The organism is bacterium (assembly GCA_035307765.1).
In the GTDB taxonomy this organism is placed as follows: Bacteria; Sysuimicrobiota; Sysuimicrobiia; order Sysuimicrobiales; family Segetimicrobiaceae; genus Segetimicrobium.
In genome coordinates, this window is record DATGHU010000034.1 from 1 (window position 1) to 55,145 (window position 55,145).

General features: G+C 69.8%; 61 protein-coding genes, 1 tRNA gene and 1 pseudogene (1 of these 63 running past the window's edge). 14 read left to right on the forward strand and 49 right to left on the reverse strand.

Translation table 11 applies throughout. From position 1 onward, the window contains the following. Positions 1–406 (forward strand): BON domain-containing protein (locus VKV57_10870; protein ID HLW60409.1); only part of this gene is annotated, 406 nt, incomplete at its 5' end. Positions 407–745: 339 nt separating this feature from the next. Here VKV57_10870 and VKV57_10875 read toward each other — a convergent pair. Beyond that, positions 746–822: transfer RNA gene (locus VKV57_10875), tRNA-Met, on the reverse strand. Positions 823–943: 121 nt separating this feature from the next. Between VKV57_10875 and VKV57_10880 the strand changes: the two are divergent. Further along, positions 944–1,781: pseudogene (locus VKV57_10880) on the forward strand (ABC transporter ATP-binding protein). Here the strand turns inward: VKV57_10880 and VKV57_10885 are convergent. The 9 genes from VKV57_10885 to VKV57_10925 all read right to left on the reverse strand — a co-directional run bounded on the left by VKV57_10885 (position 1,684) and on the right by VKV57_10925 (position 8,562). Then, a complete protein-coding gene (locus VKV57_10885) occupies positions 1,684–2,688 on the reverse strand; it encodes an exopolyphosphatase (GenBank protein HLW60410.1) in 1,005 nt (334 codons plus the stop codon). The pseudogene VKV57_10880 and the gene VKV57_10885 sit on opposite strands and share 98 nt — an antisense overlap. A 383-nt stretch (positions 2,689–3,071) precedes the next feature. After that, a complete protein-coding gene (rsrA, locus tag VKV57_10890) occupies positions 3,072–3,296 on the reverse strand; it encodes a mycothiol system anti-sigma-R factor (protein ID HLW60411.1) in 225 nt (74 codons plus the stop codon). Beyond that, complete coding sequence (locus VKV57_10895) at positions 3,293–3,838, reverse strand: sigma-70 family RNA polymerase sigma factor (GenBank protein ID HLW60412.1); 546 nt, start codon at positions 3,836–3,838, stop codon at positions 3,293–3,295. Before VKV57_10895 ends, rsrA begins: the two co-directional genes overlap by 4 nt. 234 nt (positions 3,839–4,072) lie before the next feature. Continuing rightward, positions 4,073–4,501 (reverse strand): Rrf2 family transcriptional regulator, encoded by a 429-nt coding sequence (locus VKV57_10900; GenBank protein ID HLW60413.1) that lies wholly within the window; start codon positions 4,499–4,501, stop codon positions 4,073–4,075. Beyond that, positions 4,498–4,920 (reverse strand): M67 family metallopeptidase, encoded by a 423-nt coding sequence (locus tag VKV57_10905; protein HLW60414.1) that lies wholly within the window; start codon positions 4,918–4,920, stop codon positions 4,498–4,500. The genes VKV57_10900 and VKV57_10905 overlap by 4 nt, the downstream gene beginning before the upstream one ends. A gap of 56 nt (positions 4,921–4,976) precedes the next feature. Next, positions 4,977–5,960 carry a pyridoxal-phosphate dependent enzyme gene (locus VKV57_10910; GenBank protein HLW60415.1) on the reverse strand — a complete coding sequence of 328 codons (984 nt, stop codon included), beginning with the start codon at positions 5,958–5,960 and terminating at the stop codon, positions 4,977–4,979. Beyond that, positions 5,929–6,798 carry a hypothetical protein gene (locus VKV57_10915; GenBank protein ID HLW60416.1) on the reverse strand — a complete coding sequence of 290 codons (870 nt, stop codon included), beginning with the start codon at positions 6,796–6,798 and terminating at the stop codon, positions 5,929–5,931. The genes VKV57_10910 and VKV57_10915 overlap by 32 nt, the downstream gene beginning before the upstream one ends. Further along, positions 6,795–7,157, reverse strand: a complete 363-nt coding sequence (locus VKV57_10920; protein ID HLW60417.1) for a MoaD/ThiS family protein — start codon at positions 7,155–7,157, stop codon at positions 6,795–6,797. Before VKV57_10920 ends, VKV57_10915 begins: the two co-directional genes overlap by 4 nt. A 196-nt stretch (positions 7,158–7,353) precedes the next feature. Next, positions 7,354–8,562, reverse strand: coding sequence for a peptidoglycan DD-metalloendopeptidase family protein (locus tag VKV57_10925; protein HLW60418.1), 1,209 nt, complete (start codon positions 8,560–8,562; stop codon positions 7,354–7,356). 285 nt (positions 8,563–8,847) lie between these two features. Between VKV57_10925 and VKV57_10930 the strand changes: the two genes are divergently transcribed. Next, entirely contained in the window at positions 8,848–9,201 is a 354-nt protein-coding gene (locus VKV57_10930; GenBank protein HLW60419.1) for a hypothetical protein, read from the forward strand. An 80-nt stretch (positions 9,202–9,281) separates the two neighbouring features. On the opposite strand, the gene VKV57_10935 is transcribed toward VKV57_10930, so the two are convergent. The 15 genes from VKV57_10935 to VKV57_11005 form a co-directional block, all read right to left on the reverse strand. Continuing rightward, positions 9,282–10,232, reverse strand: a complete 951-nt coding sequence (locus VKV57_10935; protein HLW60420.1) for a M14 family metallopeptidase — start codon at positions 10,230–10,232, stop codon at positions 9,282–9,284. After that, positions 10,229–10,993, reverse strand: coding sequence for a lipoyl(octanoyl) transferase LipB (gene lipB, locus VKV57_10940; protein HLW60421.1), 765 nt, complete (start codon positions 10,991–10,993; stop codon positions 10,229–10,231). Before lipB ends, VKV57_10935 begins: the two co-directional genes overlap by 4 nt. 11 nt (positions 10,994–11,004) lie before the next feature. Further along, entirely contained in the window at positions 11,005–11,460 is a 456-nt protein-coding gene (locus tag VKV57_10945) for a hypothetical protein (GenBank protein HLW60422.1), read from the reverse strand. Positions 11,461–11,472: 12 nt separating this feature from the next. Continuing rightward, positions 11,473–12,336 (reverse strand): iron uptake transporter permease EfeU, encoded by an 864-nt coding sequence (gene efeU, locus VKV57_10950; GenBank protein HLW60423.1) that lies wholly within the window; start codon positions 12,334–12,336, stop codon positions 11,473–11,475. Between the two features lie 292 nt (positions 12,337–12,628). Then, positions 12,629–13,204, reverse strand: coding sequence for a LemA family protein (locus VKV57_10955; GenBank protein HLW60424.1), 576 nt, complete (start codon positions 13,202–13,204; stop codon positions 12,629–12,631). Beyond that, positions 13,201–13,629: a TPM domain-containing protein gene (locus VKV57_10960; protein ID HLW60425.1), complete on the reverse strand. Its 429-nt coding sequence runs from the start codon at positions 13,627–13,629 to the stop codon at positions 13,201–13,203. Before VKV57_10960 ends, VKV57_10955 begins: the two co-directional genes overlap by 4 nt. 3 nt (positions 13,630–13,632) lie before the next feature. Continuing rightward, a complete protein-coding gene (locus VKV57_10965; GenBank protein HLW60426.1) occupies positions 13,633–14,523 on the reverse strand; it encodes a TPM domain-containing protein in 891 nt (296 codons plus the stop codon). A gap of 2 nt (positions 14,524–14,525) precedes the next feature. Further along, on the reverse strand, positions 14,526–15,110 hold the full coding sequence (locus tag VKV57_10970) for a LemA family protein (protein HLW60427.1): 585 nt from the start codon (positions 15,108–15,110) through the stop codon (positions 14,526–14,528). 42 nt (positions 15,111–15,152) lie between these two features. Then, a complete protein-coding gene (locus tag VKV57_10975) occupies positions 15,153–16,514 on the reverse strand; it encodes a S41 family peptidase (GenBank protein ID HLW60428.1) in 1,362 nt (453 codons plus the stop codon). A 200-nt stretch (positions 16,515–16,714) separates the two neighbouring features. Beyond that, positions 16,715–17,434, reverse strand: a complete 720-nt coding sequence (locus VKV57_10980) for an anti-sigma factor (GenBank protein ID HLW60429.1) — start codon at positions 17,432–17,434, stop codon at positions 16,715–16,717. Continuing rightward, positions 17,431–17,997, reverse strand: coding sequence for a sigma-70 family RNA polymerase sigma factor (locus VKV57_10985; GenBank protein HLW60430.1), 567 nt, complete (start codon positions 17,995–17,997; stop codon positions 17,431–17,433). Before VKV57_10985 ends, VKV57_10980 begins: the two co-directional genes overlap by 4 nt. Before the next feature lie 121 nt (positions 17,998–18,118). Next, entirely contained in the window at positions 18,119–18,907 is a 789-nt protein-coding gene (locus VKV57_10990; GenBank protein ID HLW60431.1) for an SAM-dependent chlorinase/fluorinase, read from the reverse strand. 100 nt (positions 18,908–19,007) lie between these two features. After that, positions 19,008–20,192: a M20/M25/M40 family metallo-hydrolase gene (locus VKV57_10995; GenBank protein ID HLW60432.1), complete on the reverse strand. Its 1,185-nt coding sequence runs from the start codon at positions 20,190–20,192 to the stop codon at positions 19,008–19,010. A 4-nt stretch (positions 20,193–20,196) separates the two neighbouring features. Further along, positions 20,197–20,991 (reverse strand): DNA-formamidopyrimidine glycosylase family protein, encoded by a 795-nt coding sequence (locus tag VKV57_11000; protein ID HLW60433.1) that lies wholly within the window; start codon positions 20,989–20,991, stop codon positions 20,197–20,199. Then, entirely contained in the window at positions 20,984–22,198 is a 1,215-nt protein-coding gene (locus VKV57_11005) for a DHHA1 domain-containing protein (protein HLW60434.1), read from the reverse strand. Before VKV57_11005 ends, VKV57_11000 begins: the two co-directional genes overlap by 8 nt. A gap of 75 nt (positions 22,199–22,273) precedes the next feature. Between VKV57_11005 and VKV57_11010 the strand changes: the two genes are divergently transcribed. Continuing rightward, positions 22,274–22,594 carry a YggT family protein gene (locus VKV57_11010; protein ID HLW60435.1) on the forward strand — a complete coding sequence of 107 codons (321 nt, stop codon included), beginning with the start codon at positions 22,274–22,276 and terminating at the stop codon, positions 22,592–22,594. Here VKV57_11010 and speD read toward each other — a convergent pair. Both speD and VKV57_11020 read right to left on the reverse strand, forming a co-directional pair. Then, entirely contained in the window at positions 22,591–23,073 is a 483-nt protein-coding gene (speD, locus tag VKV57_11015) for an adenosylmethionine decarboxylase (GenBank protein ID HLW60436.1), read from the reverse strand. The two genes, VKV57_11010 and speD, sit on opposite strands and share 4 nt — an antisense overlap. Before the next feature lie 35 nt (positions 23,074–23,108). After that, positions 23,109–23,594 (reverse strand): small multi-drug export protein, encoded by a 486-nt coding sequence (locus VKV57_11020; GenBank protein ID HLW60437.1) that lies wholly within the window; start codon positions 23,592–23,594, stop codon positions 23,109–23,111. A gap of 338 nt (positions 23,595–23,932) precedes the next feature. Between VKV57_11020 and VKV57_11025 the strand changes: the two genes are divergently transcribed. Beyond that, positions 23,933–24,856: a hypothetical protein gene (locus VKV57_11025; protein HLW60438.1), complete on the forward strand. Its 924-nt coding sequence runs from the start codon at positions 23,933–23,935 to the stop codon at positions 24,854–24,856. A gap of 25 nt (positions 24,857–24,881) precedes the next feature. Here the strand turns inward: VKV57_11025 and menA are convergent, their stop codons facing one another. Continuing rightward, positions 24,882–25,802 (reverse strand): 1,4-dihydroxy-2-naphthoate octaprenyltransferase, encoded by a 921-nt coding sequence (menA, locus tag VKV57_11030; GenBank protein ID HLW60439.1) that lies wholly within the window; start codon positions 25,800–25,802, stop codon positions 24,882–24,884. Between the two features lie 64 nt (positions 25,803–25,866). On the opposite strand from menA, the gene VKV57_11035 reads away from it, so the two are divergent. The 6 genes from VKV57_11035 (at position 25,867) to VKV57_11060 (ending at position 33,218) form a co-directional block, all read left to right on the forward strand. Continuing rightward, positions 25,867–26,661 (forward strand): hypothetical protein, encoded by a 795-nt coding sequence (locus VKV57_11035; protein ID HLW60440.1) that lies wholly within the window; start codon positions 25,867–25,869, stop codon positions 26,659–26,661. A 39-nt stretch (positions 26,662–26,700) separates the two neighbouring features. Next, the gene (locus VKV57_11040; GenBank protein ID HLW60441.1) at positions 26,701–27,660 is read left to right on the forward strand and encodes an ornithine cyclodeaminase family protein; all 960 of its coding nucleotides are present in this window, start codon (positions 26,701–26,703) and stop codon (positions 27,658–27,660) included. Between the two features lie 131 nt (positions 27,661–27,791). Next, entirely contained in the window at positions 27,792–29,609 is a 1,818-nt protein-coding gene (locus tag VKV57_11045) for an N-acetylmuramoyl-L-alanine amidase (protein HLW60442.1), read from the forward strand. A 24-nt stretch (positions 29,610–29,633) separates the two neighbouring features. Next, on the forward strand, positions 29,634–30,590 hold the full coding sequence (locus VKV57_11050; protein ID HLW60443.1) for a divergent polysaccharide deacetylase family protein: 957 nt from the start codon (positions 29,634–29,636) through the stop codon (positions 30,588–30,590). 152 nt (positions 30,591–30,742) lie between these two features. Continuing rightward, complete coding sequence (locus VKV57_11055) at positions 30,743–32,227, forward strand: leucyl aminopeptidase (protein HLW60444.1); 1,485 nt, start codon at positions 30,743–30,745, stop codon at positions 32,225–32,227. A gap of 142 nt (positions 32,228–32,369) precedes the next feature. Beyond that, complete coding sequence (locus VKV57_11060; GenBank protein ID HLW60445.1) at positions 32,370–33,218, forward strand: DMT family transporter; 849 nt, start codon at positions 32,370–32,372, stop codon at positions 33,216–33,218. Between the two features lie 5 nt (positions 33,219–33,223). Here VKV57_11060 and VKV57_11065 read toward each other — a convergent pair whose 3' ends face one another. The 3 genes from VKV57_11065 to VKV57_11075 all read right to left on the reverse strand — a co-directional run bounded on the left by VKV57_11065 (position 33,224) and on the right by VKV57_11075 (position 34,380). Next, positions 33,224–33,826, reverse strand: a complete 603-nt coding sequence (locus VKV57_11065) for a lysine exporter LysO family protein (GenBank protein HLW60446.1) — start codon at positions 33,824–33,826, stop codon at positions 33,224–33,226. Beyond that, on the reverse strand, positions 33,823–34,092 hold the full coding sequence (locus VKV57_11070) for a LysO family transporter (protein HLW60447.1): 270 nt from the start codon (positions 34,090–34,092) through the stop codon (positions 33,823–33,825). Before VKV57_11070 ends, VKV57_11065 begins: the two co-directional genes overlap by 4 nt. A 75-nt stretch (positions 34,093–34,167) precedes the next feature. Continuing rightward, positions 34,168–34,380, reverse strand: a complete 213-nt coding sequence (locus VKV57_11075) for a hypothetical protein (protein HLW60448.1) — start codon at positions 34,378–34,380, stop codon at positions 34,168–34,170. A gap of 271 nt (positions 34,381–34,651) precedes the next feature. Between VKV57_11075 and VKV57_11080 the strand changes: the two genes are divergently transcribed. Next, positions 34,652–36,439, forward strand: coding sequence for an adenine deaminase C-terminal domain-containing protein (locus VKV57_11080; protein HLW60449.1), 1,788 nt, complete (start codon positions 34,652–34,654; stop codon positions 36,437–36,439). Positions 36,440–36,589: 150 nt separating this feature from the next. Here the strand turns inward: VKV57_11080 and VKV57_11085 are convergent, their stop codons facing one another. The 10 genes from VKV57_11085 to VKV57_11130 form a co-directional block, all read right to left on the reverse strand. Beyond that, entirely contained in the window at positions 36,590–36,778 is a 189-nt protein-coding gene (locus VKV57_11085) for a hypothetical protein (protein ID HLW60450.1), read from the reverse strand. 68 nt (positions 36,779–36,846) lie between these two features. Continuing rightward, positions 36,847–37,053, reverse strand: a complete 207-nt coding sequence (locus VKV57_11090; GenBank protein ID HLW60451.1) for a hypothetical protein — start codon at positions 37,051–37,053, stop codon at positions 36,847–36,849. Positions 37,054–37,333: 280 nt separating this feature from the next. Further along, complete coding sequence (locus VKV57_11095; GenBank protein HLW60452.1) at positions 37,334–38,788, reverse strand: aldehyde dehydrogenase family protein; 1,455 nt, start codon at positions 38,786–38,788, stop codon at positions 37,334–37,336. A 76-nt stretch (positions 38,789–38,864) separates the two neighbouring features. Further along, positions 38,865–39,638: a CoA-transferase gene (locus tag VKV57_11100; GenBank protein ID HLW60453.1), complete on the reverse strand. Its 774-nt coding sequence runs from the start codon at positions 39,636–39,638 to the stop codon at positions 38,865–38,867. Next, on the reverse strand, positions 39,638–40,540 hold the full coding sequence (locus tag VKV57_11105; GenBank protein ID HLW60454.1) for a CoA-transferase: 903 nt from the start codon (positions 40,538–40,540) through the stop codon (positions 39,638–39,640). Before VKV57_11105 ends, VKV57_11100 begins: the two co-directional genes overlap by 1 nt. Before the next feature lie 73 nt (positions 40,541–40,613). Further along, positions 40,614–40,829: a hypothetical protein gene (locus VKV57_11110; protein HLW60455.1), complete on the reverse strand. Its 216-nt coding sequence runs from the start codon at positions 40,827–40,829 to the stop codon at positions 40,614–40,616. Continuing rightward, positions 40,822–41,595 (reverse strand): Phenylacetic acid catabolic protein, encoded by a 774-nt coding sequence (locus tag VKV57_11115; protein HLW60456.1) that lies wholly within the window; start codon positions 41,593–41,595, stop codon positions 40,822–40,824. Before VKV57_11115 ends, VKV57_11110 begins: the two co-directional genes overlap by 8 nt. Further along, positions 41,592–41,819 (reverse strand): hypothetical protein, encoded by a 228-nt coding sequence (locus tag VKV57_11120; GenBank protein HLW60457.1) that lies wholly within the window; start codon positions 41,817–41,819, stop codon positions 41,592–41,594. Before VKV57_11120 ends, VKV57_11115 begins: the two co-directional genes overlap by 4 nt. Then, positions 41,816–42,187, reverse strand: a complete 372-nt coding sequence (locus VKV57_11125) for a metal-sulfur cluster assembly factor (GenBank protein HLW60458.1) — start codon at positions 42,185–42,187, stop codon at positions 41,816–41,818. Before VKV57_11125 ends, VKV57_11120 begins: the two co-directional genes overlap by 4 nt. Before the next feature lie 2 nt (positions 42,188–42,189). Beyond that, positions 42,190–43,122 carry a Phenylacetic acid catabolic protein gene (locus VKV57_11130; protein ID HLW60459.1) on the reverse strand — a complete coding sequence of 311 codons (933 nt, stop codon included), beginning with the start codon at positions 43,120–43,122 and terminating at the stop codon, positions 42,190–42,192. 137 nt (positions 43,123–43,259) lie between these two features. On the opposite strand from VKV57_11130, the gene VKV57_11135 reads away from it, so the two are divergent. Then, positions 43,260–44,156, forward strand: a complete 897-nt coding sequence (locus tag VKV57_11135) for a PaaX family transcriptional regulator C-terminal domain-containing protein (protein HLW60460.1) — start codon at positions 43,260–43,262, stop codon at positions 44,154–44,156. Between the two features lie 3 nt (positions 44,157–44,159). On the opposite strand, the gene VKV57_11140 is transcribed toward VKV57_11135, so the two are convergent. The 3 genes from VKV57_11140 to VKV57_11150 form a co-directional block, all read right to left on the reverse strand. Beyond that, positions 44,160–44,930: an enoyl-CoA hydratase-related protein gene (locus tag VKV57_11140; GenBank protein ID HLW60461.1), complete on the reverse strand. Its 771-nt coding sequence runs from the start codon at positions 44,928–44,930 to the stop codon at positions 44,160–44,162. A 118-nt stretch (positions 44,931–45,048) separates the two neighbouring features. Further along, a complete protein-coding gene (locus tag VKV57_11145) occupies positions 45,049–46,629 on the reverse strand; it encodes a benzoate-CoA ligase family protein (protein HLW60462.1) in 1,581 nt (526 codons plus the stop codon). A 39-nt stretch (positions 46,630–46,668) separates the two neighbouring features. After that, positions 46,669–47,433: a serine protease gene (locus VKV57_11150; GenBank protein ID HLW60463.1), complete on the reverse strand. Its 765-nt coding sequence runs from the start codon at positions 47,431–47,433 to the stop codon at positions 46,669–46,671. Between the two features lie 387 nt (positions 47,434–47,820). Here VKV57_11150 and VKV57_11155 point away from each other — a divergent pair, with 387 nt between their 5' ends. Further along, complete coding sequence (locus VKV57_11155; protein HLW60464.1) at positions 47,821–48,378, forward strand: gamma carbonic anhydrase family protein; 558 nt, start codon at positions 47,821–47,823, stop codon at positions 48,376–48,378. 45 nt (positions 48,379–48,423) lie between these two features. Here the strand turns inward: VKV57_11155 and VKV57_11160 are convergent, their stop codons facing one another. The 5 genes from VKV57_11160 to VKV57_11180 form a co-directional block, all read right to left on the reverse strand. Then, complete coding sequence (locus VKV57_11160) at positions 48,424–49,881, reverse strand: alkaline phosphatase family protein (protein ID HLW60465.1); 1,458 nt, start codon at positions 49,879–49,881, stop codon at positions 48,424–48,426. 141 nt (positions 49,882–50,022) lie between these two features. Next, positions 50,023–50,988 (reverse strand): alpha-ketoacid dehydrogenase subunit beta, encoded by a 966-nt coding sequence (locus tag VKV57_11165; protein ID HLW60466.1) that lies wholly within the window; start codon positions 50,986–50,988, stop codon positions 50,023–50,025. A 43-nt stretch (positions 50,989–51,031) separates the two neighbouring features. Continuing rightward, entirely contained in the window at positions 51,032–52,039 is a 1,008-nt protein-coding gene (locus VKV57_11170; GenBank protein ID HLW60467.1) for a thiamine pyrophosphate-dependent dehydrogenase E1 component subunit alpha, read from the reverse strand. A 105-nt stretch (positions 52,040–52,144) separates the two neighbouring features. Further along, positions 52,145–53,164 (reverse strand): FAD binding domain-containing protein, encoded by a 1,020-nt coding sequence (locus VKV57_11175; GenBank protein HLW60468.1) that lies wholly within the window; start codon positions 53,162–53,164, stop codon positions 52,145–52,147. Continuing rightward, positions 53,164–55,145, reverse strand: partial view of a molybdopterin cofactor-binding domain-containing protein gene (locus VKV57_11180; GenBank protein HLW60469.1) — the 3' portion only. It continues 526 nt past the right edge of the window; only the last 1,982 of its 2,508 coding nucleotides appear in the window; its start codon lies off the right edge, out of view; it ends in the stop codon at positions 53,164–53,166. The genes VKV57_11175 and VKV57_11180 overlap by 1 nt, the downstream gene beginning before the upstream one ends.

Below are 55,145 nucleotides of genomic sequence, written 5' to 3' on the forward strand. Positions count from 1 at the left end.
GCAGGCGCTGGAGTGGAATGTCTTTGTGCCGCACGAGCGGATTCAGTCGACCGTGTCCAATGGTATGGTCACGCTGACGGGAACCGTGGACCGATGGACCCAGTGCGACGAAGCGCATCGTGCGGTCTCGAAGTTGTCCGGGGTAGTGGCCGTAATCAACAACATCGGTGTATTGCCACTCGAACATCCTGGTCCTGAAAAGGTTCGCGAAACCATTGAGCAGGCCCTGGCGCGCCGGGCCGAGCATGAGGCCAAACGCATCACCGTGAAGGTACAGGGCAGAGAGGTCACGCTGTCAGGGCGAGTGCACTCGTGGCTAGAGAAGCAAGCGGTTGTCGAATCCGCCGCCCATGCCCCGGGGGTGAGCGCCGTTCGGGATCAGCTCATCATAGAACGAGAAATCTAAGTCCGACAAGCGGGAGCGCGGGGAAGCGCTGGCTTCGGTTGGTCAATCGGGCGGCAAGTGTGGAGTGATCTCCCCCGCTTGTCGCCCGACTGATACAGTTTACGAGGAGGACGCTGCGTTTACCAGCCCACAGCGGAATCCGGTAGTGGTGGTGCTCGCGGAGCTGGCACGCGGGCGGGGAAAGGTCAGGACCCGCGATGGGGATGCTGCGGTGCAAGAACTTCCGCTTGGTTCACATCCGGCCGTCGACCAGGGCAAGTCGTCGGCACACCTCGAAGGAGAAGTGGTGGGAAACATAAGCGGGCTCCTATCTCTGGAGCCCGCTTATGCAGATACAATTGGTAGCGGGGGCTGGATTTGAACCAGCGACCTTCGGGTTATGAGCCCGACGAGCTACCGGACTGCTCCACCCCGCGCCGAGTTCGATAGGCGAAGCAAACTTCTGGAAGTGAACGGCGAGTTCATTATAACATCGAATCTTCCCCTGTCAACGTTCGCGCCACTCGACCCCTTCACGACATTCCGCTAGGGGGGGAGGTGGTCGTTAAGTACGTCAGCAAACGGTTCCGCGACATCGCCCGCGGCGCCGACGTTCACGCCCTCGACGACCTGTCCTGCGCAATCGCCGATCGGGAGTTCGCGGCGATCTTGGGCCCGAGCCAGTGCGGGAAATCGACCCTCCTGAACATCGTCGCGGGCTTCGAAGCATCGAGCCGGGGTGCGGTCCTCCTCGACGGGAGACCGGTCATGCGGCCCGGGTCGGATCGGGGCGTCGTCTTCCAAGAGTACGCACTCTTCCCCTGGCTGTCGGTCGCACAGAATCTCGAGTTCGGGCTGCGCCACCAACCGCTGGATAGCGGCCAGCGCCGCCGGCGCGTGCGGCAGTACGTCGAGCTCGTAGGGCTGCGGGGGTTCGAACACGCTTCCCCAAAGAATCTCGGGCGGGATGAGACAACGGGTGGCCCTGTCGCGCGCCCTGGCGGGCGATCCTGAGGTATTGCTCCTCGACGAACCCCTCGCCGCCCTGGACGCTCTGACGCGGCAATTGTTGCAGCGGGAACTGCTGGACATCTGGACGACCACACCCAAAACTGTGCTGCTGGTGACCCACAGCATCGACGAAGCCTTGACCCTCGCGGACCGATTGTACGTCATGTCGGGGCGCCCCGGGAGGATCCTGGATGCGATCGAGATCGCGCTTCCCCGACCGCGCGATCTCGCCTCGCCGGATGCAAGCGCCCTGCGGGGACGGGTGAATCACCTGATCGAACAGGAGGTCAGGCGGGCGTTCGAGGACCGGGTGTCGGCGGGGGACCGTCCCCGGGATGCGGAAGAAGCACCAATGCCCAAAGCAGATCGGCCTCGCTCACCGTGATGCCGGGAGCCCCCAACCGTGCCAGAAGGGACTGGAGGACCAGCGCCCCCGCCACGATGATGTCCGCGCGCTCGGGTTGAAGCCCGGCAAGACCCTGCCGTGCCGCCAGGGGGAGACCGAGCATCATGCTCGTGATCCGATCCACCGCCCGGCGGGTCAACCGGAAGCCGTGGACCCGGCCGGGGTCATACGGGGTCAGGCGCTGCTCGATCGCCGCCATCGTGGTGATGGTCCCGCCAACGCCGAACACCCGCTGCGGCGGGCGGGCGATGCCCGCAAAGAATGGGTCCAGCGTCTGGACGACGGTCTCGAGAAGCGACGCCGTTTCGCCTTCACACGGCGGGTCGTGCGACAGGAACCGCTCCGTGAGCACGACGGCCCCGATCGGCAAGCTGCAACTCCCCTCGATCCGGGTGCTGTTTCCCACCGTCAGTTCGACGCTGCCGCCGCCGATGTCCACCACGAGAAGCCGCGCGGATCGGCCGGGCTTCCCGATTCCCGCGAGCACACCCTGATAGCCCAACCGAGCCTCTTCGTCACCGCTCAACGTCCTGATTGGCAGGGTGAGCCGTGCAAGCAGTTCGTCCGGGTTGCTCGCGGTGCGGAACGCGTGGGTGGCCACGACGATGGGGGATTCCGCCCCGGATGCGGTGGCCAGCGCGACGAACTCCTCCACGGCGGCCGCGGTGCGCGCGGCAGCCCGGGGGAGGATCAAACCGGTCCCCCTGAGCCCCTCCCCCAATCGGGTGATCGTCAGCCGGCGCAGCACGGGAGTGGGAACCAGCGAAGGTCCCGGCCGACGGGACCGCCCGCGGGCAGGCGGGAGAAAGGGGAGCGGATCCGGCACATCCGCAATCAACAACCGCACCGAGTTGGTGCCGATGTCGATCGCCGCCTGCCGAGACACGCGCGCGGCCTAGCGAAACGTGGCGAGGCCGCAGACGCCGGGGTGACGGAAATCGCCCGACCCGGCCCGCGGGGGATAAACGCATCCACGGGCGCCGGTCACCCAGAGGGTCCGCGACGCCGGGGAGTGTACGGGCCACTCTGTCATCATGGGCCCTGGTGAACGCACGATGCGTGGCGCGCCCCGGCCAATGTCGGCCGCACCCCGGCAAAATCGAGGGTGAATCCCTCGGGGAGTTCCTGTGCGTTTCGGCAGGCGGCAAATACGTCTCGGGGGAGCGCACGATGGCGACCCCTCCGCGCGTTGCCAAACACGATCAGGTCGCCACACAGCGGGCGCGCCGCGTCCGGCAGGCGGCCGCGCCGTTCCTCCCGCTCGTCATCTCAAAATAGGCGCAGCAGCCTGCTCAGCCGCTCGCGCAGCTCCGCGGGAGCCTGCTCGCCGCTGCACGAACGACGGACGATGGCCCTCAGGCGCTGCTCAAACTCTACCTTGGAGAAACAGTGCCGACACTCCTCGAGATGCCGCTGAAGCTCGCTGGAGGACTCTCCGTCAAGTTCCCGGTCGAGGTACTGCCAAAGCTTCTCCAACGCCTCTTCGCAGTTCATTTGGGGTCTCCCTTAACAAGATGCCGATCCCGCACAAAATCCCACAACCGTCGCTGAAGCATGTGCCGGCCTCGGGAGAGCCTGGACATCACCGTGCCGAGCGGGACCCCAAGGATCTCCGCGATCTCCTTGTAGCTAAACCCCTCGACGTCGGCCAGGATGATCGCCGCGCGAAACGGCATCGGGAGGGCTTCGAGGCTCTCGCGGACTTCCGCGTCCATGATCCCGTCCAGCACCTGCACCTCAGGATCCCCAGCCCCGCCCAGGGTCTCCCGCTCGCGCGCCCTGTCGTAGAGGTAAAAGTCACCGACATCCTCGTGATCGACCACTTCCGGTTCCCGCGTCCGTTTCCGGTAGGCGTCGAAATGAGCGTTCATCAGGATGCGGTGGAGCCACGCCCGGGCGCTGGTCCCCTCTTGGAAAGTGTGGAAGGATCGCCACGCCCTGAGCATGACCTCCTGAACGAGATCCTCGGCGGCGGTCCGATTGCGCGTCAGCCGAAGCGCCGACCGATACAGACCGTCCAGATGCTCGGTGATCACCGGCTCGAACCGGGCGCGCAGCGCCTCCCGATCGGTTGATGGTTTGGACGCCTCCGCCCCGGTGACGCCGCTTGAGGAAAGCTCTTCAACGCTCGAAATCGCCGTGCCCCCTTTCGGTCCCTACGGTGGCCCGCAGTCGGTGGAACGTCGTGCGGCGTCCCGCGATTCCTCAAAGAAAAACGGCACCCCGCTCGGGGTGCCCGTCCATCACCGGTGCGGCGCCCTCCTGCGCGCTCAGGGTTTTCCGAGCGGGACCAGCGCCGGGCGAATGATATCGGTGAGGGTAATGCGGTTCAGCACTTGCTCGGTGGCCTCCTTGACCGCCTGCCACACGGGGCGCAACCCGCACCCGGGCGCGTAGATGCAGGAGGTCTCTGTCTCTTCGACGCACAGCCAGGGGGCGACGCTCCCTTCGAGGACGACAAAGGCCTCCCCCACGGTGATGCGATCCGGCGATCGAGCAAGGAGGTGGCCGCCGCTGGGGCCGCGCTTGCTCAGCACGAGGCCGGCCCGGCGGAGGGTGACCAGCAGCTGGTTGAGGTAGGGCTCGGGTAAGCCTTGCCGTCGGGCGATGTCATGGCTCTGCACGGGACCCTCGCCGTAGTGCTGGGCCAGGTCCATCAGCGCTCGGATTCCATACTCCGCCCGGGTGCTCACCTTCATGAAACCACCACTTCCTCCTCCGTAAACGCCCCTCCCGCGATCCGGAAAGCCCTCACCTGCGGCTGCGTCGAGTCGCGGAGCGACACAATCACGTACCGGGCATCGGGGAATAGCGGCGTACCCTCCCCATCGACCGCACGCTCCCTGTCAGTCCGACTCGGATACGCCTCCGTGTGGGGATGTGAATGATAAATCCCCACCAAATCCCAGCCCCGCTCGTCTATAGTCCGGAAGGCGCGGATCTGATCCTCCGGGTCCATCAGGTAGGTCTTTGGACTTCGATCGGTGTTGCGACCGGGAAAGACTTCCTCGACCACCTCCCCCAGGCCCGCCAGCATCCCGCAACACTCGTTGGGAGCTTCCGCCCGGGCCTGGGCGATGATCCGGGCCAGTTGGTCCTGTGTGATCCTCAAGGCCACCGCCGGACCTCCTCACGCGTATTCTAGCCCAATCGCGGAGCAAAAGGAAACCCCCCTCAGCCCCTCCCGGACGGCGGTGCGCTGAGATCCCGCCAGAGAGGCGTGCTCAGATACCGACCGCCGCCATCGGGGGCGATGACGACGACCACCCCCGCCCGTATCCCCGCCGCCGCCTCAAGGGCTGCGCAGACGGCCGCACCGGTCGACGCCCCCACGAACATCCCTTCCTCCCGCGCCAACCGCCGCGCCATGGCGTACCCCGCCTCCGTCGACACCCCGACCTTGCGGTCGTGCGCGGAAGGATCGTAGATCCCCGGGACGATCGAGCTGGCGATGTGCTTCAGCCCTTCAAGCCCGTGCAGCGGGCCGTCGGGCTCCACGGCAAGAATCTGGATCCGCCGGTCGGCCTCGCGCAGCCGTCGACCCGCGCCCACGAGGGTGCCCGTCGTGCCGAGCCCGGCGACGAAGTGGGTGATCCGCCCCCCGGTCTGGTCGAGAATTTCCCGGCCGGTGGTCTCGTAGTGCGCCCGCCAGTTGTCGGGGTTGTTGTACTGGTCGGGTTTAAAGTACCGCTCGGGAGCCTCCTCGAGGCGCTGCCGCGCCAAGCGGATCGCGCCGTCGCTGCCTTCCAGCGGATCGGACAGCACGATCCGGGCCCCGTAGGCGGCGATGATCCGCTTGCGCTCCTCGCTTGCGCTCGCCGGCATCACCAGCTCGACCGAGTATCCCTTGATCGCTCCGATCATCGCATAGGCAATCCCCGCGTTCCCGGAGGTTGAATCCAGAATGGTCTTGTCGCGGGTGAGGCGCCCGTCCCGTTCGGCTTCGGCGATCATCCGCAGCACCGGCCGGTCCTTGATCGAGCCGCCCGGATTGAACCACTCGGCCTTGAGGTGCACCTCGACGGACGACGGCAGTCCCCGCGTCACTCGGGCCAGGCGCAGCAGCGGCGTGTGCCCGATCCGGCCGAGCAGCGACCGGTCGAGGTCCGCGCGGACGGGGGGAAGGTCACTCGTCGAAGAGATAGGTCGGCTCCGCATAGTACCGAACCCCGTGCTGCCGCCAGCGGTGTTCCACCGCGGCCTCCAGAGTTCGCTGTTTGGTGGCGGTGGTCTCCCCGCTCTCCAGCCACGCGAGGGGGGCGTTGAGGCGAAGGACCCGCCCGGGGATGACGTGCCGGGTGATCCCTGCGGGGAAGCCGCCGCCGCGCGCGGCGATGGCGAGGATCGCCTCTTTGGTGAGGGGGGGAAAGATGACGAGCGTCCCCGGCCCGTGCTCCGCGCGCCACGCTTCCGCATCCCCTCCGTCGACACGATAAATCTCGCAGCCGGGTTGATACGCGGCGACGAAATCGCGCAGCAGGGCCGCGTCGGGCGGAGGACCGCCCCCTGGCCCGACGAGTGCGGCCCCCCGCCCGTCGACGATCGCCGCGAGGGCGGCGTGCTGTTCGAGCCGCGCCTCCGCCTCGCGGGCGGTGCGGACGGGCGTGAGGCGAATTCCCGGTCGCGCGGCGATCCGACCGCGCAGGCCCGCGGCGCCTTCCCCGACCACATAATGCCGCCACGTCGACAAGATGATCGCGGGATCGGCGTAGTGAACGACCTGGGCGATCACGTGGCGGGCCCCGATCACCCGCAGCGCACTCACCCGGTTGGCGCCATCAAGAACGACGGCGGCTTCATCGGGGCGCCCCCCGTGGGACAGCGGGGCCACCGCCGGGGGGTTACGGAGCACGCGATCCCGGCGGAAGGCCAGGACCAGTCCCTCGACGCGGGCGGGATCGGCCTCCTCGTGCAGAAGGAGCCGGGAGGTCTCGAGCACGCGCAGCGCCGGAAGCCGCGTCGCCCGGAGATTCCGGGGGCGGACAAAGAGATTCATAGGAGGGTCAGCCCGCACCCCCCCGCCATCGCCGGGACGATCGAAATCTCGTCGCCTTCGCCGAGCGGGGTAGCGGGCCCGGCCAGCTGTCGCATCTCGATCCCGTTAACGAACACGTTGATGAACGGCCGGACCTCCCCGGTCGGCTCGCGAAGTTGCTCGCGCACCCCCGGAAATTGGCGCTCCAGCGCCAACAGCGCCTCCTCCACGGTCTGACCCGGGGCATTCACCCTCGCCTGCCCCGCGGTCAACCGGCGCAGCGGAGTCGGCAGATAGATCTGCGCCATATCCAACACCCCCTCCGGAAAGACACACGCCGCGGCAACGGGCGCCGCGGCGAACTCAATTTCTCCGACCACCTGGGCCAGACGCCCGCACCTACACCCGGCGACACACCTCCGCCGCCGGGCCGTGTCCGGTCGTACAGATGCAGCGGATCATCTCCATGTGGATCATCTCAATTTGGGGGAACGCTCTTGAGGAGAACCGGATTCCCGGCGGACCGGACCCGAGGTCGCCGGAGGCGCCCGCGGGGTGCGAGGAGGGACGGCACCCTCATCCGCCGAGCGGATCGACGGGCTGACCGTCCTCCCGCACCTCGAAGAAGAGGTGCGGCCCGGTGCTCCACCCGGTGCTGCCGATCCGGGCGATGATGGCGCCGCGCTGGACGTGGTCGCCCACGTGGACCAGCGAAGCCGAAATATGTGAGTAGGTCGTGGAGAGCCCGTTGCCGTGATCCAAGATCACGAGCATCCCGTACCCGCGCATCCAGCCGCTGAAGATCACCGTCCCATCGAGGACGGCCGCGATCGGCGCGCCGTAGGGGGCGGCGATGTCGATCCCGGTGTGGAACTCACGGGTGTGGAAGATGGGGTGGATCCGCCAACCGTACCCCGAGGAGATTCGGCCCGTGATCGGCCACAGCAGGCCGCTGCGGAGAGTGAGAATCGGGCCCACGTGCCGCCCGCCCGCGGCGCGGATGATCTCCCTGATCCGCGCGGACTCGGCCTCCAACTCTCGGATCGCCGCCTCCTGCGATGCGCGCTCGGTCCGAACCCGGTCGACCAGCTGCCGCCGTTCCACGGCCAAGCGGGCCGTTTCCGCCTTGTCGGTGATCCAGCGTGCTTGCTCCGCGCTCAACTGCTCCTGGTGGGACACCAGCGAAGCGCGGACGTCCTCCTGTTGCTGATGCTCGGAGGCGACCTGGCGGTAGAGGGCGAGATCGTTATCGATGATCCGCGCGATGAGGTACGATCGGGTGATGAAGTCCCGGAAGTCCGTCGCGCCCAGGATCACATCCGCGTACCCGAGGGGTCCCTGCTCGTAGAACGCACGGACGCGAGCGCCCATCACGGTCTCATGGTGGGACAGGCGCGTCGTGACGGTCTGGAGAGTCTGGGTGGCGCTCGCCACCGCGTGCTCGGTCCCGGTGAGCGCCACGGTGGTCTGATTCAGGTGGGCGGTCGCCCGCTCAAGCCGCTCCTGAGCCCCCGAAAGCTGGGCCAGAGCCCATCGCTCCTCTCTCACCACTTCCGCCAACCGCCGCCGCCGCCAGGCAAGCTGCGCTTGGATCCGATCCAACGTAGTCGCGGGAGAGGAAGCAAGTGTCGGTCTGGAAGCGGGCGCGGCCGCGCTAAGTCGATGGGGGGCGGCGGCGGTCGGCCTGGGCAACCGAGGGGCGGATCCCATGACGGGAAGCGCGGTGAGCAACACCACCGTGACGGCGATCGCGCCGCGCCAAAAAGACCGGGTTCGCTCCCGCATCCAGTGCACCATCAGTTACTGTGACGTAGCCGATCAGCAACGAGTTGTTTGTGAGCGCGATGTGGCGGCGGGGCGCCGATATCCCATTACACTGGGTGACGCGTATTCGCCGGCCACCGGGAAACTCCTCCCGCTCGGGAAACGCCGCCCGGCCCGGCGGATGGACAATTCCTGGGGCTCATCGACCGAGTCCACAAGGAAAACTATCGACCCCGTCGAAGGAACGCCCCGGACATCCTCGGAGAAACGAAATCCTTTCTTGGGCGGGAAAGGGGAGCTCAACGAATGGCACGGAAAGCCACCCGACGCAAGGCCACCAAAAAGGCGGCGTCCCGGAAGCGTGTGACGCGGAGCCGGGCTGCCAGCCGCACGAAGCGTACGGTCCGCCGCGCGAAGCCCAGGCGGGCGGCCGTCAAAGCACGGGCGAAGGCCAAGCGGCCGGCCCGGAAGCGAGCCGTAGCCCGACCCAAGCCGAAGCCCGCGACATCCACCCTGGGGCAGATGCCCTTGGGAGGGTACACCCCTCCCCCGCCGATCTCCCCGATCGAGCCCATGCATTCGGATCCCTGGGGGCGGCCCGCCCCGGAACCGCACGAGGAGTCGAGCATGGACGACGACGAGGACGAAGAGCCGATGTAGTGCGGTCACCCTCTGCGGCACATCGGGCCGGCCCTTGGGGGCCGGCCCGATGCGTTGGTGCGGGTGACGCCGACGATGCCCTATCCCAGGGCGCCGACGGCGAACATCGGGTCGCCCGGGTTCGTGGCCGGCGTGGTCACGGTGAAGAGGACGACCCCTGCCCCCGGGGCCGTGATCTTCCCGAGCGCCCGTCCGAAATAGTCACGGGTCTCCCCCACCACCTGCCCCTGCGCCACCTGATCTCCCGGCGCGACCGTCGGGTAGAACAGTCCCCGATGCTCCGACGTCACCCAGTGGAACTTGGACAAGACCACTACCGGGGCCACGGGGTCGGGGGACCCTTCGACCATCCCGAGGTGCCGCAACACGTTTCGGAGTCCGCGGAGATGGACTTGGAGGGACTCGTCGTCGAGCCGCCCCTGACCCCCCGCCTCCGTCAGGATCGCCGGGATCTTGCGCTGTGCGGCCGCACCATAGGTGCCTCCCGACACCCTGCCGCGGACGACATACCGGATTCCGTACACGCGGGCCAGCGCGAGGGTTTGGGCATCGACCCCCGGGTCCCCCGTCTCGGCGAGGATCGTGAAGGGCACCAGCGCCTCATTGATGTCCCCCCCGTGCAGATCCACGAAGACGTCCGCACGGGAGATGACCTGGGTGAAAAGCGTGTGCGCCAAGCGCTCGCTGGCCGTCCCTTCGGGGTTGCCCGGGAAGACCCGGTTGGGGTTCTTGCCGTCGAGCGGGCAGATGTAGATGTTGCGCCCCTGAAAAGCCGGCACGTCGACGATGTGGACGACGATCACCGACCCGTGCAGGGTCGCCGGCTCGAGCGCACCCGCGGTTCTGATCGCGGCCTCGATACCCGGATACTCGCCCCCGTGGACGCCCGCCGTGATGCTGAGCAGCGGCCCGGGCTGTGCCCCGCACGCCAGCGTGACCGGCATCTGGATCGGCGTCCCCGGAACCTCCAGCCATCCGGTCACCTTGGTCCCGGGCTCCGCCCGGAGCGAACCCACCTCGAGCGTCTTCACCGCGTCCCCCCTTCATTGGCGATCTCCTGAGAGGTTCGTGCCGTCGCCGGTCCGATCCCCTCTCCCCACCCCGACGACGCGGCCTCGCCGATCCTCGACCGAATCGACTCCACCGGCATCGGCGCAAACTCCACCGCCAGCAGCGCGCTGAGCGCTCGGACAACCGTCGGCGCGACCTCCTCCACCGACACCGGCCGCCCGAGCAGGCGGGCCATGCTCGTCACCGGCTTCCCCAACCCGCATGGATTGATGAGGGTAAAGTCGTCCAGGTGGGGAGCCACGTTTAGGGCAAACCCGTGCATCGTGACCTTGCGCTTGACGGCCACCCCGATCGCCGCGATCTTCGCCTCTCCCACCCACACACCCGGATACCCCCGCAGGCGATGAGCGACGATGCCGTAGGTCCCCAGCGCGTTGATCAACGCGGCTTCCAGCAGGCGGATGTAGCGGACGACGTCTTCGTCGAGCGCGCGCAGGTTGAGGATGGGGTACCCGACCAGCTGGCCGGGCCCGTGATAGGTCACATCCCCTCCCCGCTCGATCTCGTAGACGTCGATCCCCCGCGCGGCCAGCAGCGAGCGCGACACAAGCACGTTTGCCGGCCGGCCGGCCCGCCCGATCGTGATCACGGGCGGGTGCTCGACGAGGATGAGAGTATCCTCGATTCGATCCGCCTGGCGGGCGGCGACGAGCGCGCGCTGCAGCGCCCATGCCTCCCGGTACGAAAGGCGGCCGCAGCTGAGCAGCCATCCGGTCCGCACGTGGGGCCGCGTCAGCGCTTCCCCGGCCACGCCTGGCCGGCCAGCAGCACCATCCCGCCGACAAGGACGATGAGCTCAAGTGCCGCGTAGGCGGCGTGCAGCTGGCGGATCGAGGCGTACCGCGGATCGACGGTGCGGTTGACGAAATCGAGCCCCTGCGCCAGGCGAGTGATCGCCGGGGCGAGGAACGCGCCCTGCACGGTCACGATGGCCAGCATCAACGCGACGAGTCCGACCGCCCACCGGGGGGCGGCCGCGACCAGGGACGCGATCACGACAATCGCGCCGATGATCCACTCGGCCCAAACCCATCGGGTGATGACCAGTTGCCCCAGCGCCACCGCCTGGTTTCGGGTGATGACCCCGCTGCCGAACCGCAGGGGCGCCTCAATAAAGTCTAAGGACACCATCCCCCCGATCCAGACCGCCAACGCCAGCACCCGGATCACCGCCGCCCAGTTGGCCATCGCCGTCTCACCTCAGCCCTTGGGGTGGGCCGGGGCGTCCGCCCGCCGCACGCCGTCCGTTCCCGGCCTGCCCGCCGGGACCGCCGGCGGCCGGACGTAGGACCATCCCACCACCGCGAGGTAGGCGAGGTACATCGCCACCTGCAGCAGCGACGGCGTGCTGATGTACCCAAACACCGCCTGGAGCAGGCTCCCCAGCACCGAGGTTTCGGGTATCGCCGCGTGCATATCCCAGAGGTGGGCAACGAGCGGGGGCAGGATCGCCGCCTCTTGGAACTCCCCGACTCCGCGGGCGAGGAGGCCCGCTCCCACCAGCAGCAGCAACACGCTGGTTACGTTAAAGAAGGTGCGGAGGTCGAGGCGGCGGCTCCCGCGATAGATGAGCGCCCCCAACACCACCGCGCAGGCCAGCCCGAGGATGGCCCCGCTCAACGCGAGGATCGGAGATGATGCCCGGACCGTCGCGAACAGGAACAGCGCTGTCTCGATTCCCTCCCGACCAACCGACACGACGGTGAGCGCCACGAGCGCCCCCCGCGATCCGGTCCGAAGGGCATCGCCGAGGCGTGAGTGCAGCTCGCTGCGGATCGTCGCCGCCTGTCGGCGCATCCAGAACACCATGTACGTGAGGACGCCCACGGCGGTGATCATGGCCACGCCCTCGAACAGCTGCTCGGCGCGGCCTCGAAACTCCCCGGCCGTCACCAAAATGACCCCTCCGGCCAGCAGGCTGAGGGCCACCGCGCCAGCCACGCCGGTCCAGATCGCGCCGAACTCTCGCCGCTTCCCCGTCCGGGCGAGAAAGGCCAAGATGATGCCCACGATAAGCGACATCTCCAGCCCCTCACGAAGTGCGATCAGGAAAGCGCTGAACACCGACTTTCGACCTCCCTTGGATCGATTATATTGTTAAGTTAGCCAATCAACAATCCCTGCCCGAGTGAGGGTAGCCCAACCCGCGCGGAGTGTCAAGAAACGGCTCAGGTTTCATCACGCGAACCGGCACCGGCTGACCTCGCTCCGTTTCCCGCCCCTACCAAACGTTGAGCGGCGGCGGGCCCTGATCCGGTTCCCGCCCCGGCGGGAAGAAGAGCGGTCTCCGTGCGCGCCGCCCCTTCTCGCCACCGTCGGCGGGCGATCTCCCGAGAAGCCGCCGAGCAGAGCCCGCTCAGGGTTTGGGCAGGGTCACGGCCGGCGCCGTTCCGGCTGAGGGCGCCGCCTCGAAGTACGGGCGGGGGGAGAAGCCCCCGAGGGCGGCGATCAACGAACCGGGCACCTGCTGCACCACCGTGTTGTAGGCCATCACGCGGTCGTTGTAGCGGCGGCGCTCGACGGCGATCCGATTCTCGGTGCCCGCCAGCTCATCCATCAGCCGGGCTATCGTCTCCGAGCTGCGAAGTTGAGGGGACGCCTCGACGATCCCGAGCAGACGCCCCAGCGGGCGCTCGATCGCGTTCGCCGCCCGCACACGAGCCTCCGACCCCGCGGGCGCCCGCAGATACGCGGTCCGCGCCTCGGCGAGGGCCTCGAACACGGTGCGCTCCTGGACGAGCACGCCGCGGGCGGCGTCCTCCAAGTTCGGCACGAGGTCCACGCGGCGCTGGTACTGCGCCTCCACCTGCGCCCATTGCGCATCGACGGCCAGGCGTGCCCCCACCAGATGGTTGTAGGATTGGATCGTCCATCCCGCGACGGCGACCGTCACCGCGGCGATGAGCGCGGTGGTGCGGGCGAGCGGGCTCATCGGTCGCCGGTGGGCGCCTCCCGCCGGTTCGGAGCGTGGTGCGCGGTGCGGATGCACGTGGCGACGGCGGCGACCCCTCGGAGCAGCGCCTCCCCGTACCGGCCGGCCCGAAGCTCCGGGACCATCACCTCGGTGATGATGCGCCCCGCCGCCGCCGCGCTGATCGCGCTCTCCAACCCCCGCCCCACCTCGATGCGCACCTGGCGGCGGTCCACCACAACGAGGATCAGGACGCCGTCGTGGCGCTCCCGCTTCCCGACTCCGAGATGGTTGAAGTAGGCGGTCGCGAACCCCTCGAGATCATCGACGTGCCGCACGATCAGCGTGGCGATCTCCGCCCCGGTCTCGCGCTCCACGGCCTCGACGAGATGCCGGAGATGGAGCTTCTCCGTTTGGGTCAGCGCTCGATGCATCGGCGATGGCATCTGCTACCATCCCCCCGACGCGCCGCCGCCCCCGGACGCGCCACCGCCAAACCCGCCGAACCCCCCGCCCCCCGAAAATCCGCCGCTCCCCCACCCTCCCCCGCCTACCCACAGCGGGCCGGGGATCCACATCCGGCCGCGCTGGCCGACGCCCTTCTCGCGGTATCCGCAGCGCGGACAGACCCACGCCTGCACCCGATGCGCACCGACGACGCCGACTGGATCCTCACTCTGTCTCAAGCGGGTCCCGCAGCGGGGGCAGCGTTGGGACTGGGCCCGTCCCATGGCGAACGTCGCGCCGACAAAGATCAAGAACAGGAGAAGAGGAAACGCCGCCGGCCCGCGGCCGGTCGGCGGGGAGACAGCCGCGGACGGCCCGCCGGGCTGTTCCGGCGAAGAGGAGGCCGCGCCGAGCAGCCGCATCATCTGGTCGACGGCACCGTTCAGGCCGTCCCCGTATTGTCCCGCCCGAAACGCGGGTGCGATCGTGGTGCGGATGATGTCTCCGGCGTCGCCATCGGTGATCTTGCCCTCCAGGCCATACCCGACTTCGATCCGCACCTGGCGCTCCTTGACCCCGATCACCAGCAGGACGCCGGTGTCCTTGCCCCGCTTCCCGACTTTCCACGATTCCTCCAGCCGCACCGCAAACGCGTCGATCGGGGAGCCCCCCAGGTCGGGGAAGATGGCGACGGCGATCTGGTTCCCCGTTGTCTGGTCGTACTGGGCGAGCCGCTGGTCGAGCGCCGCGCGTGTGGGCGGATCGAGCAGGTGGGCGAAATCGCTGACATAGCCGGTGGGCTTCGGAAGGGCCGGCGCGGCGTGCGCGAGGACCGCGGGGCCGCCGAGCGCCAGCAGGATCAAGACCGCGGCGAGGACGCTCCGTCCCCGCACGGTCAGGGTTTCGCGGGAACGGAGAGGTTGACCCGTGGCGCCTGCTCGGCTCCGGCTTGCGCCTGGAAGTAGGGACGGGGGTGGAAGCCCATCGCACCGGCGAGCATCGTCGTCGGGAACGACTGGACCATCGTATCGTAGGCCTGCACCGCGGTGTTGTAGCCGCGACGGGCGTAGGCGACCTGATTTTCGGTCGAGGCGAGTTCCCGCATCAGCCCCTGCACCGTCTCATTGCTGCGCAGCACGGGGTAGTTCTCCACGATGACGAGCAGGCGGGCGATCGCGCTTTCGTACTGATTCGCGGCATCGACGCGCCCGGGCGTCCCGGGGCTCGTGCCTGCGTACCGGGTCCTGGCCTCGGCGATGGCGCCGAATACGGCGCGTTCCTGACTGAGCACCGCCTTGGTCGACTCGACCAGATTGGGAATCAAGTCGAACCGCCGCTGCAGCTGGGTCTCCACCTCGGCCTGCGCGGCGCTGACCTGCTGGTTGGCCTGGACGAGATGGTTGTAGGTGCCGGCGAGCGTTCCGTAGATCAACACCGCGGCCACCACGATCACGATTCCCGCGACGGCCGCCCCTCGCACCTCGACGTTCCCCCCTCTCGAACCCCACCCAGCGCGTGGCGCTTATCGGGTGGCGCTGGCCCCCGCGTCGACCCGCGGCGAATTGCCCTGGGTCCCCAGCTTCTGCTTCAAAATGGCGAGCGCCTTGTCGAACTGACTGTCGTGGCCGGAGTTGAGCGCCACCGTCTCCAGCGGCACCGGCTCGTCGGGAATGACCCCGTGCCCTTCCAAACGGGTCCCCTTGCCGCTGAGCAGCCGCGCCACCGTCACCGCCATCCCCGCGTCCTCCGGAAGGTCGACGGTGATGCCAATCTCCACGGCGCCGGCGGTCTTCGTGCCGACCACGTCCGCCCGCCCCTGTTCTTGGAGCGCCGACGCCAAGAGCTCGGAGGCCGAGGCGCTCCCCTCATCGACCAGCACCACCATCGGCACCGCGGGGGGCAGGATCGGGGGCTCGCGCGTCTGCACCAGCTGGGTCTTGCCGTTGCGCTTCGTCATTTGCAGGATGGGGGAACTCTGCGGAAGGAGCGCGTCCGAGATGTCGCGCAGCTCGTCCACGAGCCCGCCGGGATTACCGCGGAGGTCGAGCGCGAGCCCGCGCAGCCCCATGCGGCGGAAGTTGAAGATGGCATCCCTCAGCGCCACGGCGACGTCCGATGTAAACTCGTAGATCCTCATGTACCCGATGCCGCCGTCGAGCATCTTGCTGGTGAAATTGGGCAGTTCGATCGGTTTGCGCATGATCGAGAACTCGAGGGGCGCGGCGACGTCGGGACGAGCCACCTTGACCGTGATCGTCGTCCCGGCCGGGCCTCGGACGAGCCGATCGACGTCCTCGTTGGTCCGCCCGGCGGTCTCTTCCCCGTTCACGGCGACGAGGCGGTCGAAGGGACGCAGCCCGGCCCGCTCGGCGGGGGAGTTGGGAAACACCTCGCGGATGTAAAATTGTCCGTCCTGCAGCAGCAGGTAAATCCCGATCCCGGTATACGCGGCCTGCCCGTTCTCCTTGCGCTTCTCCTCCTGGTAGAACGACGGGGGAATAAACCCCGTATGCGAATCGTGGAGGCTCTCCAGCATGCCGGCGGAGGCGGCAAAGGCGAGCTCGGTCGCGGTGTACTGTCCGCCGACCCGGCTGAGGATCTCGTCGAACCGTTGCGTGAACAGCGAGCTGGCCACGGTATCGGATACGCCCGCGGGGATGGGACCGCTGAACGCCCCCACGCCGGTCTTCTGCTGCAGGCTCGACAGCGCCGTGTTCAGCATCGTCACAGACGAGATCGGATCCACGTAGTGTTCCTGCAGCGTTTGCAGCGTCTCGATCACGAATTCGGCGTCGGCGGCCTCGGCGCGCGGTAGCGCCGGGGCGATCATCGCCGCCATGAGCAGGACGACCAGCATCGCGGGTGCGACCCGGAAGCGCTTCATGAACCGTCCCTACCCTCCCATGTCCTTCTGCCCCGCCGGGGCGTTTGGTCTCCCTCTCGATAGCATCCAGAGGGAGACGACGAAGTTCCCATTCGGTTAACCCTGTACCCCATTCCAGACCGCTTCAGCCTTTTCGGTCCGCCGTGCCCATTCGCCTGCCGCGCGCCGCGATGGACCGCCCCAAGCGGGCAGGCCGCCCGCTAGATCGACGCCGCGAGGATCGGGGCAGTCGTCGGCCCGCCGGACGAGCCCTGGGGACCATGCTCGATCGAGATCGCCACCGCCCGGTATCGGCCGAAGTCGGCCGCGACGGGGATGATGACCGGCTGCCCGGGAGTGGAACGAAAAATCCCGGCGGGCCGGGGCTGCGTGCCGGCGACCAGCCAGATCTCGTAGACCAACCCTGCGCCGGGATCGTTGAGGCCGGTCACGACGAGCGCTCCGCGGCCGCTTGCCCGATCGTAGACGAACCGGACGTTCGCGCGGACCGATCCGGTGAGCTGAGCCGAGCGGGTCGTGGGGGCGGCGAGGAGCGCCAGCAGGCGGTCCTGCTGGTCCAGGCGGCCCGAGAGGGCGTTGATGCGCTGAGATTGATACGCCGCGAGGCCCCCGAGGATGATGAGCAAGCCCGCCGCCGCGGCCAGCGCGCCCGCCACCCAGCGAGGGCGCGGGGACGGCGCGGGTATCGGCCCTCGGGTCTTCACCCGGACGGCGTCCAGCACCCGCCCCCGCAGGGCCGGAGGAGGGTCGACCGCCCCCACGCCGGCGGCGAGTTCGGCGGCGACGGCCCGCAGCTCAGCCAGATCGCGCTGACACGCCGGGCACGCTTCGAGGTGCACCTCCACCGCGCGCTCGTCCTCGAGGTCAAGGGCGTCGATGGCGTAGGCCGGAATCAATTCCCGCAATTCCTCGTGCGTCACCGCATGCTCTCCCCCACGCCCCCGAGCGCCGTCCGGAGCCGTTGCAGCCCGTCCCGCATCCGGGTCTTGATCGTCCCCAGCGGAACGGCCAGCCGGTGCGCGATCTCCTGCTGCGTGTATCCTCCGTAGTACGCCAGCACCACGACGGTCCGCTGCACGTCGGAAAGGGTCCCCAGCGCGGCCCGAACCGCCTCGCCTTCCACGCGCGCCAGGGCCACCGCCACCACGTCCGCATCGTGCGCCTGGACCTCGGAGAGCGGTTCGACGGCGCGCACCTTCTGGCGCCGCAGCGCGTCCACACTCTTGTGGTGCGCCAGCGCGAGGATCCAGCCCCGCGCGTTGCCGCGGCGGGGGGTGAAGGCGCGGGCGCCGCGCCAGATCCCTTCAAACACATCCTGGGTGATCTCCTGAGCGGTCTGGGAATCCCCGAGCATGCGGCAGGCCAGCGAATACACCGACCGGCTGTAGCGATCGTAGAGCGCCGCGAACGCGTCCACATCGCCGGCGGCGATCTGTTCGAGCAGCCGCTCCTCCTCCCCGCCCCCCATCCGGCCGTCCCCCATCGCTCCTCCAGCGGTCACCGATCGGGCGGCTCTTTCGATTCCTGCGAGAAGCGATCCTGTCGCCGGCATGCCGAGCCCCGCCTTCCTCTTCGCATCACGGGCGTGTCCGGATGGGGGGACCTCAGCGCCTGCGGATCCGGATCCGCGTCCCGACGGTCGCGCGCAGTCGCGTGGAGGCCCGCCCCCGATTCACCGCGACCTCCACCATCCCATCGCTCCCCGCGAGCACCGCCGCCTCGCCGGCGGCGACGTCGCCAAACGTGCGGGCGATCGTGGCGGGGACGGTTCTGAGGGGGGTCTTCACCGCGACCGCGGTCGACGGCGGGATCTCGGCCAGGAGCGCCCCAGGGATGTTCGTGATCACGTTGCCGAACGCATCGATCCACAGCACTTCCCCCAGAAGCGCCGCCCCCTCCCACCCTCCCGTGGGCCATGCGGGCTCGATGCAGCCCGCGAACGGTTCGCCGAGGTCGGCGAGCGGCGCCCCGACCGCCAGGTGCGCGGCGGCGGGGGCGAAGACGTCTCGGCCGTGGAACGTGGGGGAGACCACCGGCCGCCAATAGGCGGGGTTGGTGAGCCGGTAGACGGCGGGCGTGCCCACGTGGCGCGCGGCGGGCAGCAACACCCCGTTGTCGGGTCCGACAAACACCTGCCCGCCCGCGGCGACGGCGAGAGGCGCCCGATCGGTCCCGACGCCCGGATCGACAACGGCGCAGTGCACGGTCCCCGGGGGGCAGGTGGGCGCCACGGCCCAGAGCAGGTACGCTCCCTGGCGGATCGCGCCGGGGGGAACATCGTGGGAGATGTCGACCAGCACCGCCTGGGGCGCGATCACCGCGGCGGCCACCTTCATCGCCGCCGGATACGGGGAGGCGCTGCCGAAATCCGAGAGGAACGTCAGAAGTGGCACGCCGACGGCCCACCGCCCGCGACCGGCAATGGACGAGGAAGGACCGCGGCGACGCCCCGCATCCTCCGACCATCCCTCGGCGACGTGCGCGGATGCGGCATCAGGCCGGATCCGCACCGCAGAAATCGATGATCACCTGGGCCAGCACCTCCGCGCAGCGGACCACCGAGGGCACGTCCGCGAACTCGACGGCGCCGTGCGCCCCGGCGCCCGATGGACCAAAGATAACGGTGGGGATGCCGGCCGCGGCCAGCAGGGCGGCGTCGTACCAGGGGCTCTGCCCGACGTACCCCGGCTCGCCGACGTGCCGCTTCACGGCCGCGTGTAGCGCCCGCACGATCGGCGCTTCGCGGCTCATCTCAAGCCCCGGCCGAGACAGCGTGATCTCGACCGACGCGCGGAACCCGGGATCCTCGGCACGGAGGGTGGCCAGGATTCCCTCCAGTTCACCCCGGATCCCGTCGGGGGTCTCATCCGGCAGCATCCGCCGTTCCACCACCAGGTCGCAGGAGGGCGGATACGTGCTGGGGCCTTCTCCGCCGGCGATCACGGACGCGTGCAGCGACGGCCGGCCGAGGAGCGGGTGCGACCGGCGCGGGAGAATTTCGCGATCGACCCGCTCCAACGCCCCGAGCACCCGGCCCATCTGAACGATGGCGTCCACCCCTGTCGCATGATCGCTCCCATGCGCGGCGCGCCCCTCTACCTTGATCCTGGCCCAGGCGAAGCCTTTGTGGGCCAGGCAGATCCTGAGCCCCGTCGACTCGGTCACGATCGCGGCGTCCGCCCGGCGACGCCGAGCGAGCGCGGCCGTGCCGATGCTCGCGTCCTCCTCATCGACCGTGAAGGTCAGGACCACATCACCCCGCGGTCTTAGGCCGGCGTCGAGGACCGCCGCCGCGGCCCCGACCATCGCGGCCAGACCGCTCTTCATGTCATCGGCCCCCCGGCCGTAGAGACGATCGCCGCGGAGGGCGGGAACGAAGGGCGCATCCATCCCCGCAACGCCCACCGTGTCGGTATGGCCGTTCAGCATGAGGCTGCGGCCGCCCGGCCCGCCGGTCCCCGGCAGGACCGCGATCACGTTCGGACGGCCCGGCGCGACCTCTTCCTCCTCGACGGCCAGGTCGAGTCGCCGGCACACCCCCGCCAGGTGCCGGGCGACGTCCCCCTCTCCCCCGCCCCCGGGGACCAGGGTGGGATTCACCGAGGGGATGCCGACCAGCGCCTCCAGCAGTCCGGTCACCAGGCGGGGGTCCACCGACGCGGTCGGAGGATCGGTCATCGGGTCACTGCTGGCAGCGGGCGCAGAAGAAGGTCGGCCGCCCTCCCAGCCTCCCCCCCTGAATCTTGGCGCCGCACACCCGACACGGCTGGCCCGCACGCCCGTACACCGCCAGCCGGTACTGCCCGTGTTGGCCGAAGACGTCTTGGAAATCCGGTTCGCCGCCGGCTTCCACCGCGTTTCGGAGGACCCGGCGGGTGCTTTGGTACAGGGCACGGACTTCGGCCGGCGACAACGCCGCCGTGACTCGATCGGGGCGCAGGCCGGCGGCGAAGAGAATCTCGTGCGCCCAAAGGTTCCCGATCCCCCCGATGCGGTCCTGATCGCTCAGCGCGGCCTTGACCCGTCCCTTGGATCCGAGCGCGCGCCGAAACGCCTCGAGCGTCGTGGTGGGCGCCAGCGGCTCGATCGCCGCCGACTCCGGATCATCCTTCGCCCCGGGGCGGAGCAGATTCAACCGGCTCAGCTGCAACTCGCGGAACTCGAGCGCCGAACCGTCGGTGAACGCGAGCACCACGCTCGCTCCCCCAGGCGGCGCGCCGGCCTGGGCGTGGAAGCGGATCACTCCCCACAGCATATAATGGAAGACCAGCACGCGGGGGCCGAGCAGCAACCGCAGCGCCTTCCCGCGGCGCTGAATGTCCACCACCGTCGCCCCGCGGAGAGCACGCGCGAACCCGTCCGGGGTGTGCGATCGCACGGCGGCGGGCTTGAGCACCAGGGCCCTGGCGATCGTCTTCCCCGCCACCGCGCGGTGAAGGCTGCGTCGCGCCGTCTCGACCTCAGGCAGTTCAGGCACCGCGAACGGCCTCCTCGGCATGAGCCAGGGCACGGGCCACCGCGTCCCCGGCCGGAACGGCGCCTTGGGCAAACTCCGGGGTGCCGCCGCCGCGGCCTCCCACGAGCCGGGACGCCTGCTCCAGGAGCGCGGCCATCGCCGGGCCCTCACCGGCGGATCGCGCAAAGTACAGCCGTCCGGTCCCCTCATCGCCGGCGAGGACGATGCACGACTCCCGGCCGGTGATCTCGCGGAGGAGGCGCCGGACTTCGTCGGGATCCCGCCCGGACATCACCAGGCGCAGGACCTTCGGGTGCGAGGCGGCGGGGGCCGCCGCCAGGCGCTCGGCGGCCTCGTAGGCGATGAGCCGCGCGCGGGCCTCCACGAGGGCCCGCTCCCGCTCCCGCGCCTCACGGGCGATCCGTTCGAACGCGGCCCCGAGCTCGCGGTCGGCGACGGTGAGCCGGGCGCTCCATTCGGCGACGAGCGCGTGCTTCCAGCGGTAGTCGGCCAGCGCTCGCCAGCCGCTCAGAAACTCCACGCGGACGTGCCCCTTGGCCCGCTCCCACCGGCGCAGGAGCAGCGGGGCGATCTCCGCGGTCCGGCCGACGTGTGTGCCGCCGCACGCGGACCGATCGCAGTCCGCCACCTCGACGATCCGGATCTCGCCCGCGCGCTTGGGCGGACGGCGGAGCCCCAGGGCCGCGGCCTCGGCGTCGGAGACGAACCGAACGGTGACCACCCGGTTGTCGAACGCCACCCGGTTCGCCTCATCTTCCACCCGGCGGGCGTCGTCGGGCGACAGGACGGGCAGCGCGAGGTCCAGGGTCGATGATGCGCCCAGGTGCACCGACACCGTCTCCGCTCCCAGCAACCCCGCAAACGCCGCCGAGAGGATGTGCTGCGCGGTGTGCTGCTGCATGTGATCGAACCGCCGACCCCAATCCACCACCCCCTCGACCTCAACACTCGGGGCGAGGCCGGGGTCGGCGGCGGACCCGTTCAGCACGTGGATCACGACGTCGCCGGCGTCGACCACATCGGCGACGGGGACCCCCGCCAGGGTGCCGGTGTCGTGCGGCTGGCCTCCGGAGGTGGGATAGAACGCCGTCCGATCGAGGATCACCCCGGGGTGAGGACCCCAGTCGCCCGACGGTTCCACCGCCGTCACGTGGGCGAGGAAGGTGCGCAGGTACGCATCGGTGTAGTACAAGCGCTCGGTGATCAACTCGGCCGCACCCTTGGTCGGCCCGCGTTCTCCATCGCCTGCCCCCGATGAGCTGGACCCAGCGGCCGGCGGCGGATGGTGCGTAGGTGCGCGGGCCCCCGCATCCTATGCTACAATAGCGTCGTGGATCTCATCGCCATCGTCGACCGGGCGGTGCAGTTGCTCTCGATCTTGGTGTTCGTCCGGGCTCTCCTCTCGTGGATCCCATCGGTGGACTACCGTCACCCGCTGATCTCTCTGATCGTGCGGATCACCGATCCAATCCTCCAACCCGTCCGGCGGCTGCTTCCCCCGATGGGCGGACTGGACCTCTCCCCGCTGATCGCGATTCTGCTCCTAAATCTCGCCGGCCAACTCCTCCATCAACTTCTGATCTCTGTCCTCGCCCCGAGCTAGGTGGCGCGATCGGCGGCGAGGGAGCGCTTCCGCCGATGCACGCGCCGGCGGCGGCGGGGACGGTGGTTGAGGATGTTGTCCGGGATCGTCTCCTCCCAGGTGATCATGCTGTGGAAGAAGACCTTGTCTTCCTCATCGAGGCCTCGGGTAACCTCGGTGATGTGCATGTTGGCGGCGCCAAACGCCTTGAGGGCATGCTGCACCGCCGCTTCCGGCCTCGCCTTGTCCCCGCAGGTGTAGATGTCGAGAGCGACGTACCCGACCTCAGGCCAGGTGTGCACGGAGAGGTGAGACTCTGAGATCACCACCACCCCGCTGACCCCATCCGGGCTGAATCGATGAAACGAGATCGCCCACACCTGGACGTTGGCGACCTCCGCGGCGCGGACCATGATCTGCTCGACCTGCTCCACCCGGCTGATGACCTCGGCGTTGCAGCCGGACCCCTCCACGATGTAGTGGTGCCCGAGCGTGTCCATCGTCCGCCCCTCTCTCGCACCGGCCGGGCCGGCGCTCAGTACCCCATCGACGACAAAATTCTTCGGATCAGTGCGATCGCAGGGGTGCTGATCGCGGTCACGAGCAGCGCGCTGACCAGCACTCCCAACGCGAGCGACACGATCGCCTGCCGGCGCGGCAGCCCGAACAGCCACGCCAAGACGGTCCCCGAATAAATCCCCGGCCCAGGCAGGGGGATGCTGACGTAGATCCCGACGCCCAGGACTCCCCACCGCTCCACGTATATGTGGCCCCGCGCGCGCACCTCTTCGACAAAGTGCCTGACCAGCCTGAAGCGCGACAGGAATCGGTCGAAGAACAAATCCATGATCAGGAAGAAGGGGATGATGGCGATCCAGCTCGCCAGCACCGCCGCCGCGAGCGCGACCAAGGGAGGGAGCCCCTTCGTGATCCCAAACGGGATCGACGCGCGGAGTTCCACAAAGGGCGCGACCGAAAAGATCATGACCTGGATGGTACGGTGCAGGATCGGGTCAAGCATCGCGGGTCGTCCACGGGCCGAGGGCGGCACGGCTGTGGGGCGCCGCGTGGCCTGTGGCCGCCGGAACGGCGCTGCGATGTGAAGGGGCCGGGGGATCGAAATCAGCGTTCGGGCCGTGGCGGACCGCGCCGCTCCGCTGATGCCGGACGGGGGACGTGCCGGCCGTCGTGATGCACGACGCCATTCGACCGTCGTCAAGGATGCCCGGTGGATGGGTGTACTCGCGCAACACCAACTGCACCATCCGAAACCGCGAATGTGCGATGCTGGGCAGCCCGGCCTCCTCCCTATGCCAGAGTGTATGGTACCATATGCTCAGCGATGTGCAAGGACGTGCAATGACCCTTCGATATTCGCTCTCGCAGTTGAGCCGCCCCGCCGCGCGGCGCGCCTTCGGCCGATCATGGCTCACCGTCTGCCTGGCCGGCGCCGTGGCCAGCGTGGTGATCTTCGGGTGGGAGCACATCTTCTTCATCGCGGTGGTCTGGCTGATCTGCGTCTTCGCGCCGGTCAGGATCGCGGTGGAGGCCCTCCACACGCGCGGCCCGCGAATGCGAGACGAGTTGCAGCGCGCGCTCCAAGCGCGCAACGACCGCTACGCGACGCGCGAGGGCGTCGTCCTCATGGTGGAAATCCTGTTCGCGCGTGAGGTACGGCTCCCGCGTCTGGCCCCGCCGGACCTCGGAGGCAAGATCATCGACGCGGCGGGGCGCCTGACCGACCGGGCGTTGCGCGGCGGCGACGGGCCCCCCGCCGTTCTGCGCGCCGCCGCCACCTGCGCGACGTTGCTCCAGCGGTGGGTGGGGGTCGTCGCGGCGGGCGAGCGGGACCCCGAATGGCATCCGGCCGCCGAGGGACACCCGGGAGCCGGAAGCGATCGTCCCCTGCCCCTGAACGGGGCCGCGCCCGCGGCGCTCTGGAATCCACGGGCCAGCGTCCAGGATCAGTGGGCCGCGCTGCGGGCGATCGCTGCGCTGGCTGGGTTGGCGAAGACCCTTACGGCGGTGTACGAGGACAGCACGGGCACGCCCTGGGAGGGGGGTGCGTCCGTCCGCGCACTCTCCGAGGCGGCGATGGACTACGCGGATCAGGTCGGGCTCAGGCTCGACGGGCCGGCCTGGGATGACCCCGCAGAGGTGCCCCCGGCCCCGTTGGCGCCCGAACTGCTCCCCGGGCTTGCGGAAACGTGGCTGACCTTCTGCGCGGCGCCGCCGCCGGCGCCGCGACGTCTGCAGGCCTTCGTCGAGCTCTTGGTGGGGTGACCGGCGCGGGCTTTCGGCGATCGGATCAGACGAGCGGCAGCAGGACCCCGACGACGAGGAGCACTCCGAACACCAGATGCACGCGCGCGGCCGCGACGTCGAGCATGACGAGATCGTGCGGGGCGCGCGCCGCGTGGACCTGCCGCGCCAGCCCCCAGGCAAGCGGCGCGCTCAGCACGACGAGCGCCGACCCCCTGACGAAGGTCCCCGTCAGCACCCCGCCGATCACCAGAGCGTACGCGGCGGCCAGAAGCGCGTAGAGCAGGCCCTTCGATCGTTCCAGGCCGAGCGCGCGCGCGACCGTGACCCCGCCGTCGTGACCGTCCGACCGAATATCGCGGATGTTGTTCACGTGGAGGATCGCCGTGACCAGGCACCCGACGGGCAGGGCGTAGAGCATTGGCACGAGCTCGATCACCCGGGCCTGCACAAAATAGGCGCCGAGTACCATGAGCGGGCCGAAAAGCAGGAAGATCACCGGGTCGCCGAGCGCCCGGTATTTGTAGGCGACCGGCCGGCCGGAATAGAAGTAGGCGCCGAGGGCGCCGAGCATCCCCAGCACCAGGATCGGGGTGCCCCGAATCGCCGTGAGGTAGAGGCCGATCGCGACGTTACAGGCCAGGAAGACCAGTCCGGCCAGGAAGACCTCGCTGGGCTGGAGGATTCCCCGGATGAGCACGCCGCTGCCGCCGAAGGATTCAGCGGTATCGTGGCCGTCGCAGTAGTCGAAGTAATCGCTGAAGAGGTTGGCCGCACCCTGGATGGCCACCGCGCCGAGGAGGGTGAGGACGAGCAGCCCCGGGTTGAGCATGCCCTGCGCCGCCGCCATGCCCGTCCCCAGCAACACGGGAACGATCGACGCCGTAAAGGAGAAGGGACGGACCGCCTGCACCCACATCCGGGCGGTCCGAGGAGGGAGCCCAGACTCGATGGACCGTTCGGTCATCTCGACCTCTCCGCAAAGGGGACCTGGACCCGCGTCCCATTATAACATGAGCCGGCGGGCGTTCATGGGCTGGACGGCGGGCGGGGCGGCCGCGGCCGTCGGCCGCCCCGCCCGCGCCAGCGCCCGCGCACGGTGGTGGAGCAGCCTGGTCTTCGGGGTCCTCGAAAATCACGGGTTGGCCGAGGTGATCGGGCTGCCCTCGCATCGACGTCTCGCCGAAGAAGGGACGCTGCTCGCGAGGTACTTCGCGGTCGAGCACCCGTCGGGTCCCAACTACCGGGCGCTCATTTCGGGGAATACGTGGAGCCGCAACGAGGTCGTCGACGCGTTCCACCCCTCGATCGCCAGCCTCGCCGCCGCCGACACGCCGCCGATCCCGACGTTCATCTACCACCTCGCCGGGGAGATCGCCCGGCGCCACAATCCTTTCCTCGACCTGCGTGCCCCGGTCGCCGCCGTGCGGCGTGGGGAGGGGGCGTTTCGTCAGGATCTGGGGGACACGCTCCCCTCCCCCGCCATCGTCTACGTTGGATGGGACGACCTCAATAACATGCACGACGGCTCCCCCGCCCGCGCCGACTCGAACCTCGGGCGGCTGCTCGATATCCTGGGGGCCTCACCGTGGTTTGCGAGGCCGGACCCGGAGGGGCGGTATCCGGCGCTCTTCATTTGCTACGATGAAGGCATTCGGGACAACCATGTGTTTGCCGCCTGGTGGGGGCGCGGGGTGCGCCGTGGAACGGTCGCGCAGACCGCCTACACCCACTACAGCTTCTGCCGGACGGTGACCGACAACTGGGGGTTCCCGGCGCTTCAGCGGGCGGCGGAGGCGAGCGCGATCGACGCACCCTGGACCTGACCGCCGCGGTCGACGGCACATCCGGTTTAAGGAGGCATCATGGCCCTGCTGCTCACCGAAGCCGACGTGGAAGCTCTCCTTCGAATGGAAGACGTCATCGCCAGCGTGGAAGCGGCGTTCGCCGCACAGGGCCGCGGAGAGGCACAGAGCCAACCCCGCTCACGGGTCCGGACGCCGAACCTCACCCTGCACGTGATGTCCGCCGCGCTCCCGTCGGCGGGCGTCCTGGGGCTCAAAGCGTACGCGTCGGGGAAGCCGGGGTCCCGGTTCGTCGTCCTGGCGTGGAGCACCGAAACGGGACGGCTCGAAGGCGTGATCGAGGCCGATCGGCTCGGCCAGGTGCGCACCGGGGCTGCGAGCGGGGTGGCGACGAAGTTCATGGCGGGCCCCCAGGCGCGCACCGTGGGGTGTATCGGAACGGGCCGGCAGGCGGGAAGTCAGCTCGAAGCGGTGTGCGCCGTCCGGCCGGTCGACCGAATCGCCGTTTACGGTCGCGATGAACGCCGCCGGGCGGCGTTCGCCGCCGCCATGGCCGAGCGGCTCGGGGTGGGGGTGAAGCCGGCCTCGTCCCCCGAGGAAGCGGTGCGCGAGGCGGAGATCGTGATCACCATAACCACGTCGCGCGAGCCCGTCCTCTTCGGCCGCTGGCTGAGGCCCGGCACGCACATCAACGCCGCCGGGGTGAACTGGGCCAACAAGCGCGAGCTCGACGATGAGGCGGTCCGCCGCGCGGACCGGATCGTCGTGGACGACCGCACCCAGGCGGCCATCGAGTGCGGCGACCTCATCCCGCTCGTCGAGGGCGGCTCGCTGTCGTGGGAGCAGGTGCACGAGCTCGGCGCGGTGGTGAGCGGCCGGGTGCCTGGCCGAGATGGCGCGGACGAAATCACGCTGTTCGAGTCGCAGGGCGTGGCGCTCGAGGATATGGCCGCCGCCGCCCTGCTCATCCAGCGCGCCCGCGCGGCGGGGGTCGGGCAGGAGATCCCGATCGGGGGGTAGACTGCGCGGAGCAGGAATTTCTCCCTCCCCCGCGTACTAGCGATAGGAAAGCGGGGTGTGGGCGGCCCCGAAGCAGTGCCGACGCAGCAGACATCGTCGCAGCGTACGCAGCAGTCGAGGTGGCAGAAATCGTGCAGACGCCGTCCCTGGCCCGCACCCTGTCGGTCACGCCGGACCAGCGCCGGCGCCCTCGACGTTGCGCGTCCCTACGCACGTTCCTGCGATCCCCTTCCCTTCCTCCTCGCCGCGCGGTCGCCGCAAGCGTCGTGATCATCGGGCTGGTGATCGTGGGTCTGGGTTCTCCCGCGCCGGTCGGGGCCGGGGAGGTCCGGACCCTCAGGGTGGTCGCAAACGGGATAGTCGTCCCGCTGGCCGGGGATGTCGTCATCCAGGACAGCGTGGTCATGGCGCCCTACCAGGGATTGTTCGCGCCGCTCGGGATCGCCGCGACGTACAAAGCCGGCGAGCGGACGCTCACGCTGGTCAGTCCCGCGGGCGATGAGATGCAGCTGCGCGCCGGAGACCCGTACGCCACCATCAACGGCGAACGACGGCCGATCCCGATCCCGCTCGTCGCGGTCTTCGATCGAGTGCTGATCCCGATCCAGTGGGTGTGCGAGACGCTGGGGGATGCGACCACCTACGATCCGGACAGCCATACCCTAGTGATCAGCCCGCAGGTGACGGGGATCTCCTGGCGGGGCACGGACGCGGGCCTCGAAATCACGATTGACGGCACGGGACCGCTTCATTCCAAGGCGGTGGCGCTGCACGCCCCGGAGCGCCTGATCGTCGATGTGATGGGGGCGCTCCCCAAATCCCTGGACCAGGTGCTCGATGTCCACGAAGGACCGCTGGCCGGGGTGCGGGTCGCGCGCTCCGCGTTTGGCACCCGGATCGTGCTCGACCTCCTTACGACCGTCCAATACCAAGTGGTCAGTGAGATCCCCGGACGCCGGGTCCTGATCTCGCTGGCCGCCGGGCCGATCCCCTCGGGCGGACCGTCCGGGGGGACCCCCAGTCCTCCCTCCGGCTATCAGCCCAGCGCGCAGAAGATCTCGGACGTCCTCTACCAGCACGTGGAGGGAGGGGGCCGGCTGGTCATCGTCGCCAACCGTCCCCTCCGCGTGACCCGGCGCACGCTGCGTAACCCCGACCGGATCGTCATCGATGTGGCCGACGCCGTGTTCTTCCCGGTGAAGAAGATCTTGGACATCAACGACGGCCTGGTCGTGCAAATCCGCGCCGCGCAGTTCCACAGCAACCCCAACCAGGTGCGGATCGTCGTCCAGCTCTCCCGGGCCGCCCCCTTCGAGATCCGCCAGGGACCCGAAGCCGGACGGCTGCTGGTCACCCTGGGCGACGCAGCGGCCGGACCGGAGACAGGACCCCCGACCGGGCCGGTCGTGATCGCCGTGGACGCCGGACACGGGGGCAGCGATCCCGGCGCGATCGGCCCGACGGGCGTGAAGGAGAAGGACGTGGCGCTCGCGATCGCGCAGCTGCTCCACAAGCTGGTCGTCCAGCAGCACCTGGACGTCGTGATGATTCGCGACACCGACACCTTTGTGCCGCTGGAGGATCGCGGACAGATCGCCGCCCGCGGCGGGGCCACGCTGTTTGTCAGCATCCACGCGAACGCGTCGACCGACGCCAACGCCAGCGGAACCCAAACCTTCTACGCCAACCCGAGCAGCCAGCCGCTCGCCGCGGCCGTCCTCGACGAGGTGAGCAAGACCGTGGGGCTCGCCCCGCGGGGGACCACCCAGGCCGAGTTCAAGGTGCTGGTGGATTCGAACGAGATTCCCGCGATCCTGGTGGAGACCGCGTTTATCACCAACCCGCGCGAGGAGCAGATGCTGCGCGACCCCGCCGTGCAGCAGGCGTTCGCCCAGAGCATCCTGAAAGGCATTCAGCGGTTCCTGGCCGCGCCGCAGGCCGCCCCGTAACGGCGGCGGAATCGAGGAACGCGAATGGCCCGGCGACGCTCGACGCGACGGCAATCATCCCACCTCGTCCTGGGGCTGATCATCGGCTTGATCGTCGGGGCCGGCTTGACCGTCGGCGTCCTCATCGCCCAACACCGCGGATCGACCCCCGCGCCGGCGCGGCTCCCGGCCGCGCGGCGCACCCCTACCCCTCCCGCCCCCCGGCCCGTGACCCCGCGGGCGCACCTCCCGTTGCCGCCGCGCCGGAACCCCGAGGGTTCGCGAGGCCCGGCGGTGGTCCCGGCCCCGCCGCATCCGGTCTCCGTGGGTCCCGGCCGTCTGCGCGTGGCCATCATCTTCGACGACGCCGGGTACAGCCTGCGGGCGGCGCAGGAGGTTGAGGCGATCGGCCGGCCGGTGACGATCTCCGTCCTCCCCCACCTCCCCTACTCCACGATGATCGCCGAGGAGGCTCCCGCCCACGGCGTGCAGGTGATCCTGCATCTTCCCGTGGAGCCCGACAATCAAAACCTCCTCTCGTTCCTGGGAGAGGGCGGCATCCGCGTGGCGATGACCGACGGGGAGATCCGGCAGGCGGTGGCCGGGGATCTGGCGACCGTGCCCACGGCCGTCGGCGCCAACAACCACATGGGCTCGCTCGGGACGGCGGACCCGCGGGTGATGCACGCCGTGATGGAGGAGATGAAGGCGCACCACCTGTTCTTCGTGGACAGCGTCACGTCGAGCCGAACCGTCGCCGCGCAGGTGGCCCGCCAGATCGGCGTGCCCACCGCCGCGCGTGCGGTCTTCCTGGACAACGAGGACACCGAGGAGTACGTGCGGGGTCAGTTCCGCACCCTCATTACCCTGGCGCATGCGCGGGGACAGGCGATCGCCATCGGACACGTGGGAAAGGTGACGGCTCGGGTGCTTATCTCCCTCCTTCCCGAGTTTGATGAAGCCGGGATCCAACTCGTTCGGGTGTCCGACCTCGTCCACTAGTCCGCGCTCGCACCCGGCCGGCACGCGGCGAGGTGCCGTGGCCCGGCCGCGCGGTGGCGTGCCGCTGTTCCGGAACGTGTCCGCCGCACATTCCTGTTACAATAGAAGCGCTCTGCCGGCACCCCGCCGGCGACATCCCGAAGGAGGTCCCCATGCGCTTCACGGTCATCGACACCCCTGCCGAGCAGTCCGCCTGCGATCTGCTCGCGCTTCCCATCCTCGAGCCGGGCACCCTCTCCGGCACGGCCGCGAAGGTGGACCGGGCGGTCGGCGGGCGATTGGCGGACCTGGCCAAAGCTGAGGGGTTCTCCGGGAAGCCCGGACGCTCGGTGCTCCTCCAGACGCCCGACCGCCCGGCGCGCCGGGTGCTGTTGGTGGGCATCGGCGCGGAACCCAACGCGGAGCGGCTGCGCCGCTTCGCGGGCGCGGCGATTCGCCGGGCCCGGGAGTTGCGCTGCGGGCGGGTCGCGCTTGCCGCGGACGGCGGCAACGCCGGCGGATGGGCACACCCGGACGAACGAGTGCGGGCGGTCGCCGAAGGCGCCGGGCTCGGCCACTACACATTCGACCGATACCGCAAGGCGGACGAGACCGGGGAGGTGGCGGAGGTCGCGCTCCTCGTCGGCGACGGAGATCGGACGCTCCTCGACCGCGCGGCGCAGGCGGCGGAGGTGGCGGTCCGCGCCACGTGCCGCGCGCGCGATTTTGTGAACGAGCCCCCAAACGTCCTCACCCCCACGGCCCTGGCGGAGGCGGCGCGTGAGCTCGCCAAGAGCGCGGGATGCGAATGCCGCGTGATCGACCTCGAGGAAGCGCGAACGATGGGGATGGGGCTCTTCGCCGCCGTGGCCCGGGGAAGCGCCGAACCGCCGAAGTTCATCGTCATGGAGTACCGCCCCGGCGGCGCGCGCCGCACCGTGGCGTTGGTGGGCAAGGGGATCACCTTCGACAGCGGCGGGCTGTCGATCAAGACCGCGAGCGGGATGCGCACGATGAAAGGGGACATGGCGGGCGCCGGGGTGGTGATCGCCACGATGGGCGCGCTCCGCGATCTTGGGGTCACCTCTCGGGTCCTGGGCATCGCCGCGGCGACGGAAAACATGATCAACGGCGCGGCAACTCGGCCCGGCGATATCGTCCGCGGGCTCGGGGGGAAGACGGTCGAGATCACGAACACCGATGCCGAGGGCCGGCTGGTGCTCGCCGACGCGCTGGCGTATGCCGTGCGCGAAGGGGTTGACGAGATCATCGATCTCGCCACGCTGACGGGCGCGTGCGTCGTCGCCCTCGGGGATTGGACCGCGGGGGTGATGGGGAACAACCAACCGCTCGTCGACCGGCTGCTGGAGGCGGCCCGGCTGACCGGGGAGCAGATTTGGCAACTGCCCCTCTACGATGAAGATCTTGACGCGATGCGGGGCGAGATCACCGACCTGAAAAACTCTGCGGGCCGCGAGGGCGGCGCCGAGCGCGCCGCCGCATTTCTCCGCGAATTCGTCGGCACGACGCCGTGGGCCCACCTCGACATCGCCGGCCCGGCGTTTGCGGACAACCGCCCGCCGGCCCCCTACCTGCCGGCCGGCGGCACGGGGTTCGGAGTCCGGACGCTCCTTCGCTACCTGACGTCCCTCTCCTGACGATCGCCCTCTCCCCCGCGGGGCCCAGGGCAGATCGCGGGGCGATGCCGCCCTTCGGCGCGAGCCGAGACGGCCGGGCCCCCCGGTCCGGTCGTCCATCCCTGGTCCCCCAGAGTCCCCGGACCCGGCGCTAGGATCCCGGATGCCGCTCGCGGCGCTCGGCCTCGTCCTCGCCTCGGCGCTGCTCCACGCGACCTGGAACGCCATCGTCAAAGCCGGAGACGACCGGCTCGTTGCGGCGTGGGCCACCACGGCCGCGGGCGCCGTCCTCGGGATCATCCTCCTCGCCGCCGGGGGGCTGCCGTCCGCGGCATCGCTAGCTTTCGTCGGCGCAAGCGGGGTGGTGCACGTCGCCTACATCATCGCCCTCACCCGCGCCTACGATGACGGGGATCTCTCGTTGGTCTACCCGGTCGCGCGCGGGATCGCCCCCGTGGTGGCGACCGCCGGGGCGATGGTGGCGTTTGGCGAAAATCTTCCGGGTCCGGCGTACGCGGGAGTCGGGCTGATCGCCCTCGGCGTCCTGCTCCTCGGCGCGCTGAGCCGCCGCGTGAGCGCGCCCACCCCGGCCCGCGCCCTCGCCTGGTCGCTCGCCACCGCGCTGTGCACCGGCGTGTACACGCTGATCGACCGCCAGGGCGTTCGCCTCACCTCACCCGTCAGCTATATCAGCGCGCTCTTTCCCATCCATGCTTCGCTGTTCTGCGTCTATGTGACCTGGCGCCGCCGAGCGCTGCCCTGGCGGCTGATCGCCCGCAACCGGCTCGGGATCTTGGGGATGAGCGGCGCGTTCAGCCTCGGCGCCTACCTGCTCGTGCTGAGCGCGCTCGCCATCAGCCGCGTCGGGTACATCGCCGCCCTTCGCGAAACCAGCGTGCTGATCGCGGCCTGGGTGGGCTGGCGGCATCTCGGCGACCTCCAGGGCCCGACGCGGCTGGCCAGCTCTGGGATCGTGGCGGCGGGGTTGGTGCTGCTCGTCGCCGCCCGGTGAGGAGGCTACCGGGCGCCCAAGATCGTCACCATGATCGGCACGAGGCTTGAGAGCACCACCCCGTTGATGAACGCCACCAGCGCCACTTCCGGGCCGGCCGCCCGGACAACGACCGCCAGGGTGACGTCCATCGTCGTGGCGCCCCCCGGGGCGATCGCCACCGCCCGGCCGAAGGACCGGGCGACCAGGGGGGTGACGAGGATTGCCAGAAACTCGCGCGCAACATTGGAGAGGAACGCCAGCGCGCCGGTCTCGAGGTTGACGAGTCGCGTCAGCATGATCCCGGAAAGGCTGTACCAGCCGAATCCCGCGCCGATCGCCCCCGCGTGACGGAGCGGGAGGTGCAGCACCCAACCCGCCACCCCCGCGCCTCCGAGACTACCCACCGCAACGCCGGCCGGCACCAGGAGCGCCCGGACCCCGAGGCGGCGGATCGCGCGCCAGGCCTCTCTGCTCTGGCCGATCTCGATCCCGATCGCAAACAGCACCACCCCGAGGAACACTTCCGCCAGCGTTTCGAGATGCGCGGCCAGGCTGTGGGGAACCACCCCCAGGGCTCCAACGCCGATCCCGGCGATCACGGTCGCGGCGACCACCCCCGCGCTCATAGGGGCCCGATCGCTCCGCGCAGCAGCCAGACCGCGAGGACGCTGCCGGCGATCGTCAGGACGGCGAAGACGACGGCCTCCGCCCCCAGGACCTGGAGGCGGCCGAGGAGGAGCGGGTCGGTCCCCACCCGCATCCCCAAGGTGAACAGGATGAGCACCACGCCCGCGGTGACCAGGGTCCGGGCTCGGCGCATCACGCCGTCGGTCAGCTCGCCGCGCCATCCCAGCAGGAGCCCCGCGGCGAAGGGCGCAACAATGAGCCACATGGACTCAGCCTATGCGGGCCGGCCCTCGCAGTCAAGGCGCGGGCCCGGCCTGGGTGCCCCGCTTCGGGCGCGGGGTCAGCGGGTCGGAACGGGGTCTTCTTCGGGAGCGCCGGATTCGAGGAGGACAAAATAGGCGCAGTTGCACGGTTTCTGGCGCCCGGCGTGAAGCGCGACACAGCGGGTCGCGATCGCCCCGACTTGGCCCACCTGCCGTCCGTGACACTTGTCGCACACGTAGACGCCGCTCACCGGCCACTGCAGACCGGCCTTCGCGCGTACAGGCTTCACCATACATCCCCCCGGGGTCGAACCTGATCTCAACCCTAGCACAACGGCGGTCGGCGCGCCTCACACCCCCGTGGCACCCTCCCGAACGCCGGCGGGGGCGCGGGCCCCCGAGAGGTCCAACACCCCCCCCGGCAGACAGCGTGACGGATTACGCACGGGCGGCGCGGAACCCTTGGCGTCGCCGGTGGCTGGCCGACCGGGGCCCATGGTAGACTCAGGGCATGTTGCCCGTGCGCGTCTCGCCGAAGGCGGCGGACCCGCTGCCACGTCGGTGAGGCGCACGTTCCGAACCTTTCAAGACCTCGCATCGCTGCTTGCCGTCGCGGCCGGCCGTGAACCGGCCGACCTCTACCTGGAGGGGGCCGCCCTCCTGAACGTCTACAGCGGCGAGGTCTATCCGGCCAACGTCGCCATCAAGGGCCGGCGAATCGCCTACGTCGGCGGAAATCGAACCATGGTCGGGCCGGAGACGCGGATCCTGCCGCTCCGCGGCAAAACCCTCGTCCCCGGCTACGTCGAGCCCCACACCCATATCACCGGCATGTCCACGCCCGAAGAGTTTGCCCGCGAGGTGCTCCGGACCGGCACGACCACGCTGGTCGCGGACACCCTGCAGATCCTGCTGCACACCCCGCCTGACCGCGTCGTGCCGCTGCTGACGGCGCTGGCGGAACTTCCGGTCCTGATCGTCTGGTCGCTCCGCCTCCACGCCTCCTCCCCTCTCGAGGACGAGACGATGTTCTCGAGGGGAGAGATCGAACGGCTCCTGGGGGTGGAGGCCGTGCGGGTCGTGGGTGAGGTCACCCGGTGGCCAACCGTCTACCACGGCGACGACGACCTGCTCCACAAAATCGCCGCCGCCCTCGCCGCCGGCCGCCGGGTCGAGGGGCACGCCCCGGGCGCCTCCTCCGAACGGCTCGGCGCACTCGCCGCGGCCGGCTGGTCGTCCGACCACGAAGCGATCACGGCCGATGAGGTCGTCCACCGCCTTCGCGCGGGCGTGTACACGATGCTGCGACACTCGTCGCTGCGGCCCGATCTGGGTGCCCTGGCCCCGGCGGTCACGGAGACTCGAAGCCGCTCGGGACGGTTCATGCTCACCGCCGACGGCCCCGAGGCGGTGACGATCGTGGAACGTGGGTACATGAGCCACGTGATCCGGGAAGCGATGGCGGGGGGGATTCCGGAGATCGCAGCCTATCAGATGGCGACGATCAACCCCGCGGCCTACCTGGGCCTGGACGAAGAGATCGGGGGGATCGGCCCGGGACGGCGCGCCGACATCGTGGTGCTGAACGACCTGCGAAACCCCACACCCGATCTCGTGCTGGCGCGCGGCGAGATCGCCGTGCAGGATGGACGCGTCAGGGCCGCGATCCCCGATTTCCCGTGGGACGAGTATTTCCGACCGCGCTTTCGCCCCACCTGGACCCCGCAGCCGGACCTCTTTGCCCTGCGGCTGTCGGCCGCTCCTGGGGGCACCACGCCCCTCCGCTTCCCCGTCATCCGCCTCGAGAACAGCGTCATCACCCACAAGGTCGAGATCCCGCTCACCCTGCGCGAAGGCTGCGTGATCCCCCCCTCCGACGCGGTGCGCGCGGTCCTCCTCGATCCCGCGGGGCGGTGGATGGTTCCTGGGTTGCTCGCGAACTTCGTGTCGCGCCTCGGCGGGCTCGCCAGTTCGTTCAATGTGGCGGCGCACCTCCTGGCCCTCGGCCAGAACCCAACCGATATGGCGCGGGCGGCGCGGCGGCTCCTGGAGATCGGCGGCGGGATCGTGATCGTCGAAGACGGCGAGACCGTGCTGGAAATTCCGCTCCCCCTCGGGGGGGTGATGGCGTCGCGTTCGCTCCCGGCCATCGCCGCGGAAGCCGCGCCTCTCTACGCGTTCCTGCGCGCGCGCGGATACCCGCACCAGGACCCACACTACACGCTGCTCTTTTTGCCCCTCGACTCGCTCCCCGACATCCGCCTCACCTACCGGGGGGTCTGGGACGTCCGGCGAGGGAAGGTGCTGGTGCCGCGTCAGGACCTCCCCGGGCCCAACCCGATCCGCTAGGCACCCTCCGCGGCGGACAGCGGGCGGGCGGATGCCCTCCGCCCCGCCACCTCCGGCGCGCGCAGAGGGCGGCGGGGAAAAAGGCGACGCGGCAGGGGCCCGAGAGGACCTCTGCCGCGTCGCCGCCGCGTCAGGGCAAAGTGAGCGCGGCTAGCGGACCGGCGACCCGGCGGTCGCCAGCGCGGGCTCGGGCACGGGGTCCGGCAGGAGTTCCATCCTGATGGCGTGCACGGTGCCGTCAATGCGCGACTGCCGATGCAGGTGGTAGGCCGACACGATCTCTCCCTCACGCGGCTCGATCTGGGTCATGTATCCGCACTGACAGCGAAACCAGGCCATCTGAACTCCGTCTCCTCTCCGTCGTGAAGGTCCGAGACGCCGCCGCGCGGCGTTCCCGAGAGGGCCTTCTAAAGGCACTTTGAGATCCGACGGCGCAGGGCCCGGGCCGCCGCCCAGGCGTCGAGCCGCGGACGCGTCGACCGATCGACGGGTCGCCGGGTCGTCGCGTTCGGTTCGGGGACGACCGCCCGGGCCGCTCCCGCACCAACCCCCGCCGGCCACCCGCCCGTCACCGCGATTGCGCGCGCCCCCCACAGCGCCAGCCACACGGGCATCTCCCCCACCCCCCAATGGACTCGCACCAAGTGTGGATGCCCATCTCACGAGCGATGGAGGACATGCCTGACGCCGATTCGCCCTCCGCGGCCGCGTCCTCAACGCCAAACGGCGGGCCATACGATGGACCTCGACGGCGGGACCACCGCCGGCCTCCGGCCACGGCGGACCGTGAGCGTGACGTCGCGGAGCCCAAGACGGTCGGAGAGAAAGGGACACGGCCGGCGAGACCGTGTCCCGTCCGCGTTCAGATGGCGGTCGCCCCGAGCGGGGGCAACCTCACTTCTCGATTTGAATGTTGATGTGCTTCAGCTCGGTGTACTCAAACAGGCCTTCCAGCCCGTACTGGCGTCCCAGGCCCGATTGCTTAAACCCGCCCATCTCGGTCGACTGGAACATCTTCCCAAACGTGTTGACCCAGACCGATCCGGCCCGGACGCGGGTGGCGATCTTCATGGCCTTGTTGATGTCGCGGGTCCAGACCGCGGCGACGAGGCCGTACACGGTGTTGTTCGCGATATGGATCGCCTCGTCCAGGTCCTTGAAGGTGGTGATCCCCATCACCGGCCCGAAGATTTCCTCCTGGGCGATTTTTGCGTCGGGCTTCATCTGATCAAACACGGTCGGCGCGATGAAATACCCCTTGGCCAGCGCGCCCTCGGTCAAGCGGTGACCCCCGGTCACGAGCACGGCCTCCCGTTTGCCCTGTTCGATGTAGCCGGTGACCTTCTGGAGCTGCGGCTCCGAGATCACGGGGCCAACCTCGACGCCCTTCTCCCAGCCCGGCCCCACCTTCAGCTTTGGCACCATTTCCCGGACGCGCTGGACGAACGTGTCGTGGATGCTCGCCTCCACCAACACCCGTGTGCCGGCGATGCAGATCTGGCCGGCGTTGTAGAAGGAGGCGGCGTTGATCGCCCCCCGAATCGCGCGCTCGAAGTTGGCATCGGCGAACACGATCGTCGGAGACTTGCCGCCGAGTTCGAGTGAAACTTTCTTCAGGTTGCCGGCGGCGAGCCGCATGATCTCGCGCCCGGTGGCGGTGTCGCCGGTGAAGGCCACCATGTCGACGTCGTGGTGCCGGGCGAGTTCGGCGCCGACGGGATCGCCGGGACCGGTCACGATGTTCACGATCCCCTTGGGGAACTCCGCGATCCCCTCGATGATCTTCGCGAGCTCGACGGTGGACCCCGCGGTGTAACTCGCCGGCTTGACCACGACCGCGTTGCCCGCGGCCAGCGCCGGCCCGATCGCACGCGCGAGCAGCGCGAGGGGAGCGTTCCAGGGCACGATGATCCCGACCACCCCGGCCGGCTCGCGCATGATCAGGCTGATGCTGTTCGGCTGCGGAGTCTGCGACCGTCCGAAGATCCATCGGGCCAGGCCGGCAAAGTAGCTCGTCGTCTCCGCGAGCCGCATCGCCTCACCGCGGCTGATCGGGGACGGCTTGCCGCTCTCGCGCGTGAGCAGCTGCGCCAGCTCTTCATGCCGGGCGCGGACGGCCTCGGAGAACTTGAGGAGGGCCGTGGTCCGCGTGCTGGGGTCGTCCCGCCACTCCGTGGTCTCGAACGCGGCGCGCGCCGCCGCGATCGCCGCCCGCATGTCGTCCACCGTGGACCGCTGCGCCCGGTAGACCAGCGCGCCGTCTCCGGGGCTCGTCACCTCGAAGAGGCCGCCGGTGGACTCGCGCCACTCCCCGGCGATGAAGTTCCTGTAGGTCGTCACCTCTGCCATCGCGTCGTCCCTCCCATCCCAACGTCGCCGCCGCTGATGCGGAGCGCGCCCTGCCGGCCCGCCCGGAGCCGGGCCCTCACCCAGTCCACATCCCGTCCGGATCGAATCGCCTGATGACGTCGAGCTCCTCGCGCGTCGGCGCCGGGGTCTCCCGGAGGTCCGGTGCGGTGCGCAGCGGCCACCCGGTCTCGGCCCGAATCTCTTCGAGGGTCACCCCCGGGTGCACCCGCTCCAAGACCGCCTCCCCGGAGGCCTGGTCGAAGCCGAACACCCCCAAGCTGCTGATCACGCGCGCCGGGCCGCCGCGCACCAACCCCACGCCCTCCCGCCATCCCCGGCCCGTGCCGTATCCGGGTGAGGTGAGGTAGCCGACGCGTTCCGGAAACCGGCGGCGCTCGTGATGCATAATCACGACCGTCCGCCGTGCCAGCGCGGCGATGTCGGCGGCGCCGCCGCTGCCGGGGAGCCGGGTGCGCCGTCCCCGGTCCCCCACCCAGGTCGTGTTGAGGTTTCCGTAGCGGTCGACCTCCGCGCCCCCGAGAAACCCCACGTCCACCCGTCCGCGCTGCAGGTAGCCCATCACGTCCACCAGCGTCGTGCACGCCAGCGCGCCGGCGATGTTGGGCGGGTCGCCCATCGTGATGATCGGGGCGAGCGGCGGCGAATCGCGGATGACCCCGTTCTCGAACAGACCGACGGCGTTCGGCGCGTGCAGCGCCCGGGCCAGCGCAAACCCCAGAAGCGGCAGGCGCATCCCCACGAACACCACCTCTCCGTCCCGGATCTCCCGAGCCGCCGCGGCGACCATCACCTGGCGCCGCGTCCCCTGGCGCGCGTTCCCCGTCGCCATTAGAACCCGTAGCTCACCGGAGCGGCGAGGCGCGGCGCGCGAGGAGAGAGCCCGGCGAGGCGGGCCTCGCCGAGGGCGCGCAGGTATCCGGCGTGCCCGTCGGCGCGGACGACCATGCGGTTGAGCCAATCCAGGAACCCCTCGCGCGTGCGTGTCTCGCCGTGATACTCGTCGTAGAACCGGTCGTCGCGGTTGACGTACCCTTGGGTGGGCGACGGGTGGGAGCCGTAGGGCACGGCGGCGACGGCGCTGACGAGGAATCCCGGGACGAGGGTGCGGTTGGGGTCGCTGGTGATCACGTCCTCCTCCACCACTTCCTCACAGGTGAGCAGAACCGTCTCCGCCGCCCGCGCCGCCTCAGGCGAGATGCCGAGATTGCCCCAGAGGTGGGCGTTGCCGTGCCGGTCGCAGCGCTGCACGTGGAGGATCGTCAGATCCGGTCGGAGCGCGCCAACGGCCAAAAGCCGGGCCCCGGTGAAGGGACACGCCACCTCCCGCAGCCGCGGGTGCTCCCGGGCGAGATCCGTCCCAAAGGCCGTGCGCGTCGGCAGGTACGGAACCCCCTGGGCCGCGGCCGACACCGCCAACGCCACGGTGAGATTGGAGTGGTCTTCGATCGCCAGCCGGCGAGGGATCCCCTCCTCGATCGCCCGGCGAAAGTTGTACGCGGTCCCCGCGCCCACGTTGCCCACCCAGGCGGCGATGACCTTGGCGACGCACCCCGCGCCGATGAGTTGATCAAACAAGATGTCGGAGATCGGCCCGACGAGCGCGAGGTCCTGTCGGCCCTGGCGGATGATCTCGTGCCCCGCGGCGAACGGGATGCACGATTCCAGCCCCGTCCCCATCGCGATCGTCATCCCGTCCCGCACGTACCGAGACACTGCCTCAGCGAGGGACATCACCTTGTGCACAGCATCCCTCCGGCTCACGCCGCCGAGCGCCGATGGAGCCTCGAGGCCCCTGCGGGGTGAATCAAGGATGGGGCAGTGCGCCCCACTTCACCTGCTCGAACGCCGATCGGCAGCGGCGGCAGTAATACTGCGAGGTGAGCGACGTGGATCCGAACAGGCTGAGCAGCTCGGTGCGATCCGAGTCGCAGAACGGGCAGGCCGGCGTGGATGGCCGATCCGCACCCGCCGGGCCGCGCATCCCGTCCCCACCGCTCCCCTGGGGCGCCGGCTCAGTCATCCCGCACCCGACGCCTGGACTCGTCCCACCGCGGCCACGGCAGCGCCTCGGCCGTCGCCCAGTGATCGCCGGCGAACCCGAGCGGAGCCGCAACTCCCGCCTCGCGCAGCGGCGGGCCCACCGCCCGCAGGAACCGCTGGCGCACCGGCTCGCCCGCCTCGCTCAGCACGCCGATCGCCACCAGCGGTGAGAGTGCGCCGCCGGCGTCGGGCCCGAACCAGCACAGCGTCTCCCCCCACGCTCCTCCGATGATCGCTTCGAGGCCCGCCCGCACCTCGGGCCCCTCCCCGGCCAGTTGCCGCAGCCACCCCCGGCCGTGGATCGCGTGAAACCGTTCCTCTTCGATCAGCTTACGGGTTCGCTGCCGCAGCGGCAGGTAGCGCGACTCCACGGCGGTCTCGAGCACAAGCGTCAGCGCCTGGTCCAACAGCAGATTGGCAATGATCAGGTGCGGCCAGCTTGGAAACGGCCGCGCGAGCATGTTGACGATCCGCGCGTCCTCCGCCACCCATTCATGCTCCGAGCGGTGGGGCGCGCCGGGCAACTCCTCGAGCAGTCCGTAGAGGACGCGGGCGTGCCCCAGCTCGTCCTGCGCCATCGCCGTCGCCGCCACCCCGGCCTCAATCGTCGGGCCGCTGCTGCACCATTCCCCGTACCGCAGCCCGAGCACGTGCTTGCTGTCGGCCAGGGCAACGACGAGATCCACCAACGCCGGGACGGCGTCGCGCGGAAGCGCCGAGGGCCGGTCGAGCAGCGGCGTGCTCATGCGTGGGCGTCCACGGCCTCGCTGCGGACGGACTCCACCGGGATCACCGCCTGCCGCGGCACCACGTACATCTCGATCCACGACTCCTCGTCGTAGATGCTGCGCGCGTACACCCGCGCCAAGGCATCGTCGGGCGCGGCAACGCACCCGACGTGGCGGAGCGGTTCGCCGTCCGTCCGGCGGGCGAACACCTCGTAGACCGGCTCGTCCCCGATCGTCCTCACACCGCCACCCCGCAGCGGGCCAGTTCCCGACGCGCCACATCGGTCAACCGGTCCTTCGTCCAGGGAGGGTCCCAGGACACGACGATCCTGACGTCACGCACCCCCGGCAGCCGATGGAGCCGCTCGCGGATATCTTCCTGGATCATCTCCATGCACGGGCACGCGGTCGCCGTGAAGGTCAAGGTCAGGCTCACCGTCCCCCCGTCGACCGCGACCCCGTAGACCAGGCCCATGTCCACGATGCTGACCGGCCACTCGGGGTCGACCACCTCGGCCAGGGCGGCCAGGACCGCGTCCGGGGTCACCGCCTGAGGTCCCGCCGCCCCGCGGCGCTCCTGGGGATCCGCCGAGCCAAGGGAGACCGGCATGGTCAGTGCGCCCCCACCAACTGCCGCATCTGCCGGCGTCCCCGCTGCAGCATCTCGATGAACATCGCGTTCCCCGGCCCCCGCCGCTTCCAGCGGGCGATCACGTCGTCCCACGTGATCGGCCGATCCATCAGCCAGCGCCGTTCCCCCTCGTCGAAGTCCACCGGGAGCGGGTAATCCAGCAGATACGACCCGGTCGCCTGATCGTGGTGGGCGGGCACGCGGAACCCGAGGCTCTCGCACAGCGGCACCGCGGTGCGCAGCCAGGTCTGACGGAGCTGGTCGTTCGTGCTTCCCTTCAGCCGGTATCCGATCTGCGTACCGTGGGTCTTCAGGGAATCGGGCAGCCCGAACCACTCCACCGTCATCGGGAACATCCAGTCGATCGCCCGCTGGAGCTCGTCCCGGTGGGTGGCGGCCAGCCGCCGCATGCCGTTCTCCCCGTGGCGGAGGTGGAAGTTTTCCTCCTTGTCGACCTTCGCCAGCCCGCGGCGCCACGGCCCGTAGCTGCAGTGCTTGTAGACGTCCCCGAGGAGCACATAGCCGGCCCGATCGTAGAAGGCGTTGGCCACGATCAGTTCGATCCAGGATCGGAGCGGCACGTCGAAGGCGTAGGGATGCTTGAACTTCTTCGGATCGCGGTCGTAGATCAGCGCCTCGGTATCCACCCCCAGATCCTGGAGGATCCGATAGCCGATGTGCGCGTGGCTCAACTCGTCCTGGATGATCGCCAGCGCCGAGATCAGGTTGTTCATCGAAGGGCTGTTCTTGGCGGCGGTGTAGTAGCTGGGGGCGCTAATCAGCTCCGTGTCGGCGGAAACGGTGAGGATGTGGATGAGGGTCTGCCGATACTCGTCGGTCATCTCCTGGGGCGACTCCACGATGTGCCCCTGGCTGATCCGGTCGAGCAGCTGCTCGTTGGTGACGATCGGCATCGCCCGCACCCCCGCCGGCGAAACATGACACGGTTTTTGCACGAACAGATAAGAATGCGTGTATAATCAATTATACGGCGGAGGCCGGGGAGGCGTCAACGCCGCGGCGCGCGGGGCAGGGCGCCGGGCGAGTCGTGATGCGTGCGCGCTCACTCCTGTTCACGGTGTACGGGGACAGCATTCGACCCCACGGCGGGGAAATCGGGATCGGGAGCCTGATCCGCCTGATGGCGCCGCTCGGGTTTTCCCCGCGCGCGGTACGCGCCGCGGTGTCGCGAACCGCCCACCAGGGATGGCTCCGCACCAGGCGGGTGGGGCGGCGGGCCTTCTACTCGCTCACTCCCCAGGGCGCCTGGCGGGTGGCGGAAGGCGTGCGCCGCGTCTACCAGTCGGGCCCCGAGCCGTGGGACGCCCGGTGGCGCCTGCTGACCTACGCGATCCCGGAGGGCCGCCGCCCCGCCCGCGATCGGCTGCGGCGGGAGTTGACCTGGTTGGGGCTCGGCCCGCTCTCCAAGAGCACCTGGATCACCCCGCGGAACCTCACCTCCCTGCTCACCGAGTTGGCCGCCGCGCGCGGGGTGACCGATCACGTCACGATCTTCGAAGCGGACTCCCTCGGCCTTCCGCAGGACCGCGCGCTCGTGGCCCGGTGCTGGGACTTGGCGGCGATCGCCGGAAAATATCGGGCGTTCATTCGGGCGACCCGGCGGCGATCCGCCGGGCGCCGCCCCCGGCTGCGGCGGCGCGGGATCTCGCCCGCCGCCTGTTTCGCGGAGAAGATCCTGCTCGTTCACGAATACCGGAAGTTCTTGTTCGTGGACCCCGGCCTGCCGGCCGAGCTGCTGCCGCCGGACTGGCCGGGGCGGGACGCTTCTCGGGTGTTCCAAGAAGTCTACCGGATGTTGGCGGAGCCGGCGGCGCGGTTCTTCGACGCGGCCTTCGAGCCGCCGCCGAGCACGGCGCGCGATCGAACCCGATCGCCCCAGGACCCCCCGCCCCGTCGCGGCGCCGGGGCAGCCCTCGCGACCGGGTGAGCGCTACCTCCCCTTGAACGCCGGCGGGCGCTTCTCCAGAAAAGCGCTCACGCCCTCGGCGGCGTCCTCCGACGCGAACGTTCGGAACAGCGCCTCCCGCTCGTAGGCCAGCCCGCCCTCCAAGGGAAGCTCCATGCCGCGGGTGACCGTGAGCTTGATCAGTCCGACGGCCATGGTCGCGCTCTTGGCCAAGGCCTCCGCGTACTCGCGGGTCTTGGCCGACAGCTCCTCCGCCGGGAACACCCGGTCGACGAGGCCGATCGAGAGCGCCTCCTCCGGCGAGACCGTCCGACCGGTCAGCATGAGATCGAGCGCCCGGCTCTTCCCGATCAGGCGGGGAAGCCGCTGCGTCCCCCCGTTGCCCGGCAGGATCCCCAGCGCGATCTCCGGCTGCCCGAGGCCGTACTTGCCCGCGGCGGCGAACCGCAGGTCGCAGGAGAGGGCGATTTCCATTCCGCCGCCGAGGCAGTGACCGGTAATCGCCGCGATGAAGACCTTGGGGGTCAGCTCGATCTTGCGCAGCACCTCGTGCATGCGCAGGATGAACTTCTCTTTCTCCACCAGGGTGGAGGCCTGGAAGAACTTCACGTCCGCCCCCGCGGAAAAGAACCGGGGCACCGTGCTGGTCAGCACGACGGCCTGGATTCCGTCCTCGGCCCGCACCGCCTCCACCGCCTCGTCCAGTTCCTGGGCAAACTGGCGGTTGTACGCGTTCGCCGGCGGCCGGTGCAGCGAGATCTGCCCCACCGCGCCCGCTCGTTCGAGACTGATCATCTCTCCCACTCACGCCACCCCCATCCTCGGCCGCGCGCGATCGGACACCCCCGGCGGCCCCGGCCGTGCGGCCCATCCGCCCGGGACGCAGCGTCGGCTGCCGCCTTCCGGGCATCGGTCACGAACGCGCGGAGGGCTGACGGCGCGCGCCGGCCAGCCGCTCGCGAAGGCGGAACCGCTGGATCTTCCCCGTCGCCGTCTTGGGCAGCTCCGGGACGAACTCGATCCAACGCGGATACTTGTATGCCGCGATCTTGTCGCGGACGAACCCCTGCAGCTCCACCGCCAGTGCCTGGCTCGGGGCCTGCCCCGGCTTTAGGACCACAAACGCGAACGGCTTGACCAGATCATCCTTGTCGGTCTGCCCGACAACGCCGCACTCCAGCACGGCGGGGTGCTGCATCAGGGTCGCCTCAACCTCGGTGGGCGACACCCACTGGCCCCCGGCCTTCAGCATGTCGTCGGACCGGCCGCCGTACCAAAAGTACCCGTCGGCGTCCCGGTAATACTTGTCGCCGCTGGCGAACCACTTTCCGCGGAAGGCCTCCCTGGTGCGCTCGTGCTTGTTCCAATACCCGGGAGCGACGCTGTCCCCGCTGACGAGGAGATCTCCGATCTCGCCCGCCGGCAACTCCCCTCCGCCCTCGTCCACGATCGTGACCGCGTACCCGGGAACGACCTCCCCGCTGCTCCCCGGCCGGACCCGGCCCGGGCGGTTGCTGATATAGATGTGCAGGGCTTCGGTCGAGCCGATCCCGTCGAGAATCTCCACCCCGAACCGATCCTTCCACCTCGTGAAGATCGCCGCCGGCAGGGGCTCCCCGGCGGAGACGCAGAGGCGGACGGCCCCGAGATCCTTGGGACCGTCCGCGGCCAGCATCGCCGCGTAGGCCGTGGGGACGCCGAAGAACAACGTCGGCCGGTACCGCCGGATGAGGTCGAAGTACGTCCGGGGGTCGAACCGCCCGGGGTACAGCACCGACGACGCCCCCACCCGAAGCGGGAAGTACAGCGCGTTTCCCAGCCCATAGGCGAAGTAGAGCTTGGCGATGGAGAGGCACACGTCGTCTTCGCGGATCTCCAGGACGGTCCGCGCGTAGAGATCGGCGGCAAAGACCATGTCGTGGTGGAGGTGAATCGTGCCCTTGGGGGCGCCGGTGCTGCCGCTGCTCCAGAGCCAGAACGCCGGCTCGTCCCGGTGGGTCGACGCGGGGACGAGCTCGGCCTCGGCCTCGGTCAGCAGATCGCCGAGGGCGTGCTGACCCCTCCCCGGGATCCCGGCCACGATGACGTGGCGGAGCGCGGGCAGCTCCCCCAGCACCGGCTGCACGAGCGGCAGGAGCTCCTGGCTGACGACGAGCACAGCCGCCCGGCTGTCCCGGAGCATGTAGGCGTAGTCGGAAGATTTAAGCGCGGTGTTGGTGGGGACGGCGATCGCGCCGATGCGGATCGCCCCCCAGAACAGGGCGGCGAGATCGGGGGCATCGAGCATCAGGAGAAACACCCGCTCTTCCGGCCGCACCCCGAGCGCGCGGAGCGCGTTCCCCGCCCGGCTCACCCGGGCCAGCAGCTCGCCGTAGGTGACCCGCTCGTCGCCCGCTCGGATCGCGACCCGGTCTCCCCGCCCCTGCTCCAGGTTTCGGTCAAGAAACGCGGTGGAGACGTTAAAGGCTTCGGGGAGCTCGATCGCCGCGCTCATCGCGCCCCCCGCTTTCGAGACCCTGAGGCGACTCTCCTCTCAGCGCCCGGGTGAGATCGGGGCGGGTTGCCCCACCTGCGGGCAGCCGACGACGAGAGCCTGGCTGCTGATCGCGATTCCGATGGTGGCGCTCGCGACCTCGTTCCACGTGTACATCCCGACGACGTGGTTCTGATCGTCGAGCACCGGAGACCCGCTGCTGCCGCGCTCCGGGCGGGCGGACGACTCGATTTCGAAGACCGGGGTGCCGTCCTGCGCGTTCGCGGTTCGCGTCACCGTGCCGGCAGCGACGGTCTGCTCCGTGGCTTCGGTCGATTTCCCGTAGCCGACGACCCGGATCTGCCCGTGCTCCAGCGGCCCGACCCCGAGCGCGAGCGCCGGAAAGCGCGGCAGATCCCCGAGGTGCGGGGTGGCGATCACCTGGGGGTCGTCCCCCGGCTCGATGATCCGCCACCACCTAAACGTGGGGCCGGGGGTGGTCAAGCGGACCTCGGCGATGTCGCGGCCCACCGGGCCGGTCGGCACCTCGAGCGGATCGACGCTCAGCGGGCTGGCGCAGACGATCTCCGCCCCGTAGAACTCTTTGTCGACAAACGCGAAGAGGATGTAGTGATCGGGGTCGTGCTGCACGCGGGAGACCACGTGACTGTTGGTCAGCGCCAGGCCGCTGGGGTCGATGAAGAACGCGGTCCCCCGGGCGACGCCTTTGCCGTCCCGGGTCATCGTCACGAGCTGAAAGACGCTGGCGAGCGGCGCCGCCCCGCCGCCCAACGCGTTGAGGGGGAGGCTGAGCGCGAGGGCCACCGCCGCGGCCGCGATCGTCCACGGCGCGGAGGCCCGCCGGTGCGAGATCGATCGTCCCGTCGGCCGGGGGCGGGGTGCGTCCGGCTGGGGCGCCGACGAGGTGTGGACAGAGATCCCGGGAACGTTGACGGCAGACGTCGTTGATCACCTGGTTGGATCGGTGGCCGGAGACGAACGGGCTCCGGCTCCTGCGGGGGTCGGGGGCACCGACGATCCCGAAACTCTTGTATGCCCAATTTCCCGGGCGCTCGGCGCGGGGCCGCCACCCGCGGTCAGGGAGATCCCGCCCGGCCGTCGAACACGAACCTAAGGGCCGCAGGGAGTGCGGCCGTCCGCGTCCGGGCGCCCTTGGGAGCGCCCATTCTCCGGCTCGAAGGGAGTGGGGAAATGATCCTGTCCTACGAGGGGCGCACGCCCCGCATCGCGCCGACGGCGTTCATCGCCCCCACCGCCACCATCATCGGGGACGTCACGATCGGGGAGGACGCCAGCGTCTGGTTCGGCGCAGTCCTTCGAGGCGATGTCGGGCACATCGAGGTCGGCCCGCGCGCGAATATTCAGGACAACGCGGTGCTCCATTCGACCGACCGGGTCCCGACCGTGATCGGAGACGGGGTCACGATCGGCCACGGGGCGATCCTGGAGGGCTGCACGGTTGAGCGGGGCGCGCTTGTGGGGATGAACGCCGTCGTCCTCCACGAAGCGATCGTGGGTGAGGAATCCCTGATCGCCGCGGGGAGCGTGGTCACCGACCGCACGCAGATCCCGCCCCGCACCGTTGCCGCGGGTGCGCCGTGCCGGGTGCGCAAGCCGCTCTCCGGGCCCTCGGCGGATTGGATCGCCGGGGCGGCACGGGCCTACGTCGGCCTATCGCGCCGGTACCTCGAAGCCCGCGCGCACGCCGACCGCCCGCCGGGGACACCGGAGGGACCGGTCTCGGGGTGACCGCGGGGGACGGGCCTCCCGACCGGCGCGATCCCCTGAACGTCGCTACGGATCGGCCGCGGCCCCGGGGGGCGGGGTGGGCGAAAGTACGACCGGCCGCCGGGGCGGCTGGGTAAAATCGAAGTCTTGTACCAGCGACCCGAGCTGCGGCAGGCTCTCGCGCACGTCCGGCCGGGGGTCCGGGCGGCCGTCGGTCCTCGGATCGATGCGGCGGCCGCCAAGGAAGTCGTCCTCGATGAATTTGACGTAGGCATCGAAGCTGAGGACCTGGTGGTCGATGTAGCCCTTCCGCGCGTACGGGCTGATGACCAGACCCGGAACCCGGAGGCCGTAGCCGTTTCGGTCGACGGTCGGCGGAACGACATGATCGTAGAATCCGCCCCAATCGTCCCACGACAGGAAAATCGCGGTACTGTTCCAGTCCGGCCCTTGCATCACGGCGTTGATCAGGCTGGTGACGTACGTCTGGCCGGCGCTGACGAGGGCGGGCGGGTGCTCGCTGACCTTTCCGTTCGGCACGACCCAGGAGACCGCCGGGAGCGTGCCGTCCCGGGCGGCTTCGAAGAAGCGTGAGACCGTCTGGATGTTGCGGAGCTCGCCGTCCTCGCGGACTGTCTCGAACCAGGGGAGCGGGTTCCAGATCTGCGGGGTGCCGGCGCGCTGCGGTTTCTGCGGGCAGGTGGCCGCGTCGTCGTCGCAGTCCGGCTGGGTCCCTTCCGCGACGTAATACGCCCACCCGACCTTCGCCCGGTGCAGCAGGTAGGTCAGGTCCGTCCAGGCGTAGTTCGGTCGGGAGACCGGTCCCAGGCCCCGGCCCCACCGGATCCGGTCGGGAGTCTGCAGCTCGTTCACGCAGGACATCGGGTCGGCGCTCGCGCACCGAGCCGACCACTCGGAGACCATGAACAGATGCTCCGGGAGGCTCCAGGAGGCGTTCGGCTCGAACATGTGGTCCTGCAGGACGAACTGGCGCGCGTAGGTCCAGTAGTTGGGGATCTCGCGCGCGTCGTGATATCCCATCACGTCGGGCTCGCCCGCACCGCCGCCGCAGGCGGGGTCGAACGCCGCCCGGCAGCCGCGGCCGGGGTGGGCCTCTGCGACAAACCCGTCCATCTTTCCCCCGGCGATGTCCGCCGTGGCGTCCTTCTCGCTGTGCGGCCCTCCGCGGTTCAGGTCGTGCGGGTCGTGGAACGGCTTGACGCAATCCCCGGTTCGCGGATCCGGTCCGCAGACCGCCGGCACGCCGTTTTGCATGGGGATGCCGTCGGCGCCGGGGAACGTGCCGAAATAGCTGTCGAACGACCGATTCTCCTGCATGATGATCACGACGTGCTGGATCTTGTGGATGCCGCTGAGGTCGGCCGCGCGGACGACAAACGGCCACCCGACGGGCGGTCCTCCGGGCGTGAGCGTGAGCAGCGCGGCGGCCACTCCCGCCAGCGCCGCGACGAAGCGCCGCCCTCGCCGGCGGCTCCCAACCAGAAGCGGGTTGCGTCCCGACATCCATCACCCTCCGCTGCCCGCCGCGGGATCCGGTCCGCGGCCTCCGTCTGGGCATCGTCTTCCTCTGTATGATAAGCGACCGATGGGGGGCAAAGGTTCCAGGGAGCGCCTCCCCGCTGCCACGCCGGGAGGGGCGGGGGATCAGTACGCGGCGAGCCGGCGGATCGCGTCCGCGATCTCGGGGATCTGGGGCTGGAACGCGGCTTCCAAGACCGGACTGTGCGGGACCGGGGTATCTTCGCTCGCGAGCCGCACCACGGGGCCGTCCAGCGAGTCAAACGCCTCTTCGCCGATCAGCGCGGCGATCTCCCCGCCAACCCCTCCGGTTCGGTTGGCCTCGTGGACGATCAACGCCTTGCCGGTCTTTCGGACGGAGGCCAGGATCGCCTCGCGATCGAGCGGGGCCAGGCTCCGGAGATCAATCACCTCCGGGGCGATCCCGTCCCCCCCGATCGCGTCGGCGGCGGCGAGGCACTTGTGGAGCATCCATCCGTAGGAGAACACCGAAAGGCTCGTCCCATCGCGAACCACCCGGGCGCGCCCGATGGGGGTGAGGTACTCGCCGGTCGGGACCTCTGCCCGCTGGTACCGGTAGAGGTGCTTGTGCTCGAAGTACATGACCGGGTTCGGATCTCGGATCGCGGCGAGCAGCAGCCCTTTGGCATCCTCGGGAAACGCGGGGGCGACCACTTTCAGCCCCGGGGTGTGCACGAACCAGGCCTCCATGCACTGGGAGTGAAACGGCCCCCCCTTCACGTCCCCGCCGTACGGCATGCGCAGAACGAGCGGCAGCGCCGCGCCGGTCCGCCAGTGAAACTTCGCCGCCACGTTGACGACCTGGGTGAACGCGTCCGTGACGAAATCGGCGAATTGAAGCTCCACCACCGGCCGCATCCCCATCACCGCGGCGCCGATCCCCGCCCCCACGTTCGCCGCCTCGGCAAGCGGGGCGTCGATGACCCGCTCGGCCCCAAATTCCTCCAGGAAGCCCTGGGTGATGCCGAACGCGCCGCCGTGCGTCCCGATGTCCTCCCCGATCACGAATACCCGGGGGTCGTGACGCATCGCCTCCCGCAGCCCGTCCCGGATCGCCTCCAGGTACGTCATCTCCGGCACGCGAGCCCCTCCCGACCGTCCGGCCCGCCGGAGCTCATTCGTCCCCATCCTCCGCGTACACGCCTTCGGCCACCGAGTCCGCGGCCGGCTCCGGACTCGCCTCCGCCCAAGCCAACCCTTCCTCGATCTCCGCGGCGATCCGCTCCTGCATCGCACGGTCGGCCTCGGGAGTAAGATGGCCCTCGGCCCGCAGACGGCGCTCGAACAGCGTGATCGGATCGCGCGCTTCCCACTGTTCCAGCAACGCCTTCGGCACGTACGCGTACCGATCGGCCTCGCTGTGTCCCCGCACCCGCATCGTCGTGCACTCGATGAGGGAAGGCCCGCCCCCTCCCCGCGCGCGCCCCACCGCGTCGCGGGCGGCGCGGTAGACCGCGAGAATGTCGTTCCCGTCCACCGCCACCCCGGGGATGCCGTAGCCGACGGCCTTGTCCACAAACGCCCGGCAGGCGGTCTGGCGGTTGAGCGGAGTGGAGTAGGCGTACTGGTTGTTTTCGAGGACGAGCACCACCGGGAGGCGGAGCACGGCGGCGAAATTGACCCCTTCGTGCCAGGCGCCGGTGCTCGACGCCCCATCGCCGAAGAACGTCAGGACGACGCGGTCCTCGCCCCGCTGACGGCAGGCCAGCGCCATCCCCGCCGCCACGGGGAGTGAGGCCGCCATGTGGCTGATGAAGGGAAAGATCCCAAGGCGCGGGTCGCCCATGTGGATGTTCCCGTCCCGTCCGCGGGTGAGGCCGCCTTCGCGGTCGAGGAACTGGGCGAAGACGCGACGCACGGGAATGCCGCGCATGATGTAGGCGGCGAGATCACGGTGCATCGGGGCGAGCAGGTCCCGCGGCCCGAGCGCGTAGGTCGCGCCGACCGCGATCGCCTCGTGCCCCCACCCCGTGAAATAGGCCCCGGGGATTCTCCCCTGATAGTACAGTTTGACCCCGCGGTCTTCCACGGCCCGCTGCAGACGCATGTAGTAGAGCATCTGGAGCAGGTCGTTCGGCGCCAGCGCCTCGCCGGCCGCGGGCGTCGCCTGGATCGCACCCACGAGCGTTTCCCTCCCTCTCCCCGGAACAGGCCCGGTGGGACAACATTAGGCAAGGTTGGACGATGTCCTGTGGGGGTCCCGTCCGGGTGGGGGCGGTGCCGCCCCCTACCCCCACCCGCCCCCGGGCGCCCCCTCGAACGGCAGGCCGGCGAGTTCTCGGAGGGCCCGCTGCACATAGATCCGGGCCATTTTCTTCCGATAGCCGATCGTCAGATCGGCGTTGTCCAACGGCTTCGCCGGCTGGAACGCCGCCTGTGCCGCCCGGTCGATCAGATCGGGCGTCGGCCGCTGTCCTCTGAGCAGCGCGGCGGCGGCGTCGGCCACGACCGGATGCGAGGCCACGGCCCCGAGAACGATTCGGGCGTCTGCGATGCTCCCGTCTTCGGCGAACCGCAGCGCCGCGGCCACCCCGAGCACGGGAAAGTCGAACGACCCCCGACGGCGGAGCTTCCAGTAGGTCGTGCGCCACCCGTCCGCGGGCGGCAGCAAGATCTCGGTGAGGATCTCATCCGGCGCCTTGGCGAGGTACTGCATCCCGTCGTTGCGGAAGAGGGCCGCGGCGGGGATTTCGCGTTCGCCCCCGGGCCCGATCACGCGGATCCGGGCATCGAGGGCGATGACGACGGGAGCGGTGTCCGTGGACGAGAGGGCCCAGCACCGCGAGCTGCCCGGGGCGACGAGGCAGATCTCGCCGTCCTTCTTCATGCAGAAGCCGATCGACTTCCGCCAATGGTAGGTCTGATTATAGTAGTTGCACCGCGTGTCGAGGCAGAGGTTGCCGCCGAGCGTCCCCATGTTCCGGAGCGGCGGCGTGCTGACGGCGCCGGCCGCCAGCGCGAGCGCGCGGTACCCCGCGGCGATTTCGGGGTGCCCGGTGAGGCCGGCCAACGTCACCCCCGCCCCGATCGCCATACCGCGGCGCCGGTCCCCGGCGATTCGGTCGAGTCCGCGCACCCCCCGGAGGCCGATGACCACCGCGGGCTCGAATTGCCGCCGCTTCATGTTCGGGTAGAGGTCGGTGCCCCCCGCCACCACCATCCCCCGGGGCCCGGCATCGGCGAGGCGACGGACCGCCTCGTCGATGCCGGTGGGGGCGACGTAGATGAACGGCGGCAGACGGAGCATCAGATATCCTCCGCCGTGGCGCGCGGCTCCCGGGTGCGGGGCCGGGCATCGGTGCGGTCGGTGCCGGTGTGGAGGGTGAGCGGCAGCCCCTTCTCGCCGCCGGCGATCGGGGCGCCCGCGCGCCACGGCGTCTCCCAACCCGCGGGAGGCGCCACTTTGATCGGGTCGCGGAAGGTGAAGCGCGGAACGCCGCGCGGACCCACGCGCCCCTCCCCCCCCTGGCGTTTCTGCTCGAGCGCGGCCAGGACTTTATCGGGGGAGATCGGGATTTCGTCGATCCGGACGCCGACCGCGTCATAGACCGCGTTGGCCAGCGCGGGGATCACCGGCAGCAGCGGACCTTGCCCCGCCTCCTTGGCCCCAAACGGACCTTCCGGATCGTCCGTGTTGACGAGGATCGTCTCCACCGGCGGCATCTCGAGAAATGTCGGGCTCTTGTACTCCAGCATCGAGGGGATCTTGTGCAAGCCTTTGCGGAAGATCTGCTCCTCCATCAGCGCTTCGCCCAGCGCCATGTAGACGCTCCCCTCGATCTGGCCGATGACGAGCGTTTCGTTGATCGCGCGCCCGATGTCGTGCGCGATCCAGACCTGATCGACCCGAACGTCGCCCGTCCCTCGGTCGACGCGGACCCCGACGACCGCCGCGGAGAACGAGTAGGCGGGCGAGGGACCGACCCCGGATCCCTTGAACGGTCCGGCCAGCTTGGGCGGCCGGTAGGAGCCGACCGTGGTCAGCGTGCCGAACATCGCCTCGGCGAGCGCGGCGGCCTCGGGAAACGACACCCCTCGATCGGAGGCGGCGCGGTGATGGATGCGATGGTCGCCGACCGCGAGGTCATCGGGCTCAATCTCGAGGTGCTCCGAGACCGCGGCGAGGAGCAGGTCCCGCATCTTCTGCGCCGCCTCGACGGCGGCGTTGCCCGCCATGAACGTCACGCGGCTGCTGTAGGAGCCCAGGTCGATCGGGGTAAGATCGGTATCCGCGGTGACGAGACTGATCTCGTGGGGGTCGAGGCCGAGCACTTCGGCGACGATCCCGCTCAGGACCGAGTCGCTGCCCTGGCCGATGTCGATCGCTCCGCAGGAGACGATCACCCCACCGCCGCGGTCGACCCGGATCTGAACCTCGCTGTGGGGCATGTCGTTCCAGTAGATGGGGAGCCCCGCACCGCTGAGGTACGTGCTGATCGCCAGCCCCACCCCCCGTCCGTCGGGCAGGTGGCCGTGCTTCTCGCGAAATCCGCTCGCGGTCACGACCCGGTCGATGCACTCCCGCAAGCCGTTGCTGGTGATGCGGAGGTGGTTCACCGTCCGCGTAAAGGGGACGGTGGCATTGACGAGCCGGATCGCCGCGGGGTCGAGCCCGAGGTCGGCCGCCAGCTTGTCCATCTGAATCTCGATGCCGAACCGGGGCTGCGGGGTGCCGTGTCCTCGTTTCGGGCCGCACGGCGGTTTATTGGTCCAGAGGCGCGTCCCCTCGAATTTGTAGGCGGGAATCGTGTAGGTCACCGTCTGCAGCGCGCCGGTGTAGTAGGTGCTGGCGATTCCGTAGGAACCGTAGGCGCCCCCGTCCAGGAACGTCTTGAAGTGGCAGGCCGTGATCCGGCCGTCGCGCCTGACCCCGGTGCGGATCCACATCAGCACGGGGTGCCGGCCGCGGTGGGCGTAGAACACCTCTTCGCGGGTCAGCGTGATCTTCACCGGCCGTCCGGCGAGCATCGCCAGCTTCGCCGCGCAGATCTCGTGGCTGAACGGGTCGCTCTTCCCCCCGAACCCGCCGCCGACCGGCGTCGCGATCACCCGGATCCTGGCCATCGGCAGGTCGAGGACCTTCGCCAGGGCCCGATGCACGTAGTGCGGGGTCTGGGAAGAGGTCCACAGGGTCAGCCGCCCGTTGGCCTCGACCTGGCCCACCGCGCTGTGCTGCTCCATCGGCAGGTGGGTGTTGCCCTGGAAGAAAAACACGTCCTCGCGGATAT

What these genes read in the sequence shown, in the direction of transcription:
- rsrA (HLW60411.1), bottom strand. Translation starts at nt 3,296, where the DNA reads ATGAACTGCGAAGAGGCGTTGGAGAAGCTTTGGCAGTACCTCGACCGG.
- VKV57_10900 (HLW60413.1), bottom strand. Translation starts at nt 4,501, where the DNA reads ATGAAGGTGAGCACCCGGGCGGAGTATGGAATCCGAGCGCTGATGGAC.
- VKV57_10910 (HLW60415.1), bottom strand. Translation starts at nt 5,960, where the DNA reads ATGCGGAGCCGACCTATCTCTTCGACGAGTGACCTTCCCCCCGTCCGC.
- VKV57_10915 (HLW60416.1), bottom strand. Translation starts at nt 6,798, where the DNA reads ATGAATCTCTTTGTCCGCCCCCGGAATCTCCGGGCGACGCGGCTTCCG.
- VKV57_10925 (HLW60418.1), bottom strand. Translation starts at nt 8,562, where the DNA reads ATGCGGGAGCGAACCCGGTCTTTTTGGCGCGGCGCGATCGCCGTCACG.
- VKV57_10930 (HLW60419.1), top strand. Translation starts at nt 8,848, where the DNA reads ATGGCACGGAAAGCCACCCGACGCAAGGCCACCAAAAAGGCGGCGTCC.
- VKV57_10945 (HLW60422.1), bottom strand. Translation starts at nt 11,460, where the DNA reads ATGGCCAACTGGGCGGCGGTGATCCGGGTGCTGGCGTTGGCGGTCTGG.
- VKV57_10955 (HLW60424.1), bottom strand. Translation starts at nt 13,204, where the DNA reads ATGAGCCCGCTCGCCCGCACCACCGCGCTCATCGCCGCGGTGACGGTC.
- VKV57_10960 (HLW60425.1), bottom strand. Translation starts at nt 13,629, where the DNA reads ATGCCATCGCCGATGCATCGAGCGCTGACCCAAACGGAGAAGCTCCAT.
- VKV57_10975 (HLW60428.1), bottom strand. Translation starts at nt 16,514, where the DNA reads ATGAAGCGCTTCCGGGTCGCACCCGCGATGCTGGTCGTCCTGCTCATG.
- VKV57_10985 (HLW60430.1), bottom strand. Translation starts at nt 17,997, where the DNA reads ATGGGGGACGGCCGGATGGGGGGCGGGGAGGAGGAGCGGCTGCTCGAA.
- VKV57_10995 (HLW60432.1), bottom strand. Translation starts at nt 20,192, where the DNA reads ATGACCGATCCTCCGACCGCGTCGGTGGACCCCCGCCTGGTGACCGGA.
- VKV57_11010 (HLW60435.1), top strand. Translation starts at nt 22,274, where the DNA reads ATGGTGCGTAGGTGCGCGGGCCCCCGCATCCTATGCTACAATAGCGTC.
- speD (HLW60436.1), bottom strand. Translation starts at nt 23,073, where the DNA reads ATGGACACGCTCGGGCACCACTACATCGTGGAGGGGTCCGGCTGCAAC.
- VKV57_11020 (HLW60437.1), bottom strand. Translation starts at nt 23,594, where the DNA reads ATGCTTGACCCGATCCTGCACCGTACCATCCAGGTCATGATCTTTTCG.
- VKV57_11025 (HLW60438.1), top strand. Translation starts at nt 23,933, where the DNA reads ATGACCCTTCGATATTCGCTCTCGCAGTTGAGCCGCCCCGCCGCGCGG.
- menA (HLW60439.1), bottom strand. Translation starts at nt 25,802, where the DNA reads ATGACCGAACGGTCCATCGAGTCTGGGCTCCCTCCTCGGACCGCCCGG.
- VKV57_11035 (HLW60440.1), top strand. Translation starts at nt 25,867, where the DNA reads ATGGGCTGGACGGCGGGCGGGGCGGCCGCGGCCGTCGGCCGCCCCGCC.
- VKV57_11040 (HLW60441.1), top strand. Translation starts at nt 26,701, where the DNA reads ATGGCCCTGCTGCTCACCGAAGCCGACGTGGAAGCTCTCCTTCGAATG.
- VKV57_11050 (HLW60443.1), top strand. Translation starts at nt 29,634, where the DNA reads ATGGCCCGGCGACGCTCGACGCGACGGCAATCATCCCACCTCGTCCTG.
- VKV57_11055 (HLW60444.1), top strand. Translation starts at nt 30,743, where the DNA reads ATGCGCTTCACGGTCATCGACACCCCTGCCGAGCAGTCCGCCTGCGAT.
- VKV57_11060 (HLW60445.1), top strand. Translation starts at nt 32,370, where the DNA reads ATGCCGCTCGCGGCGCTCGGCCTCGTCCTCGCCTCGGCGCTGCTCCAC.
- VKV57_11065 (HLW60446.1), bottom strand. Translation starts at nt 33,826, where the DNA reads ATGAGCGCGGGGGTGGTCGCCGCGACCGTGATCGCCGGGATCGGCGTT.
- VKV57_11070 (HLW60447.1), bottom strand. Translation starts at nt 34,092, where the DNA reads ATGTGGCTCATTGTTGCGCCCTTCGCCGCGGGGCTCCTGCTGGGATGG.
- VKV57_11085 (HLW60450.1), bottom strand. Translation starts at nt 36,778, where the DNA reads ATGGCCTGGTTTCGCTGTCAGTGCGGATACATGACCCAGATCGAGCCG.
- VKV57_11090 (HLW60451.1), bottom strand. Translation starts at nt 37,053, where the DNA reads ATGCCCGTGTGGCTGGCGCTGTGGGGGGCGCGCGCAATCGCGGTGACG.
- VKV57_11095 (HLW60452.1), bottom strand. Translation starts at nt 38,788, where the DNA reads ATGGCAGAGGTGACGACCTACAGGAACTTCATCGCCGGGGAGTGGCGC.
- VKV57_11100 (HLW60453.1), bottom strand. Translation starts at nt 39,638, where the DNA reads ATGGCGACGGGGAACGCGCGCCAGGGGACGCGGCGCCAGGTGATGGTC.
- VKV57_11105 (HLW60454.1), bottom strand. Translation starts at nt 40,540, where the DNA reads ATGTCCCTCGCTGAGGCAGTGTCTCGGTACGTGCGGGACGGGATGACG.
- VKV57_11110 (HLW60455.1), bottom strand. Translation starts at nt 40,829, where the DNA reads ATGACTGAGCCGGCGCCCCAGGGGAGCGGTGGGGACGGGATGCGCGGC.
- VKV57_11115 (HLW60456.1), bottom strand. Translation starts at nt 41,595, where the DNA reads ATGAGCACGCCGCTGCTCGACCGGCCCTCGGCGCTTCCGCGCGACGCC.
- VKV57_11125 (HLW60458.1), bottom strand. Translation starts at nt 42,187, where the DNA reads ATGCCGGTCTCCCTTGGCTCGGCGGATCCCCAGGAGCGCCGCGGGGCG.
- VKV57_11130 (HLW60459.1), bottom strand. Translation starts at nt 43,122, where the DNA reads ATGCCGATCGTCACCAACGAGCAGCTGCTCGACCGGATCAGCCAGGGG.
- VKV57_11135 (HLW60460.1), top strand. Translation starts at nt 43,260, where the DNA reads ATGCGTGCGCGCTCACTCCTGTTCACGGTGTACGGGGACAGCATTCGA.
- VKV57_11140 (HLW60461.1), bottom strand. Translation starts at nt 44,930, where the DNA reads ATGATCAGTCTCGAACGAGCGGGCGCGGTGGGGCAGATCTCGCTGCAC.
- VKV57_11145 (HLW60462.1), bottom strand. Translation starts at nt 46,629, where the DNA reads ATGAGCGCGGCGATCGAGCTCCCCGAAGCCTTTAACGTCTCCACCGCG.
- VKV57_11155 (HLW60464.1), top strand. Translation starts at nt 47,821, where the DNA reads ATGATCCTGTCCTACGAGGGGCGCACGCCCCGCATCGCGCCGACGGCG.
- VKV57_11160 (HLW60465.1), bottom strand. Translation starts at nt 49,881, where the DNA reads ATGTCGGGACGCAACCCGCTTCTGGTTGGGAGCCGCCGGCGAGGGCGG.
- VKV57_11165 (HLW60466.1), bottom strand. Translation starts at nt 50,988, where the DNA reads ATGACGTACCTGGAGGCGATCCGGGACGGGCTGCGGGAGGCGATGCGT.
- VKV57_11175 (HLW60468.1), bottom strand. Translation starts at nt 53,164, where the DNA reads ATGCTCCGTCTGCCGCCGTTCATCTACGTCGCCCCCACCGGCATCGAC.